Annotated in this window: 46 protein-coding genes (2 of these 46 cut by a window edge); 28 read left to right on the plus strand and 18 right to left on the minus strand. The window is 34.7% G+C overall.

What is annotated here, in order from left to right:
• The 7 genes from HNQ00_RS12435 to HNQ00_RS12465 all read left to right on the plus strand — a co-directional run.
• On the plus strand, window positions 1-1,064 hold the 3' portion of the coding sequence (locus HNQ00_RS12435) for a sigma-54-dependent transcriptional regulator (RefSeq protein ID WP_173838824.1). 277 nt of this gene lie to the left of the window's left edge; only the last 1,064 of its 1,341 coding nucleotides appear in the window; its start codon lies off the left edge, out of view; it ends in the stop codon at window positions 1,062-1,064.
• A 196-nt stretch (window positions 1,065-1,260) separates the two neighbouring features.
• Window positions 1,261-1,479 carry a hypothetical protein gene (locus HNQ00_RS12440; RefSeq protein WP_173838825.1) on the plus strand — a complete coding sequence of 73 codons (219 nt, stop codon included), beginning with the start codon at window positions 1,261-1,263 and terminating at the stop codon, window positions 1,477-1,479.
• A gap of 6 nt (window positions 1,480-1,485) precedes the next feature.
• Window positions 1,486-2,766 (plus strand): Glu/Leu/Phe/Val family dehydrogenase, encoded by a 1,281-nt coding sequence (locus HNQ00_RS12445; RefSeq protein ID WP_173838826.1) that lies wholly within the window; start codon window positions 1,486-1,488, stop codon window positions 2,764-2,766.
• 94 nt (window positions 2,767-2,860) lie between these two features.
• Window positions 2,861-3,277, plus strand: a complete 417-nt coding sequence (locus HNQ00_RS12450; protein ID WP_254598517.1) for a GreA/GreB family elongation factor — start codon at window positions 2,861-2,863, stop codon at window positions 3,275-3,277.
• Window positions 3,274-3,693 (plus strand): hypothetical protein, encoded by a 420-nt coding sequence (locus HNQ00_RS12455; RefSeq protein ID WP_173838827.1) that lies wholly within the window; start codon window positions 3,274-3,276, stop codon window positions 3,691-3,693. Before HNQ00_RS12450 ends, HNQ00_RS12455 begins: the two co-directional genes overlap by 4 nt.
• A gap of 346 nt (window positions 3,694-4,039) precedes the next feature.
• A complete protein-coding gene (locus HNQ00_RS12460) occupies window positions 4,040-4,486 on the plus strand; it encodes a hypothetical protein (protein ID WP_217425275.1) in 447 nt (148 codons plus the stop codon).
• Window positions 4,467-4,763, plus strand: coding sequence for a DciA family protein (locus HNQ00_RS12465; RefSeq protein WP_173838828.1), 297 nt, complete (start codon window positions 4,467-4,469; stop codon window positions 4,761-4,763). Before HNQ00_RS12460 ends, HNQ00_RS12465 begins: the two co-directional genes overlap by 20 nt.
• A 79-nt stretch (window positions 4,764-4,842) precedes the next feature.
• On the opposite strand, the gene HNQ00_RS12470 is transcribed toward HNQ00_RS12465, so the two are convergent.
• Complete coding sequence (locus tag HNQ00_RS12470; protein ID WP_173838829.1) at window positions 4,843-5,283, minus strand: DUF4268 domain-containing protein; 441 nt, start codon at window positions 5,281-5,283, stop codon at window positions 4,843-4,845.
• Between the two features lie 96 nt (window positions 5,284-5,379).
• Here HNQ00_RS12470 and HNQ00_RS12475 point away from each other — a divergent pair, with 96 nt between their 5' ends.
• The gene (locus tag HNQ00_RS12475; RefSeq protein ID WP_173838830.1) at window positions 5,380-6,036 is read left to right on the plus strand and encodes an NUDIX hydrolase; all 657 of its coding nucleotides are present in this window, start codon (window positions 5,380-5,382) and stop codon (window positions 6,034-6,036) included.
• A gap of 111 nt (window positions 6,037-6,147) precedes the next feature.
• Window positions 6,148-6,972, plus strand: a complete 825-nt coding sequence (locus tag HNQ00_RS12480; protein WP_173838831.1) for a lysophospholipid acyltransferase family protein — start codon at window positions 6,148-6,150, stop codon at window positions 6,970-6,972.
• Between the two features lie 87 nt (window positions 6,973-7,059).
• Here HNQ00_RS12480 and HNQ00_RS12485 read toward each other — a convergent pair whose 3' ends face one another.
• Window positions 7,060-7,713, minus strand: coding sequence for a hypothetical protein (locus HNQ00_RS12485; RefSeq protein WP_173838832.1), 654 nt, complete (start codon window positions 7,711-7,713; stop codon window positions 7,060-7,062).
• A gap of 5 nt (window positions 7,714-7,718) precedes the next feature.
• Window positions 7,719-8,213 (minus strand): RNA polymerase sigma factor, encoded by a 495-nt coding sequence (locus tag HNQ00_RS12490; protein ID WP_026708198.1) that lies wholly within the window; start codon window positions 8,211-8,213, stop codon window positions 7,719-7,721.
• Window positions 8,214-8,511: 298 nt separating this feature from the next.
• On the opposite strand from HNQ00_RS12490, the gene HNQ00_RS12495 reads away from it, so the two are divergent.
• Entirely contained in the window at window positions 8,512-9,816 is a 1,305-nt protein-coding gene (locus HNQ00_RS12495) for an NAD(P)/FAD-dependent oxidoreductase (protein ID WP_173838833.1), read from the plus strand.
• An 86-nt stretch (window positions 9,817-9,902) separates the two neighbouring features.
• On the opposite strand, the gene HNQ00_RS12500 is transcribed toward HNQ00_RS12495, so the two are convergent.
• Together HNQ00_RS12500 and HNQ00_RS12505 are read right to left on the minus strand one after the other, a co-directional pair.
• Window positions 9,903-10,964 carry a DUF3810 domain-containing protein gene (locus HNQ00_RS12500; protein WP_173838834.1) on the minus strand — a complete coding sequence of 354 codons (1,062 nt, stop codon included), beginning with the start codon at window positions 10,962-10,964 and terminating at the stop codon, window positions 9,903-9,905.
• A 134-nt stretch (window positions 10,965-11,098) separates the two neighbouring features.
• Window positions 11,099-12,349 (minus strand): MFS transporter, encoded by a 1,251-nt coding sequence (locus HNQ00_RS12505; protein ID WP_173838835.1) that lies wholly within the window; start codon window positions 12,347-12,349, stop codon window positions 11,099-11,101.
• Window positions 12,350-12,883: 534 nt separating this feature from the next.
• On the opposite strand from HNQ00_RS12505, the gene HNQ00_RS12510 reads away from it, so the two are divergent.
• Window positions 12,884-14,347 carry an aminoacyl-histidine dipeptidase gene (locus tag HNQ00_RS12510; protein ID WP_173838836.1) on the plus strand — a complete coding sequence of 488 codons (1,464 nt, stop codon included), beginning with the start codon at window positions 12,884-12,886 and terminating at the stop codon, window positions 14,345-14,347.
• A gap of 344 nt (window positions 14,348-14,691) precedes the next feature.
• On the opposite strand, the gene HNQ00_RS12515 is transcribed toward HNQ00_RS12510, so the two are convergent.
• The 4 genes from HNQ00_RS12515 to HNQ00_RS12530 all read right to left on the minus strand — a co-directional run bounded on the left by HNQ00_RS12515 (window position 14,692) and on the right by HNQ00_RS12530 (window position 19,790).
• On the minus strand, window positions 14,692-15,459 hold the full coding sequence (locus tag HNQ00_RS12515; RefSeq protein ID WP_173838837.1) for a carboxypeptidase-like regulatory domain-containing protein: 768 nt from the start codon (window positions 15,457-15,459) through the stop codon (window positions 14,692-14,694).
• 88 nt (window positions 15,460-15,547) lie between these two features.
• On the minus strand, window positions 15,548-17,473 hold the full coding sequence (locus HNQ00_RS12520) for a DEAD/DEAH box helicase (protein ID WP_173838838.1): 1,926 nt from the start codon (window positions 17,471-17,473) through the stop codon (window positions 15,548-15,550).
• A gap of 202 nt (window positions 17,474-17,675) precedes the next feature.
• Window positions 17,676-18,254 (minus strand): non-canonical purine NTP diphosphatase, encoded by a 579-nt coding sequence (locus tag HNQ00_RS12525; protein WP_173838882.1) that lies wholly within the window; start codon window positions 18,252-18,254, stop codon window positions 17,676-17,678.
• A 27-nt stretch (window positions 18,255-18,281) separates the two neighbouring features.
• Entirely contained in the window at window positions 18,282-19,790 is a 1,509-nt protein-coding gene (locus HNQ00_RS12530; RefSeq protein WP_173838839.1) for an FMN-binding glutamate synthase family protein, read from the minus strand.
• Between the two features lie 136 nt (window positions 19,791-19,926).
• Here HNQ00_RS12530 and HNQ00_RS12535 point away from each other — a divergent pair, with 136 nt between their 5' ends.
• A complete protein-coding gene (locus HNQ00_RS12535; protein ID WP_173838840.1) occupies window positions 19,927-22,308 on the plus strand; it encodes a hybrid sensor histidine kinase/response regulator in 2,382 nt (793 codons plus the stop codon).
• Here the strand turns inward: HNQ00_RS12535 and HNQ00_RS12540 are convergent.
• Window positions 22,305-23,108: an NYN domain-containing protein gene (locus tag HNQ00_RS12540; protein ID WP_173838841.1), complete on the minus strand. Its 804-nt coding sequence runs from the start codon at window positions 23,106-23,108 to the stop codon at window positions 22,305-22,307. The genes HNQ00_RS12535 and HNQ00_RS12540 overlap by 4 nt on opposite strands.
• A gap of 226 nt (window positions 23,109-23,334) precedes the next feature.
• Between HNQ00_RS12540 and HNQ00_RS12545 the strand changes: the two genes are divergently transcribed.
• The gene (locus HNQ00_RS12545) at window positions 23,335-24,597 is read left to right on the plus strand and encodes an aminotransferase class I/II-fold pyridoxal phosphate-dependent enzyme (protein WP_173838842.1); all 1,263 of its coding nucleotides are present in this window, start codon (window positions 23,335-23,337) and stop codon (window positions 24,595-24,597) included.
• A 100-nt stretch (window positions 24,598-24,697) separates the two neighbouring features.
• Window positions 24,698-25,162 carry a hypothetical protein gene (locus HNQ00_RS12550; RefSeq protein ID WP_173838843.1) on the plus strand — a complete coding sequence of 155 codons (465 nt, stop codon included), beginning with the start codon at window positions 24,698-24,700 and terminating at the stop codon, window positions 25,160-25,162.
• Window positions 25,163-25,218: 56 nt separating this feature from the next.
• Here HNQ00_RS12550 and HNQ00_RS12555 read toward each other — a convergent pair whose 3' ends face one another.
• Window positions 25,219-26,337: a GTP cyclohydrolase gene (locus HNQ00_RS12555; protein ID WP_173838844.1), complete on the minus strand. Its 1,119-nt coding sequence runs from the start codon at window positions 26,335-26,337 to the stop codon at window positions 25,219-25,221.
• Window positions 26,338-26,401: 64 nt separating this feature from the next.
• Window positions 26,402-27,295 carry a transporter gene (locus HNQ00_RS12560; protein WP_173838845.1) on the minus strand — a complete coding sequence of 298 codons (894 nt, stop codon included), beginning with the start codon at window positions 27,293-27,295 and terminating at the stop codon, window positions 26,402-26,404.
• Window positions 27,296-27,425: 130 nt separating this feature from the next.
• On the opposite strand from HNQ00_RS12560, the gene HNQ00_RS12565 reads away from it, so the two are divergent.
• The 5 genes from HNQ00_RS12565 (at window position 27,426) to HNQ00_RS12585 (ending at window position 33,611) form a co-directional block, all read left to right on the plus strand.
• Window positions 27,426-27,707 carry a DUF4834 family protein gene (locus tag HNQ00_RS12565; RefSeq protein ID WP_173838846.1) on the plus strand — a complete coding sequence of 94 codons (282 nt, stop codon included), beginning with the start codon at window positions 27,426-27,428 and terminating at the stop codon, window positions 27,705-27,707.
• A gap of 44 nt (window positions 27,708-27,751) precedes the next feature.
• A complete protein-coding gene (locus tag HNQ00_RS12570; RefSeq protein WP_173838847.1) occupies window positions 27,752-30,172 on the plus strand; it encodes a YfhO family protein in 2,421 nt (806 codons plus the stop codon).
• Window positions 30,173-30,243: 71 nt separating this feature from the next.
• Window positions 30,244-31,536, plus strand: coding sequence for a glycosyltransferase family 4 protein (locus HNQ00_RS12575; protein ID WP_173838848.1), 1,293 nt, complete (start codon window positions 30,244-30,246; stop codon window positions 31,534-31,536).
• A gap of 35 nt (window positions 31,537-31,571) precedes the next feature.
• Entirely contained in the window at window positions 31,572-33,041 is a 1,470-nt protein-coding gene (locus HNQ00_RS12580) for an oligosaccharide flippase family protein (protein WP_173838849.1), read from the plus strand.
• Between the two features lie 276 nt (window positions 33,042-33,317).
• Complete coding sequence (locus HNQ00_RS12585) at window positions 33,318-33,611, plus strand: hypothetical protein (protein ID WP_173838850.1); 294 nt, start codon at window positions 33,318-33,320, stop codon at window positions 33,609-33,611.
• 71 nt (window positions 33,612-33,682) lie between these two features.
• Here HNQ00_RS12585 and uvrA read toward each other — a convergent pair whose 3' ends face one another.
• Entirely contained in the window at window positions 33,683-36,466 is a 2,784-nt protein-coding gene (gene uvrA / locus HNQ00_RS12590; protein WP_173838851.1) for an excinuclease ABC subunit UvrA, read from the minus strand.
• A gap of 318 nt (window positions 36,467-36,784) precedes the next feature.
• On the opposite strand from uvrA, the gene HNQ00_RS12595 reads away from it, so the two are divergent.
• The 9 genes from HNQ00_RS12595 (at window position 36,785) to HNQ00_RS12635 (ending at window position 51,798) form a co-directional block, all read left to right on the plus strand.
• Window positions 36,785-39,586 carry a triple tyrosine motif-containing protein gene (locus tag HNQ00_RS12595; RefSeq protein WP_254598518.1) on the plus strand — a complete coding sequence of 934 codons (2,802 nt, stop codon included), beginning with the start codon at window positions 36,785-36,787 and terminating at the stop codon, window positions 39,584-39,586.
• A gap of 238 nt (window positions 39,587-39,824) precedes the next feature.
• A complete protein-coding gene (locus HNQ00_RS12600) occupies window positions 39,825-42,872 on the plus strand; it encodes a SusC/RagA family TonB-linked outer membrane protein (protein WP_173838853.1) in 3,048 nt (1,015 codons plus the stop codon).
• Window positions 42,873-42,883: 11 nt separating this feature from the next.
• Window positions 42,884-44,362, plus strand: a complete 1,479-nt coding sequence (locus HNQ00_RS12605; protein ID WP_173838854.1) for a RagB/SusD family nutrient uptake outer membrane protein — start codon at window positions 42,884-42,886, stop codon at window positions 44,360-44,362.
• Between the two features lie 14 nt (window positions 44,363-44,376).
• The gene (locus HNQ00_RS12610) at window positions 44,377-46,002 is read left to right on the plus strand and encodes a hypothetical protein (protein WP_173838855.1); all 1,626 of its coding nucleotides are present in this window, start codon (window positions 44,377-44,379) and stop codon (window positions 46,000-46,002) included.
• Window positions 46,003-46,013: 11 nt separating this feature from the next.
• Window positions 46,014-47,666: a family 16 glycosylhydrolase gene (locus tag HNQ00_RS12615; protein ID WP_173838856.1), complete on the plus strand. Its 1,653-nt coding sequence runs from the start codon at window positions 46,014-46,016 to the stop codon at window positions 47,664-47,666.
• Between the two features lie 143 nt (window positions 47,667-47,809).
• Entirely contained in the window at window positions 47,810-50,032 is a 2,223-nt protein-coding gene (gene bglX, locus HNQ00_RS12620) for a beta-glucosidase BglX (protein WP_371739235.1), read from the plus strand.
• 4 nt (window positions 50,033-50,036) lie between these two features.
• Window positions 50,037-50,792: a glycoside hydrolase family 16 protein gene (locus HNQ00_RS12625; protein WP_173838858.1), complete on the plus strand. Its 756-nt coding sequence runs from the start codon at window positions 50,037-50,039 to the stop codon at window positions 50,790-50,792.
• A gap of 226 nt (window positions 50,793-51,018) precedes the next feature.
• Window positions 51,019-51,603 carry an RNA polymerase sigma factor gene (locus tag HNQ00_RS12630; protein ID WP_173838859.1) on the plus strand — a complete coding sequence of 195 codons (585 nt, stop codon included), beginning with the start codon at window positions 51,019-51,021 and terminating at the stop codon, window positions 51,601-51,603.
• A 51-nt stretch (window positions 51,604-51,654) separates the two neighbouring features.
• On the plus strand, window positions 51,655-51,798 hold the full coding sequence (locus HNQ00_RS12635) for a hypothetical protein (protein WP_173838860.1): 144 nt from the start codon (window positions 51,655-51,657) through the stop codon (window positions 51,796-51,798).
• Between the two features lie 60 nt (window positions 51,799-51,858).
• Here HNQ00_RS12635 and HNQ00_RS12640 read toward each other — a convergent pair whose 3' ends face one another.
• The 5 genes from HNQ00_RS12640 to HNQ00_RS12660 form a co-directional block, all read right to left on the minus strand.
• On the minus strand, window positions 51,859-53,085 hold the full coding sequence (locus tag HNQ00_RS12640; protein WP_173838861.1) for a cation:proton antiporter: 1,227 nt from the start codon (window positions 53,083-53,085) through the stop codon (window positions 51,859-51,861).
• 274 nt (window positions 53,086-53,359) lie between these two features.
• Entirely contained in the window at window positions 53,360-53,746 is a 387-nt protein-coding gene (locus HNQ00_RS12645; RefSeq protein WP_173838862.1) for a response regulator, read from the minus strand.
• Window positions 53,733-56,792: a PAS domain S-box protein gene (locus HNQ00_RS12650; RefSeq protein ID WP_173838863.1), complete on the minus strand. Its 3,060-nt coding sequence runs from the start codon at window positions 56,790-56,792 to the stop codon at window positions 53,733-53,735. The genes HNQ00_RS12645 and HNQ00_RS12650 overlap by 14 nt, the downstream gene beginning before the upstream one ends.
• A gap of 178 nt (window positions 56,793-56,970) precedes the next feature.
• The gene (locus HNQ00_RS12655) at window positions 56,971-57,261 is read right to left on the minus strand and encodes a chaperone modulator CbpM (protein WP_173838864.1); all 291 of its coding nucleotides are present in this window, start codon (window positions 57,259-57,261) and stop codon (window positions 56,971-56,973) included.
• Window positions 57,258-57,671, minus strand: the 3' end of a protein-coding gene (locus HNQ00_RS12660; RefSeq protein WP_173838865.1) for a DnaJ C-terminal domain-containing protein. Its footprint extends 492 nt past the window's final position; only the last 414 of its 906 coding nucleotides appear in the window; its start codon lies beyond the right edge, outside the window; the stop codon is at window positions 57,258-57,260. Before HNQ00_RS12660 ends, HNQ00_RS12655 begins: the two co-directional genes overlap by 4 nt.

A 57,671-nucleotide genomic window follows, 5' to 3' on the forward strand; every position in this document is an offset into this window, starting at 1 on the left:
TGGCTGCTGTGAAATCAGGAGCGTTAGATTACCTGGCAAAACCATTTACAAATGAAGAGCTTAAAAGCACGGTGCAAAATTTAATTGCACACAAAAATAAATCGGGTAGTGTTGTTGAAGATGTTAGTTCGAATAAAAGTCTAAAAACAGCAGCCTATGCTGGTATAGTAGGGCAATCGGAAGAAATAATACAATTAGTAGATTTGATCTCACGTGTAAAAGACAATCGTGCTACGGTATTAATTCAAGGTGAAAGTGGTACGGGAAAAGAGCTGGTTGCCAGAGCGATTCATTTTGAAGGTGCTTTTAAAACGAAACCATTTGTAGCTGTTAATTGCGGTGCTATCCCTGAAAATTTATTGGAGTCGGTGCTATTTGGTTATGTAAAAGGGGCATTTACAGGTGCTAATGAAACTAGAGGTGGTTATTTTCAAGCGGCTAATGGTGGTACCATTTTTCTGGACGAGATAGGGACTGCTCCGCTTCATGTGCAAGTGCGACTGCTTCGGGTTTTACAGGAAAAAGAAGTAAGTATGGTGGGGTCGCAAAAATCAGAGAAAATAGAGCTCAGGATTATCGCTGCTACAAACAACGATCTCTATGAAATGTCGAGTAAAGGAACATTTAGAGAAGATTTATACTACCGTTTAAATGTTGTTAATATTGAAACACCATCGTTAAGACAGAGGAAAAAAGATATCAAGTTACTAGCGGAGACTTTTCTAACAAAATACGGTAGTGAATATGGCAAACCACAGTTGGTCTTATCTGATAAAATTATGGCAGTCTTGATGCGTCATAATTGGCCAGGTAATGTTAGGGAATTAGAAAACGTAATACAGCGAATGATTATCATGAGTGGCAAAGAAATTGAAATGAAGGATGTTCCTGAATATTTAAAATATGCCATGCCAGTTGAGAGAGACGAACTAAAAACATTAAAGGATGTCGAGAAAGCACATATTCTAAAAGTGCTTGCTGCGGTCGACAACAATAAAACCCGAGCTGCCGAAATTCTACAAATCGACAGAAAGACATTACGTCAAAAAATAGAAGAGAAATAGCCTCAAAAAGCGAGGTGTTTTGACCTAACTGAGGAGTTTCTCCCCGGTGTATTTTATGCGTTTATTTACTTTATTTTTTTAAGCCCCTTGATAACAAGGGGCTTACTTATTTATGGCTATAAGTTTAGTTGCACTGGCATGTCCTTTGCCTTCTGTAGGGTAACGTACTAGTAATAAATAGTAAAAAACGAGAGAGATGAAGGTATTAAATAGTCAAGCTGTCGGTTATGTTCCCGTAGGGATAGATATGGAGGTGATGCAAAAGACCACTTTACAAGATAGAAGCATAACTGCTGCTAGCGAGGACGGCAGTGTAATTAGTGATGTTAATCTAGGATTATGTATCAATTGCGAAAATAACAACCACTGTATGTGGCAGCGAACAAATAAAATGTTTTGTGAACATTATCAATAAATAAAAATGGCAGCGACAAAAGAAGCAACAAAAAAAAGCATGTTAGACAACGTAATGCAGCAGTTTAATAAGACAGCAGATACGATTATGTTGAACTCAAACATTAGAAACATTTTATCAATAACAAATAACGAAATCATACTTCACTTTCCAGTAAAGATGGATACGGGCGAAGTCAAAATATTCACGGGTTACCGCGTGCAACATAACAATGCGCTAGGTCCTTACAAGGGGGGATTGCGTTACCATCCTACAGTAGATGTAGAAGATGCAAAAGCTCTTGCCATGTGGATGACTTGGAAAACCTCATTAGCAGGATTGCCTTATGGTGGTGCCAAAGGAGGAATCCAAATTGATCCGAGAGAATATTCAATAGGAGAATTAGAGCGCATCACACGACGTTTTACGTATGCATTAGGAGAGAACATAGGACCAGAACACGATATTCCAGCTCCTGATGTGAATACAAATGATCAAACGATGGCCTGGATGGCAGATACATTTATGTCGACCAAATCTTCATCAGAGCGATCAAAAAACCAACACGTAGTTACAGGGAAACCGGTGGGCTCGGGAGGGCTTGAAGGTCGTAATCGGTCAACAGGATATGGCGTGTATTTAACGATAAAGTTATTGTGTTTAAGTAGGGGAGAGCAATTAGGTGGTAAAAAATTCATCGTACAAGGTTTTGGAAATGTGGGGTACTGGACTTCTCATTTTTTAACCAATGACGGGGCTATTTTATTAGCAGTTCAAGACGCACATGCAACCATTATAAATGAAAAGGGAATTGCAGTAGAAGATTTATTCGAACATTCAAAACCTAGAAAGGGTTCTATTCAAGGGTTTGAGGGAGCGGTAGAAATGGACCCGTCAGCATTTTTTGGACTGGACTGTGATATACTGATTCCTGCAGCTTTAGGAAACCAGATTACAGCTGACAATGCCTATCAAGTTAAAGCAGCCATCGTTGCAGAAGGCGCAAATGGTCCAGTTGACACAGAGGGAGAAGCTATTTTATTACAAAATGGGATTACAATTATTCCTGATATTATGTGCAATTCTGGAGGGGTAATAGGGAGTTATTTTGAATGGTTACAAAACCGCAATGGCGAGTTGTGGCAGCTAGACGAAGTGATGTTTAAAATAGACAAGAAATTGACAGAAGTATTTAAGAAGGTCGAAAATGTAGTGAAAGAAAACCAGACAGATTGGCGAACAGCAGCTTATATATTAGCGATAAAAAGAATTGAAACTGCTTATATACAACGCGGTATCTTTCCATAGTTTTCTTGTAGTTTTTTTTATTTTTTATTCAAAAGCCTTTATAGTTACCACTCATTGCTATAAAGGTTTGTTTTTACTAAACAAGCATTTAATTATGAAATACGGTCAACTTTTACTTGATAGAAGGGAGTACGGTTTACTGATGCGAAGTATAGCCGAGTCTAAAAATCAAGAAGATAAAATTTATCGCGAATCTTTAAAAAAACTTAAGTTGGAATTACTAACAGCAAAAGTTTTTGATGGGATGGCGATGCCAGATGATGTGGTACGGTTTAATTCGGTTGTGCACATTAGTACGCCGTACAATGTGACTCGCAGTTACCAAATTGTAACAGCTGAAAAAAGTGATATTACAAAGAATAAAATATCCATTCTTTCTCCCATGGCGTTAGCACTTTTTGGCTATGCTGCTGGAGATAAAATTGTATGGCAATTCCCCTCTGGTGAAAATACCATTGAAATTTTGAATGTCGAGCAACAGTGCAATCAATTACTAAATAGCCAAATATGAAAGAGTTAATTTACGAACACGAGACAGTGGATGATATTCAGATGAAATTCATGGATAGCGACATTAAGTTGTGGAAAGAAAGGATTGCCATGACAAGAATAGAACTTTTATTTTTTAAGCATATTTTGATCTCTTCGGTATTCAAGGGCTTTAATTGCGATAGAAAACAAAAAATGGATTTGCTAAAAGATCTTGATAACGTTAGCGCAATCAATGAGGATTATCATAACAGTTTAAGTTCGTTTATTAATAAGCTAGAGATGATTAAGGAATGCGAGGACGTTCAATGTGAGACTTTTTACTTGAACAACCATACTAAATATCGAGTAGATATCGAAAGTCATTTTTCGGCCTACAGGTATTACAAAGTCAATGTGATTTTGTTTTTTGAAAATTGCTTAGAAGAAAAAATGTAAAATATAGAGTGTCATGGTTTTCGTTATTGTGATTCTTAAGGCAGCAGCTCTCTTGTAGAGTTGCTGCTTTTTTTATTTAGTAGAAATTGCTCAGACAACTGTTTTATACTAGAATTATAAATACAAAAAATGTAAAAACTGCCGCTATTTTTTGTTTGGATTGCGCTTTTATAAGCTAACTTTGTCATTGTGAAAAAATGCAAATTGCTCCACTAAATCCTAGCCCTGATGGGAGCGGCATCCCGAGTGAAAATTGTGGAAGAATGAAACAATTATCGCGAGGATACAGCGGAAAGCAGGAATATGCTCCAAAAAAAAGAATCATTACGTTATTCAAATTTATATTATGACTATAAAAAATATGCTTAGAATGCTGGTACTCTCATTAGTTTTTGTGAGTTGCGGTCAAAAAATAGAAAGTGCTGATATTGCTAAAATGAATGGCTACTGGGAGATTGAGAAAGTAGTATTTGATAAAGGGGAAGATAAAGATTATAAAATGAATGAGTCGTTTGATTATTTTAGAATCAAGGACAAAAAAGGGATTAGAAAAAAGGTGATGCCACAATTAGATGGTACTTTTTTAGTGAACGATACCTATGAAAATTTCACTATTAGATTAGACAAAGATAAAGTCTATTTAGATTATGTTACTGATTATGCAAAATGGTCAGAGGAATTAGTTAAAATATCAGATGAAGAATTGGTTTTTAAAAACACCGAGGACAAAGAATATCATTATAAAAAAGCAGGACCAATAAATATTACAGGAGATGGCAAAGAGACTAAATAATCAAAGTACGGTGGGTGATGTGTTGCAGCAGATTATAAAGGTCAATAAATTGCAACCAGGAATGGATCAAATTGATGTAAAAGATGCTTGGAGCAATTTAATGGGAAATGGTGTGAATAGTTACACTCGCAATGTGCTTTTAAAAGGAGGTACGCTGTATGTTGAGCTTACTTCATCTGTTTTAAGAGAGGAGTTAAGTCACGGTAAAAGTAAAATTATTAAAATGATCAATGAAGAATTAAGACGCGATGTGGTTACGGCGGTTGTTTTAAGATAATTGAACTGGATTTTATGAAACATAAAAGCGGTCTGGATAATAAAATCTAGACCGCTTTTTTATTTATTTAACAGCGCAATTATCCTTTGTGGATGTCTTTTATGAATTCGTCGTATTCTAAATAAAACAATTCTAAAGCGTGCATGTTTTTATTGTAGAAATCAAATATAGCATCCCAGTTGTTTCTATTACTCACGCCGGCGCCTACTTTTTCTACCCAGATGCGGCTGATGGTTTTTCCGCTTTCAAGTGTGTGATTCTCCTCGTAAACCAGGTCTTTAATAAATTCCTCTTCAAGAATATTTTTAAGCGCTACAAGCTTGTCAAAATAGGCCTTTCGGATTTCGTCATTGCGAGGTTCGATATCAATAATGACTTGTGCTTTCTTGTTGTCGACATAAAATTTAAAAGAGAAATCTTTTATTTTAGTATCGTACAGTACCCATTTTCTAGGATATTTATCTGCGAATGTGACCCAGAATTCTCTTTTTAATTTTTGAGTTTCTTCTCTGCTGTACATTGGTAATTTTGGATTTAGATTTTAGAAAGTTTGCGCACGACTATTTTCTAAACTATATTTATATTCTTTTTTAGAGTACAAAAATAGACTTTGATTATGGATTTTCAATCTTTTTTAAAATATGTTCCTTATATAGCACAATTAGAATTACCAGGAATTGCTGCTCATAGCATTATGGCGCCCTTAGAGCGTATAGAAAGCTTAAAACCAGGTATGGGGAGCAATGCGAAAAAAGCCGCTGTAATGATGCTTTTTTATCCTAAAAATGAACAAACCCATATCGTATTGATTGTAAGAAACACCTATAAAGGAGTGCACTCTGCTCAAATTGCTTTTCCGGGAGGGAAATATGAAAATGATGACCTTGATTATGCTTTTACAGCATTGCGTGAAACTCACGAAGAGGTAGGTGTGTCTCCAGAAGAAATTGAGGTTATCAAAGCGTTTACACCTATGTACATACCGCCTAGTAACTTTATGGTCTACCCGTATCTTGGAGTGGCTAATAAACCTCTACAGTTCACTGCTGACCCTAGTGAGGTAGCAGCAATTATCGAGTTACCACTGGCTGTATTTTTAAGTCAAGAAATAGTTACATCAGCTGCCATGACGACTTCTTATGCTGTAGCTATAGAAGTTCCCGCTTTTAACATAGAAGGAAAAATAGTTTGGGGTGCTACTGCAATGATGTTAAGCGAGTTGAAGGAGGTAATCAAGAAGGTGATTAAAAATGAGACTAGTTTAAAAATCTAAACCGGCAACTTTTCTTGTATGTTCACCGTATCACTACTGTTAAAGCAAATTGCGACAAGAATAATTTTCGTAAGTTTGTAGTTCGAATTTAGAAAATTAATACACAATTTTATGGGATTACTGAAGCGAAATCCTTTTGGTCATATCATATTCTTAAAGCGTTGGCTTATTAGAATGTTTGGTGCTGCAACGCATAGACGTTACCGTGGTTTTAACGAATTACAAATAGAAGGTTCTGAAATTATAAGAAATTTACCAGACCGAAATGTATTGTTTATCTCTAATCACCAAACTTATTTTGCTGATGTGGTGGCAATGTTTCACGTTTTTAATGCCAGCCTGAAAGGGAGAGAAAACAACATAAAAAACATTGGATATTTGTGGAGTCCTAAGATGAATGTATATTATGTTGCGGCAAAGGAAACAATGGAAGCAGGTTTGTTAACACGTATAATGGCCTATGCTGGGGCAATATCTGTAGAGCGTACATGGCGCGAAAAAGGAGTGGATGTCATCGATAAAAAAGACGTAAACCCTAATGATACTGAGAGTATAAAAGTGGCGCTGGATGATGGTTGGGTAATTACCTTTCCGCAAGGTACTACAAAGGCATTTAAGCCTGTGCGTAAAGGTACGGCTCATATTATAAAAGAACACAGACCTATTGTTGTTCCTATTGTAATAGACGGTTTTAGACGTTCCTTTGACAAAAAAGGCTTGCGCATGAAAAAGAAAGGAATTTTGCAATCCTTTATTATTAAAGAGCCTCTACACATCGATTATGAAAACGATAGTATCGATGACATAGTAGAAAAAGTAGAATATGCCATAGAGCAACATCCTTCATTTTTAAAGGTAATACCGGAAGAAATCTTAGACGAGGAAGAAAAATTAAACTCAAGAAGACGATACAGCTATAAGGAAAATAAGCACTAAAAAAATAGGTGCATTAAGCTTAAAAAATTAAACCCAGCAACTACTATAATTGCTGGGTTTTTTGCTTGAAAAAAATGAGTACCACTACTACAAGTCTATCTTCTTCAATTCTTTATAATTTATAAGTAATCTTTTTAATAACAAACCATATAAAAGTCTGTAAAACAACCATATAATTCCTATTGCAACGGCAGTAATTGCTATTATCACTAGAAAGGAAACAATGTAAATACTATTTGATATTTCGGCTAAATGCTTTCCGTTTTCTAGTGTTTGGTGTAACAAAGCGCTTTTTAAACCAAAAGTCAAGAACGCTATGAAAACAACCGCAACTGTAACCAAGTTAAATAAGATGTAATTGTGAACCGTTTTCCTTGTTCGCAATATGTTTTTCATCAACAGCTTAGTGTTATCTGTAGCCGATACCTGTATGTACATCTTGTAAAATAGTACTATAAAATAAATAATAGCAGCATATAAAAATATGGTGAACCCTTGGTAATAGTTATAAATCCCTAAGCTTTTAATAAATCGAGTATTGTTTTCATCGATATCTGTAAACGACAGTATGATATTTAAAACCGTACTCAAACTAAATTCAATAATGCTAATAATTAAAATCCATTTTACTATCGACGATGATTTTTTATGAATCATCTTATATATTTCGTTCTCTGTTACCTGCTCATAAGAATTCTCATTCTTCTTCCAGTCTTTCTTTAATAAATCCAGTTCTTTCATAATTCTTAAGGATTTAAAATTTTCTTTAGTTTTCCCTTTATTCTATTCATTTTTACCCTTGCATTCACTTCACTAATCCCTAGAGTCTCTGCAATTTCACGATAATCCTTGTCTTCTAAATACATGAAAATCAATGCTTTTTCAATGTCGTTCAATTGGTAAACAGCCTTGTACATCAATTTTATTTGTTCTTCCTCCTCATAATTGTATTCGATCTCCTTAGTAAAATGCTGCCTACTCTCATATTCTACTGTAGCAATAGTTCGCTTGTTTTTACGGTATAGCGTGATGGCGGTATTCAAGGCAACTCGGTATGCCCAGGTAGAAAATTTACTTTCACCTCTAAATTTAGGGAAAGCCTTCCATAACTGAATGGTAATCTCTTGAAACAAATCTTTATGCGAGTCCTCGCAATCAGTATATAATCGACATATTTTATGGATTATATTCTGATTTGCCTGCAGCTGCTGTACAAAAGAATGTTCGAGATTTTCGGTCATATATACGTTAGTTACACAATGGTGGTTTTTGTTACAAGATAGCTCGCTTTTTTCATTAAATAATTCATTTTAATCAATTGGAGCAGTACGTAAGTATTTCATAAGCACATTTTGTCCCGCTGTACGCTACAATCTCCCTAAAAATCGGGAGGATTTCCACTGCCATCGGGGCTATTTTAGAGTGAGTAGAATATATAAGGACGTTAGGCCTGAAGTAGCATGGCAAGCAGGTTTAAAAATAATAATTATAGAATAAATCAATAAGATTGTATATTTGAAAATTATCAAATTACAAACTATGAACATACCTGACTCAGCTTTACCAAGAATAGTAATAATAGGTGGTGGATTTGCTGGAATTGCATTAGCAAAGCAACTTAAAAACCAAGCCGTGCAATTGGTTTTACTAGACAAGCACAACTACCATACGTTTCAACCTTTGCTTTATCAGGTGGCCACTGGTGGTTTAGAGGCGGGATCGATTGCATACCCTATTCGTAAAGTAATTCAGGAGTATGATGATTGTTACTTTAGACTTACCTCTGTTCAGGAAATAGACACTAAGAATAAGCAAATTATTACCGAAATAGGAACTCTCTCTTATGATTATCTTGTTATTGCCACAGGTTCTAAAACCAACTATTTTGGCAATAGTGATATTAAAAGATACAGTATGTCAATGAAAACGATTCCGCAATCGTTGAATATTCGAAGTTTGATTTTAGAGAATTTCGAACAAGCTGTTTTAACGCGAGATACTGCAGAGCAAAATAGCCTAATCAATTTTGTATTAGTAGGTGCGGGGCCTACAGGGGTTGAGCTTGCTGGAGCTTTAGCCGAAATGAAAAAAGCCATCTTACAAAAAGATTACCCAGATCTAGATATTGCAAGAATGCAAATCAATTTGATTCAAAGCGGTGACCGTATTTTAAATACGATGAGTGAGAAAGCTTCAATAGCAGCTGAGGATTTTTTAAAGAGTTTGGGAGTAACTATTTGGAAAAACGTACGCGTTACTAACTACGACGGCAAAACTGTTACTACAAATGCTGATATGAGTTTTGAAACTGCTACGATGATATGGACAGCAGGAGTAGAAGGGGCTCTAATTTCGGGACTTAGTGCAGACTCTTTAGTAGAGCGTGTGGCTCGAATACGCGTTAATGAATACAGTCAAGTTCACGGTTATAATGATATTTTTGCTGTGGGAGATATTGCTTCAATGGAATCAGAGGACTTTCCGAGAGGGCATCCGATGATGGCGCAACCGGCATTACAACAGGGAAAATTATTGGGACAAAATCTAATAAAGCTAATCCAGAATAAAAATATGGAGCCTTTTAAATACAACGATAAAGGATCAATGGCTACCATAGGTAGAAATAAAGCGGTAGTCGATTTACCTAATTACCATTTTAGCGGTGTTTTCGCTTGGTTCGTTTGGATGTTTGTGCACTTATTTTCTTTAATAGGTTTTAAAAATAAAGCTGTAGTTTTCTTAAATTGGGTTTACAATTATATACGATTTGACCGCGAAGGCCGACTGATTATTAGACCTTACAAAAAGAAAAGTTTTACCACTTTTACAACTGATGAAGTATAATTATTTTGGTAAATAATTTATGAAAAACAAGATAAAAGTCGTCTGTCATTATACTGATAAACGACTTTTTATCTTACCTGTAATATTTAAAGCGCTTCTGTTTTGTAGTAGTTAATCATTAAGTCAACAAATTTACTGTAACTATTCATGCCGTCTTTTTGTTGGTTTAATTTCAGAAAATTATCGTAGAAAAGGTGAAAAGCGATTTCGATAGGAGACTGGTATTCTTCCCAGAAATCTTGGCTTTCTTCATAGTTCTTTAAAATTCCTTTGTGAACTGTAGTTATGATTATTTCGAATGCTTTTTCGTCTTTAAGTTTGATACTATTGAGACAATAGTTTAACGCAAAACTGTATCCGGAATATTTAAAGTATAAATTTTCATTGTTTACCGAGGCTAGGAAACCAATAAAATTGCATTCATTTTCACTTGCATATCCTATTTGGTGTGCCATTTCATGAGTTACTGTGCTTGGTAAATTGTATTTTGGGATTAAACTGTTAATCTGTGCCTCATTGGTAAAAGGATTTAAATATCCGCTAAATCCCATATACGATAAAGGAACTCTCAATAAGGAGTTCTTGGTGTTCAATTCTTGAAATTGGAAAAATGGATAGCGAACAGCTATTTTCTCGTAGCCGTTCAAAGTCTCTTTATAGAGTTGTTCTGTACTAGTTGGTATGGTTACTTTTATACTGTCATTTATTACAAGTAGACTGTGTACAGCATTAGTCTTTGCAATAAGTTTCTCGGTAAAATGGATTAAATCCTCAGTAGAATATTCGGTCTCGATATTCATTTTCTCTGATAGCGGTTGGCGGTAATAATTCAAAGCCCATAAAAAATGAAATAGAAAGTAAAATACCGAAATACCATTTACTATTTGTAATAAATGAGCGCGCCAAGCCACTTTCCAGGACTTTCTACTGTTCCATAACCAGCGGATAATTAATACAATTAGTAGTGTATAAATTACATCTCCCACAGAAAAAGGGAACAAACTAAAAACTTTTCTAGACCATATAGATAGCATAGGAAAAATACCATTGCTGTAATATTGCTCTACGACTTCAGGAAAGTGAGCAAGAATCTTTAGGGTTATAATTTGTAAAACGAGACATAATGCTAGAAAATATTTAGACTTCACTTGAAGGATTTTTATGGAGTTTCAAGAAGTAAATATAATCACTTTAATACAAATCTGTTCGCTATATAAAACTTAATGTTTACACAGCAAAAAGAGTGTCAAGGGATTAGCTTTGTGTATATTTATTACAGATTTTAGATGGCGGCAACTTCAGAGGCTTTCTTTCCAGTTTCTCTCAATAGCAAGGCAAATACGATCGCCATACCAATACACACAACCCAAAACAATCCAGCACTTTGAAAATGCGTTTCTCTATCTACAGCAGTCAGTAAAGTATTCCCGTATAAGTAACTAAACAACGGGCCTAAGAGTGAAGTTACCCCAAAAGTTAAAAAATTAATAGCTCCAGTAGCGCTTCCTTTTACATTGTCAGGATTACTTTCTTTTATTACAGAATACGGAATCATCGCTGCTCCAGAGGCTACTCCTAATAAAAAGGTACTAATATAGGCTGGGTATAATGTAGGTAAGTACAATAGCTGTAGTAAATTGATAATCATTAATGACGCGCCCACGATCAGTACTGGTTTTCTTCTACCTATTTTGTCGGCAATCCATCCCATCAACGGACAGCCAACTACCCATCCTAGGGCTACAAAAGCACTTGCTAATGTGGCACTTTCAAAATCCATGTTGCGGTCTTTCTGAAAAAAAGCAACACCCCAAGTCATTGCAAAAATAGTTGTTGGGGCAAATAACAACCCTGAGATTGCACCAGACAAATAGCTTTGTTTATTAGTGAATACAATTTTATAGGGATCTAACCAGCTGCTTTTATCTTCGCTGTGCTTTAGTGGTTTGATCTCATCTTTTGGAGTTACAAATAGGATAAAAACACCAATTAAAATAATAAGAGCACCTAAGCCTATCCATATAAAATGCAAGCTGTATCCATCTCTTAGCGCTGGGCCTATCAAAAATTGTCCAGCAGATCCACCTAACATTCCAAGACACTGCGTTACACCAATGGCAGTAGCTAGTTTTCTAGGGGAAAAAGCTCTTGCTGCAAGATATACACAAGCAGGGAAAGCCATAGCTGAACCCGCGCCTTGTAGTAATCTACCAATATAACCGTCGTATATGCTTGCAACTGCAAATAAGATACAGCCTAGGCCTGCAATAATAGTACCTATAGATAAAGGATATTTTGCACCTAATTTGTCTAATGCAATTCCTGCAATTAAACTAGTGACAGAATAGGTTAGATAATACATTCCAATCACCGATGTTACTCTTTTTGGGGAGGTTGCAAATGCAGTAGATAGCTCAGGAATCATAACGCTAGGAGCAGAGCGCACTGCGTATTCAAGTAAGTAAAATAATAGTCCGAATGCCCAAGCTAATATATATGGATTGCGTGGTGCGCTTTTAATATTTGTTCGCATAATAGTAATAAGAATGGCTTCTTGCAAGACTATAAAAGTGTGCCAAAGACAAGAAGTAGTGAGTATATCAAATTTACGAATACTACTACTATAAGTGATCAGTCATTTTACGATTTACTTTAATTAACGTTTCTAGTCATTTAAAAAAGTGATACTATTTATTTGTTCTTGTTATGCTATTTTATTTTAGTTAAATAATCTTAATTTAACTAAATAATCGCAAGATACAGCTTTGCCGTTTTGATACTTTAAGATGCTAGCGTGCAGGTTTTAGTCGGTTTTTAAGTAAAAGCGCAAGCTGTTGTTGTATGTATTGTAATTTTATTTTTAAGCTTTACTGTTCGATTTTTCAAAAGGTACAGCTTAGTATTTTAAAAGTATAGCTTTGATTTTGTATTCGAATCGAATAAAAGTGATTTGAATAATGTCTAAAATTGCAAACATATTAAGCGTATAAATTGCATTATAGTCAGGAAATCGAATATAAACTTTGTAACTTTGAGTTTTAATAAGTCGAACATCAAATAAATATATATGAGTCAAGAAATAAGAAACTTAGAGCCAAAAGAGCTTTGGAATAAATTTGCCGATTTAAATGCGGTACCAAGACCTTCTAAGAAAGAAGATAGAGTTATTGCCTTCATGAAGAACTTTGGCGAAAGCTTAGGTTTAGAAACTTTTGAAGATGATATTCGAAATGTAATTATCCGTAAGCCAGCAACTCCAGGAATGGAAGATCGTAAAGCGATTGTAATGCAAGGCCATCTAGATATGGTACATCAAAAGAATGGAGACACGGTTTTTGATTTTGATATGCAGGGAATTGACATGTATGTTGATGAAGACTGGGTTCGTGCTAGAGGAACGACACTTGGTGCTGATAATGGTTTAGGAGTGGCTGCTATTATGGCGGTACTGGAGAGTAAAGATATTCCGCATCCTGCTATTGAAGCGTTGTTTACTATAGACGAGGAAACTGGTATGACGGGTGCTTTGAATTTAAAAGGGGGTATTTTACAAGGACAAATTTTATTGAACTTGGATACCGAAGAAGATGACGAAATCGACATAGGTTGTGCAGGAGGAATTGATGTAACTGCATCTGCTGAATATGATGAAGAAGCGACTCCTGAAGGTTCTGTAGGGTATAAGATTACTGTAAAAGGCTTAAAAGGTGGGCATTCAGGAATGGATATTCACAAAGGATTAGGAAATGCTAATAAAATTATGAACCGTTTGTTATTTGATGGTTTTGATAATTTTGGTTTGCAAATTTCTGAAATTCAAGGAGGTAGTTTGCGTAATGCAATTCCAAGAGAAAGTGTTGCTACAGTGATTATCGCTGAGGTATATGATGAGGCTTTTGTTTATGATATGCAACAAGTGGTCAATGAGGTTAAAACTGAATTAAAAACCACAGAACCAAATTTAGAAGTTGTATTTGAAAAACTGGATATAACGCCTAAAAATGTAATGCCATCTATTGCGCAATTTTACTTTGTAAGAGCTATGTATGCAGCGCACAATGGTGTTTATGCAATGAGCGCTGACTTTGATGATCTTGTAGAAACATCTAATAATATTGCAAAAGTAGTTTTAGGTAGTGGAAATCTATCAGTGCAGTGTTTAACACGTTCGTCTGTTGAAACTGCAAAATTTGATTTGGCTAATAGTTTGCGTTCTGCATTTGAATTAATGGGATGTGAAGTAGAGTTGTCAGGGTCTTATCCTGGATGGACTCCAAACTCTGAGTCAGAGATTATGGATGTTTTAGTACCTATCTATGAAAAACAAACTGGAGAGAAACCAAGAGTAGTTGCATGTCACGCAGGATTAGAGTGTGGAATTTTAGGGACGAATTATCCAGATATGGATATGATCTCTTTTGGTCCAACAATTCACGGAGCGCATTCACCAGATGAAAGAGCGAGTATCTCTTCTTCTCATAAATTCTGGAAGTTCTTAGTTGAAATTTTAGCCAATATTCCAGTAAAATAATAGTTGATTTATAAATAAGAATAGCGTTCCTTTTCTCATGAAATGGAACGCTATATTCTTAATTAGCGATTTGCTTTTTAGTCTCTTTTAGGAGCATTTTTCTTCTCTCTTTTTTCGTCTTTCTTTTCTTTAGCCGTTTTTAACGGTTCTTTTTTTGCTGTTTTTTTAGCGTCTTGACTTTTTGCCATGGTAGTACTTTTAATTATTTATGCAATTGCTTGCAAGTAAATGTAGCTAAAATTCTGTTGTATTGGTACTTTTTAGAAATAAAAAATCCTTGTTATACAACGTAGTATAACAAGGATAGGTTTTATAAAAATACTTGAAAGTAACTTTTAAGCTAATTATCTTTTCTTTAATATTTTATATTCTTCATAACAGCCACTAATCGCATCCATTATTTGTAAGTCATTTGCAGTTTGAATGAATGAGTCAGAATAGCTGCAACGTTGCAAGATTTCGGTGATTTCATTTTTATCTATTCCTAGTAGCACAGAGATCGTTTCTCTATCAAACTTTGACTCTAAGAGGTTGCGTACCGTATCATCCTTTTTCATTTCTTTAAGCTTCTTTAATTCCCTTCCGTTTTTACCAAAGAAATTGTAGAGCATGTCTGCGGGATTAAATATTGATCCTAATACACGTCCAAAAGCATCTGGTGAATAGCCTCCTGCTTCGTATCCATGTGTCAAGCCTGATATGCTGTATCTGTAGTTTTCTTGTACTGGAATAGTTTTAGAGTCAACCTCTAGATAACCTGTTAAATTAAAAGGTTTGATGACAACTTCCTCAAGAGCGATGGCTTTTTCAGTAAGGTAGATTTTAGCGACCTTATTTTTTATCCAGTCATTTGTTACTTTTACTCTTAATGATTGAAATCCTAAAAGAGAAAGATGTAGCGTGTCTGTTGGTTGTACGTCAATTTCGAAATAACCACTTGAGTCAGTTCTTGCACCACGTACTTTGTTAATATTGATAATATTTACATTATTCAATGGCATTTTGTCGTAGTCGTTGTAAATGTATCCCGTAATCTTTTCAGAAGCGGTTGTAGATTGTGCATTACTGATTACGGAAAGTGTTAAAAACAAGAAAACTGCAAAATATTTCATATACTGATTTAAAACTTTAAAAGTAGTAAATCAGGATTAAATATTTTGCAGTTTCTTTATATAATTACAAGAAAATTAACAAAGTAACTTAGTCTCTTCTTGGTCTTCTTGGTCTTGGTGCATCACCAAAGCTTTCAGAACGTCTTGGAGCTCTATCTGAAGAACCTTCTGATCTTGATGAACTTCTTGGTCCAAATCCACCTTCTCTAGGAGCTGAACTTCTTCCACCGAAACCACCTTCTCTTGGAGCAGAGTTTCTGTCAGATCTAAATCCTCCACCAGAACCTTCACGTCTTGGAGCAAAGCTTCCTTCTCTTCTTCCGCCACCAGATCTACCTCCGCCGAAACCACCACCAGAACTTCTTCCGTTGTGATCACGTCTTCCGCCACCGTCATTTTTAGAAATTTCAACATTGATACGACGTCCTTCTAATTGTACGTTGTTCAATACTTCCATTACTTTATCAGTGTGCTCAGGATCAGTGTTAAAGAAAGAGAATCCTTCTTTTACATCTACTTTAAAGACATCATCACGACCTAGATCTAATGTTTCTTTCAAGTAATCTTTTAATGACATCCAGTCAAAGTTATCTCTAGAACCGATGTTCACAAAGTATCTTGTAGCACCATCACTACTATTACCTCTTGAAGCACCTTCTCTATTATCATCACGCTCGCGACGCTCACCTGATTGAGAAGAAATGTCTCTGTTTTTCTTATAGTAAGCAATAAAACGGTTGAATTCTACTGATACAATTTTCTTAATTAACTCATCTTTCGTCAAGTCTTCAAGAACGTTTGTGATAGCAGGTAAGTAGTTGTCAATTTCGTGATCAACTTCTGTATCTTTAATTTTATTAGCTAAGTGTAGTAATTGGATTTCGCAGATTTCAATTCCAGAAGGGATTGTTTTTTCTTCGAATTTTTGCTTGATGATTCTTTCGATAGAAGAAATCTTACGCAATTCACTTTTAGTTACAATAACGATAGAAGTACCTAATTTACCAGCACGACCAGTACGACCTGAACGGTGATTGTAAGTTTCTATTTCGTCAGGTAATTGATAGTTTACTACGTGAGTAATGTTATCAACGTCAATTCCACGTGCAGCAACATCAGTAGCGACAAGCATTTGGATTTGGCGACCTCTAAAAGATTTCATAACACCATCACGTTGCGCTTGAGATAAATCTCCGTGCAATGCAGCAGCGCTGTATCCATCTTCAACCAATTTTTCAGCAACAGCTTGTGTATCACGTTTAGTTCTACAAAATACTACTGAGAAAATGTCTGGATTAGCATCAGCTAAACGTTTCAACGCTTCGTAACGATCACGAGCATTTACTAAGTAGAATTCATGAGATACTGTAGCAGAACCTGAGTTCTTAGCACCTACAGTAACTTCAACAGGGTCTGTCATAAATTGTTTTCCAATACGTGCTACTTCAGCAGGCATTGTTGCAGAAAACAACCATGTATTTTTGTCGTCTGGAGTAGTTGATAAAATGTTTACAATGTCTTCATAGAATCCCATGTTTAACATTTCATCTGCTTCGTCAAGGATACAATAGTTGATTCCAGTAATGTTTACTAAACCTCTATTGATCATGTCTTGCATTCTACCTGGAGTTGCTACAATAATTTGTGCTCCTCTTTTAATGTCTCTTGCTTGTTCTGTAATACTAGCCCCGCCGTAAACTGCTACCACATTAATACCTTTTTCGTATTTTGAGTAGTTTTTAAGTTCGTTGGTAATCTGCAAACATAACTCACGCGTTGGAGATAAAATCAATGCCTGAGTGTTTCTGTTGTTGGCATCAATTTTTTGGATAACTGGAAAACCAAAAGCTGCCGTTTTCCCTGTCCCTGTTTGAGCCAACGCAACCATATCTGTATCTTTTTCCAATAATAGGGGAATCGCTTTCTCCTGTACTTCGCTCGGATTTTCAAATCCTAGATCTAAAATCGCTTTCAGTAACGATTCACTCAATCCTAATTGTTCAAATTTATTCATATGTATTTTTAAAATAGGGTGCAAAATTACTCTAAATTATTGAGATAAACTAATGGTATTTTAAGTTTTAATAATTTAAGACTCTTTGATTATCAGAAAGTTATCGTTTTGTCATAGGAATGTTAAATTCTATTGTTGATTTTTATACGATATTATCTTGACTTATTTTAAATAAAGTGACGTATTTTAAACTAAAAATGATTTATGTTAGGCCGTTTAAAAAGGCTAGCAATTTTTGTGTTGCTAATCCGCGGTGACTAATTTGATTTTTGGTTGCTGCGCTTAGCTCTGCAAATGTTTCGTTGTAACCTGTAGGTCTAAATATAGGGTCGTAGCCAAATCCTTTATCTCCAGATTTATCATAAGTAATTTCTCCTTTTACAATTCCTGTAAATAAAGTTTGCTGGCCTTTGTAGTTTAAGGTAATCACCGTTTTAAACTGCGCTTCTCTATCTTGATGTTCTTTTAAATTAGATAATACCTTGTTCATGTTGTCATTGGCATTTTTCTGTTCTCCTGCATACCGGGCAGAATATACTCCTGGCGCTCCATTTAATGCTTTTATCTCAAGACCTGTATCGTCAGCAAAACAATCTAGTCCGTAATTTTTACTAACATAATCTGCTTTCAAAATTGCGTTTCCTTCGATAGTGTCTGCTGTTTCGGGTATTTCTTCAAAGCAACCTATTTCCTCTAAACTTACTATTTGGATACTATCTGGCAGTAATTGCTGAATTTCGGCTATTTTATTTTTATTGTTGGATGCAAAAACAATTTTTATCATTTCTATGAGGGAATAATGGTTTATTTAAGTGTGTGACACATTTGTAAGGTTGTCTGGGAAATAACGATCAGATAAAGTAGTGAATTCATCTCCACGCATGAAGATACTGCTATCGACATCTGCAAAGCTTGTTTTTCCAGCTGCGGCTAATAGTTCGTTAGCAGAATGCAAAGTATTTTTATGAAAATGGTAAACGCGTTCTGATTTGTCAGTTACCACTAAGCCTTTCATGAGCATTTTATCTTGGGTAGCAACACCAGTTGGACAGCTATTGTTGTTACAACGCAATGCTTGTATGCAACCTAATGAAAACATAAATCCTCTTGCACTGTTACAAATATCGGCACCCATAGCTACAGCACGTAGAATGGAATATCCTGATATTATTTTTCCGCTTGAAATGATTTTAATATGGTCTCTAATTCCTAAATTAATCAATGTTTTATTTACAAAAATTAACGCCGGTTCAAATGGCATTCCTACACCGTCAGCAAATTCTAAGGGAGCTGCACCGGTACCTCCTTCGGCTCCATCAACTGTAACGAAATCAGGATAGCAATTTTGAACAACCATTTCTTGACAAATTAATTCGAACTCTATTGTTTGACCAATACAAAGTTTAAAGCCAATGGGTTTACCATTTGACAATGTTCGTAATTGTGCAATAAAAGCAATCAGTCCCTTAGCATCAGAAAAAGCAGAATGGCTTGGGGGCGACAATATAGTGGTGTGGGGTTCAACTCCTCTAATTTTTGCAATTTCTTCGGTATTTTTGCTAGCAGGTAAAACACCTCCATGTCCTGGTTTTGCTCCTTGAGATAATTTTATTTCAATCATTTTTACTTCGGGATGCTTTGTTTTTTCGGCAAATTTTTCTGGATCGAAATTACCTTCTTTTGTACGACACCCAAAATAACCAGTACCTATTTGCCAAGTAACATCACCACCCTGTAGATGAAACTGTGTTAATCCTCCTTCTCCGGTATTGTGATAAAAGCCCCCTTTTTTTGCTCCTTTATTTAAAGCCATTACCGCATTCTCGCTTAAAGAGCCAAAACTCATCGCAGAGATGTTTAGTAATGAAGCAGCATAAGGTTGTTTGCATTCAGGACCTCCAACCATAACTCGTGGTAAATCTTCATTTACTGCGGCTGGAAAAATCGAGTGTTTGATACCCTCATAAGTAGCGGTGTTGATGTTTAATTGCGTTCCAAAGGGAGTAGTGGAATCTATATTTTTAGCTCTTTGGTACACTAATGAGCGCTCATTTCTTGAAAATGGCTTACCGTCAGTACTACGCTCGATAAAATATTGTTGGATTTCGGGAGCAATTAATTCAAACAAGTATCTAAAATAACCTAACACGGGAAAATTGCGCAAAATTGCATGTTTGTGTTGGTTGGTGTTTATCAAGCCTACTGCCAGTAGAACAATTAATACAATAGTTAGAAAGTAAGCGGTGTGGAATAAAAAATTGATGGATAATGCAAAAATTAGTGCCACTAAACCAAATGCAAAAAATTTGTTTCTCATGTTAAGGGTTTTAAATAAGGGTTATACGTTTTGTATGAAAAATCTATTTGTTAATATGTGCTAGTGCATGTAAAAGCTAAAGTTTTAAAAGCTATTTTTACTTTAATAAACCCCAGTATTGTTAGAAAGGTAACACATGATTGTAAAATTACAAAGCAAAATTGAATTTTTAATAAAGGTAGTGATGTTATTAATTGTAACTAATTCCTACTCACAATATATTCTTAAAAGTGACTCGCTGCCTAGCAAGACTTCTTTACATAGCGTTACTGCTATAGTCAATTATGGAGCAACTAATTCTACACTTGAAGAAGTGGTTGCTAGCTTTGATAGTAAAGCTCCGCAGTTTTTAACAGTTCAAAATTATGACTTAGGTTTTACTGAAGATAATTTTTGGGGCCGTCTATGCATCGTTAATACTAGCGCTACAGATTTGCAATACTTCTTAGAGATGGCTCGGCCTATAACTAATGTGGTCGAACTATACTTAATTGACGACCTCACTAAGCAAGTTGTAAGGCAGCAAAGTGGGGACGCTATTCCTTTTAAGGATCGCAGTTTTTTAAGTAGAAAATCTATTTTTAATATCACTTTAAAATCAAATCGTTCCTATACAGTTTACTTCCATCTTAAAAGTGACGGTGAGGTGCTCTTGAGTCCGGTGACGCTTTATAGTGCCGAGGGGTATATTAATATGATCTCCTTTGAACAATTATTATATGGTGCTTTTTATGGTTTACTAGCGGTTACGGCAATTATATATTTTTTCTTTTTTGTCGCTTTAAGCGAAAAAATCTTTTTGTATTACACCTTATACGTGTTGTTTGTAGGATTGTTGCAATTTTCGTTAGACGGATTTTGGTTTAGGTATGTTACGCCGTCAGGAGGGTGGTTTTCTGATCATGCTGTACTTATTTTTGCCATTGTAGGTACCTTTTTATCGGGCAAATACAGTGAGGTCTTTTTAAATTTGAAGGAGAACAGCTCAGTGGTTTATAAAATATTTGTTTTTAGTTATGCTGTGCTGTTTACGATATTGTTCCTGGTGGTTTTTGTACCGTCTTTGCTAACGTTTTGTTATATAGCTATAAATGTAGTTGCGCTCCTATGCTTGCTATTAGTAGCTGCCGCAGTAATAAACTTGTACTTAAAGAAATGCAAAGTAAATTTGTTTTTTACCATCGGAATATGCTGTCTGGTAGTCGGTTTTACTCTTTTTATCCTGAATAATGTTGGAATTATTCCGGGCTCCTTTATAGCTGCAAATGGTACGAAACTAGGTACTACGCTTGAGGTGGTATTTCTATCTCTAGCTACTTCTAGTTTAATAAAAAACTTGAAGGATGAAAAAAACAGTTTAAATCGTTTAGCACTAGTGCGAGCAGAAGAAATGAATAGTTTAAAGTCCTACTTTTTATCAAATATTAGTCACGAGTTACGTACACCATTAAATGCGATTATGAATTTAATTGATTCTATCAGCAGCGATATAAAGGACGAGGGTATTAAGAAAAACTGTGAGGTTATAAAATATTCTTCTAGTAGCTTGCTGAATTCTGTAAACGATATTTTGGACTTTTCAAAAATAGAAAAGAAAGAGCTACACATTGACAGTGTGAAATTTAATCCTGCTCAGCTTGTTGAGAGATTGGCTAAAATCACTGCGTTAAGAGCAGAGGACAAACATTTGGATTTTATATTTGATAAACCTGAGAACATGCCTTTGCAATTCTTGGGAGACGAGATGCGACTGAATCAAATTATAAATAACATTTTAAATAATGCGATTAAATTTACAAATGAGGGTTGCATTACCTTTAAGGTAACCGTAGTAATGCTGAATAAAAGTCGCGCTAAATTGATTATTAAAGTAGCAGATAGTGGAATAGGAATATCTGATTTGAAAAGGGAGAGTATTTTTGATTCCTTCACGCAAAATAATAGTGATAATAAGAGGAATTTTAACGGTTTAGGATTGGGGCTTTACATTGTAAAAAAATTAATAGACATGCAAAACGGATCAATAGAGATTGACAGTAAATTAGGAAAAGGAACGACTTGCACGGTTGCACTTGATTATGATGTTGTTGCTCAAGAAGAAGGAGTAAAGGCTGTAAATCAAGCTGTAGTATATGACTTGAAGGGTAAAACAATATTAGTAGTAGAAGATAATTCTATTAACCAGATGGTGATTAAGATGATTGCTAAAAAATGGTTGAATGCCTCAGTTATTTACGCAAACAATGGACAAGAAGGGTTAGAGGCGGTTATGAATAATAAAATTGACATCATATTAATGGATCTACAGATGCCAATAATGGATGGTTACGAAGCGACACAAGCCATACGTGACGGACTCGCAGGGGCCGAAAACGCAAACATTCCTATTATAGCTGTAACGGCTGATGTCATGGAAACAACAAAAGCGCACATTGCTACAATAGGAATGAATAACTATATTTCTAAACCAATCCAGAAAGAAACTTTATTCCAGATGATTAAAGACTTGGTAGATTAATTAAATCGCAAGCGTACATAGACGTGTTTAATTCCTTTTTTGTCAGAATCTCTTTCATCTATTTCTAGTATATCAGTTAATGATTTGAGCATGGGTGTTAATTTTGCAAAACCATAATTTCTAGGGTCGAATTCTGGTTTTTTCTTAACAATTAAATTCCCTACATCACCTAGGAACGCCCATCCGCTGTCGTCTGCAAGGTCATCAATAGAGTCCTCGATTAAGTCAATTGTGGGTTCGTCAATTTTATTCAAAGGTTTTCTGATGTTTTTCTCAGGAGCTTTTTCAGTATTTTTTTCAACAACTTTCTTAGCTTCGGTGTTATTGTTTCTTTTAGGGGTGTTTTTCTTAATGGCACCATCTAATACTTCGATAAAAACAAAACGATCACATGCGCTGATGAAAGGTTTAGGTGTTTTTTGTTCTCCAATTCCGATTACTTTCATACCTGATTCACGCAATCTTATTGCTAGACGTGTGAAGTCGCTATCGCTAGAAACAATACAAAAACCGTCTAATTTACCAGAATATAGTAAATCCATGGCATCAATAATTAATGCAGAGTCAGAAGAATTCTTACCCGTAGTGTAGCTGTATTGTTGAATAGGGGTAATGGCGTGCTCTAGTAAAACTCCTTTCCATCCATTTGCATTGGGACGTGTCCAATCGGCATAGATGCGTTTTGTAGTGGGAGTACCGTACTTTGTTATTTCCTCCATCATACCTTTTACGTTGCTGTATGGGACGTTATCGGCATCAATTAAGACGGCTAATTTGAGTTCTCTAGTATTTTGTGACATATAAATGATTGCATTATGTGATTTTTCAAAGATACAAAGTTTAATGTAAAAATGATCTCTAGCCCTGATAGGAACGGCATCCTTTTACTTTTTTCTTTAAAAAGTAAAAGATATAGTGGATAGCAGGAATAGCTACATAAAAATAATTTTAATTTCAATACCTTTATAAAATATAAATAATTATTTTTGCAACCTCTTAAAATTAAAATTATTACTTAAATATATTATGGTAAAGGATTTATTCGAAAGAATTCAAAACAATAAAGGACCGTTAGGAAAATGGGCTTCACAAGCTGAAGGTTATTTTGTTTTTCCAAAATTAGAAGGAGAATTAGGTCCTAGAATGAAATTTCAAGGAAAAGACGTTTTGAACTGGAGTTTGAATGACTATCTAGGATTAGCTAATCACCCTGAGGTGAGAAAAGCTGATGCGGATGCGGCATTAAAATATGGTGCAGCTGCCCCAATGGGAGCAAGAATGATGAGTGGTCACACTAAATACCATGAACAATTAGAGAGTGAACTAGCTGCTTTTGTAATGAAAGAATCGGCTTATTTATTGAATTTTGGTTACCAAGGGATGGTATCTATTATTGATGCTTTAGTTACTAGAAACGATGTAATTGTATATGATGTTGATGGGCATGCTTGTATTATTGATGGTGTTCGTTTACACAGCGGAAAACGTTTTACATACAGACACAATGACATTGAAAGCATGGAGAAAAACCTGCAACGTGCTACTAAAATAGCTGAAGTTACTGGAGGAGGAATCCTTTTTATAACTGAAGGTGTTTTTGGAATGCGTGGTCAACAAGGAAAGTTGAAAGAAATTGTAGAAATGAAAAAGAAATACAATTTCCGTTTACTTGTAGATGATGCACACGGTTTTGGTACGCTTGGTAAAACAGGAGCTGGAGCAGGTGAGGAGCAAGGTGTACAAGATGAAATTGATGTTTACTTTTCTACTTTTGCTAAATCAATGGCTAATATTGGTGCATTTGTAGCTGCTGATAAAGATATTATTGATTATTTAAAATACAATTTACGTTCTCAAATGTTTGCAAAATCATTGCCTATGATTCAAACTGTAGGTTCGTTAAAACGTTTAGAGTTATTGCGTAATCATCCAGAATTGAAAGATAAACTTTGGGAAAACGTTAATACATTACAAAACGGATTAAAAGAAAAAGGATTTAACATAGGTGATACAAATACTTGTGTTACTCCAGTATATCTTGAAGGAAGTGTACCTGAAGCGATGGTGATGGTAAATGACTTGAGAGAGAATTACGGAATTTTCTTGTCTATTGTGATTTATCCTGTTATCCCAAAAGGAATGATTTTATTGCGTGTAATTCCTACTGCTTCTCATACTTTGTCTGATATTGATGAGACATTAGTAGCATTTGAAGCTATTCGTGAGAAATTAGAAAATGGTACATATAAAGAGATTGCTTCTACAACTAAAGTTGATTTAGACGCTTAAACTTTTACTTTTATACAATAATAGAAATCCGTTTGTCTTGTAGATAAACGGATTTTTTTATTATCAAATAGTAGATAGACCTATTTAAAAAGGACATACAATGAATAAACAATTATTGAGTTTACTGGTAGTTTTGTTGTGTTTTGTGGCTTGTAAAAAGGAGCCGGAGAACAATGGACTAGAAGATGTGCAAGGGATTGAAAATAGTATTGTTAATGAAGAATGTTACATGGCCTATAGTCAAAAAGACACGGTATTGTTGCATTTAAAAATAGCAAACAAGAATCAAGTAGCAGGATCGTTGCAGTATAAGTTTAATGAAAAGGACCGTAATGGCGGCACATTTAAGGGGGTACTTAAAGGAGATAGTTTAATTGCAAATTATTCTTTTTTGTCAGAAGGGGTTGTGAGTTCAAGAGATATGGTATTCTTGAAAAGAGGAGAAGCTTATCTAGAGGGCTATGGAGAAATAATCCAAAGTGCAAATGGAAGTGTGCGTTTTAAAAATCACAAAAACCTTAGGTTTGACGATAGCATATTGTTGTTAAAAACGGACTGCGAATAGTATAAAAAGAAAGCACCAATGCATTTAGAATAATTGCGTTGGTGCTTTTTCAATTTTTATAAATCCAGTTTAAATGTTTTTCTTTTGCAAATAACCTTTGGATCAAAATTTTTCCAGATGGCGTGAATAGCATGATTATCGGCTAATTCTGGTGTTCGTATACAGTTTTCGATTCCTTTTTCGGTAAACGTAGTGTGGTACTCTTTAAAAATAATTGCATGAGCACCTTTACTTTGGTAATCAGGATGAACTCCTATTAAATAGAAACAAACATCTTTACTGTTATTTCGAGCATTTAATAAATGATAAAATCCAAAAGGAAATAATTTTCCATTTGCTTTTTGAAGTGCTTTTGAAAAGCTTGGCATTACAATAGCGAAGGCAACTAAATTTTGGTCTTTATCTTCTACAAATTTGATGTATTCAGGATTGATAAAGCTAATGTATTTTTTCTTGAAGTACTCTTTCTGAATGTCGGTTATAGGGACAAAAGAAGATAAACTCGCGTAAGAGGCGTTAAATAAATCAAACATTTTATCGACGTAAGGCATAACATCCTTAGTCTTCTTGAAATTCAATGGTTTTAATTGGTACCTCTTTTTTATTATTTCCTGCGCTTTATCAAAGTACTCTAATTTTACATTTTTAAAAGGGAACTTGCTTTCTATATATTCCTTCTCTGTTTGAAAACCCAATTGTTCAAAGTGAGTGGCGTAGTAGGGGTGGTTGTACCAAGTAATCATAGTTCCTAATTCGTCAAACCCCTCAGTTAGCACACCTACTTTGTCTAAGTTAGAAAATCCCATAGGACCTTCTACGTGTTCTAAATTATTTTTACGACCTAATTCGTATACTTTTTCGAGCAAGGCTTTAGTAACTTCGATATCGTCAATAACGTCAAACCATCCAAAACGGACCTTCTTTTTCTGTTGGTCGTTTACTTCACTCCAGTTAATTATAGCGGTCACTCTCCCTACAACTTCGTCGTTCTTATAAGCCAGGTAGAAATAAGCTTCGGCGTTTTCAAATGCTGGGTTTTTAGTTTTGTCAAATGATTCTAATTCATCTGCAATAATGGGTGGGACCCAGTATTCATTGTTTTTATATAAAGAAAAAGGGAATTTTATATAAGTAGTTAATTCCTTTTTTGTTTTTACTTCTTTTACTGTAATCATGGTATTTTTAAGGTTGTGAGCATTGCGGTATTTAATGCGATGGCTCTTATGGTATTTTTAAATTTTATTTTAGATCGGTAGGCTTGAATATTTTAACGTCTCTGTGTTTTGCGTCGTAGCGCCAAGAGAAACCAATACCTCCATATAGAATTGACGGAGTATCTTTTAAACTAGAGCTTATTGAAGCATCTATTTGCATGTCGTCATTCAATAAATAGGCAGCTCCTCCTCTTATAATGGCATCGCTATAAAAGTCGCTTTTATATCCTTGATTTTCAACAAAACCAGACCATTCACGATTGAAAGCTTTAGTTAGTGTAATTATGTAGCTGTAACTAGGATCGTCAGTTGCGATATAATCTGCAATGATGTTTGTTACAAATACCCAGCTGCCATCTCCAAAATGATTTTGAGTGATTAACATGAATTTGGGCGAAATTTCAGCGTTAGGAGTATAATAGTAAGGATTGTTTTTACCTACAATATTTGCCCCAGCAAAAATACTTACTGCGGGTATAAATTGCTCCCAATTAAAACTATGATTTGCTTTCCAGCTGTATAAGTTGATTCTGTCGGCACTGTTTTTATAAGGGTCGAAAACTAAGTATTTAGCGCCAAGAACCGTTTGTCTTAAAGCTGAATTTGTTTTTTCAGTGAATCTAGCAGTATATTTTTCATACTGATATTGAAGATCTGCAATGACTTCTAATCGCTCTTTGAGTACTCCCCAACGTATGCTTGCGTCTAAACCAACACCTGTTTTATCATAATCTAGTAAGGCGTGATGCTGTTTTATGGCATAAGTCCCCACTTCACCCTGAATCACTTTTTTTCCTACCGCATAAGCAGACATGCTTTCACCTGGTCTATTAGAATTAATGATATCAGTATGTTGAGCAAAAAATAGAGTGGGTACCATTAAAAATGCAGAATACAGTGCTGATTTGATTTTTGACATAGCTATTTTGGTGTTAAAAGTAATATTGCATTTCAAATGTACTATAATTTATTATTAATTTAAGAAGGATAGTTCACATTTGTCCTTAAGTTTCGAGTTGGTTTTATTATTTTTGTAAAAAAAAATAATTATGCAAACTGCTTCTTTTGTAAGTTTTATACGAACACTATTTTTTATAATAGCTTTCTATTACGTCTTTAAGTTTTTGGCTAAATTATTCCTTCCACTTTTATTGAAAAAAGTAGTGCAAAAAGCAGAGAATAATTTCAAGCAACAACACCAGCAAGGGCGTGATCAGTCTTGGAATAACGCACAATCTGATCAAGAAGTATTCTACAAACCACCAGTTTCAAAACAATTTCATGAAACCAAAAAAGTAGGTGATTATGTGGATTACGAAGAAATAGATTAAGTTTGCCGAAGTTATCAAATATATACTCTTAAATAAGCGCTACATTGAAAGTTATTACTAAATTATATCCTCACGCCATTGCCATTTTAGGCTTTGTAATTGTTTCCCTTTTTTACTTCTATCCTGTATTACAAGGAAAACAAATTTTTCAATCAGATATTGTACAATATACTGGAATGGCAAAGGAGCAAAATGATTTTAGAGCTTCAGATCACGTAGAGCCTTACTGGACTAATAGCTCTTTTGGAGGGATGCCTACGTATCAATTAGGAGCAAAATATCCTCATGATTATATAGGTGCGATTGACGATGCTTTACGATTTTTACCGCGTCCTGCTGATTATTTATTTTTATACTTTTTAGGTTTTTATGGTTTATTGCTAGTGTTAAAAGTAGACCCGTTAAAGGCCTTTTTTGGTGCCATAGCTTTTGGTTTCTCGACCTATTTGATTATTATTTTGGGAGTGGGGCATAATGCAAAAGCACACGCAATTGCTTACATGCCTTTAGTTATTGCTGGAGTAATCTTAGTGTTCCAGCGTCGCTATGTGATTGGTGGACTACTAACGATGTTTGCCGCTGCCTTAGAAATTAATGCGAATCACTTTCAGATGACGTATTATTTACTATTATTTTTATTAATATTAGGAGGGTATTTTACATACCAATTCTTAAAAAATAAAGAATATAAGCCACTTTTAAAAGCGTTTGGGTTTCTTGCCATTGCAGGGATTCTAGCGATAGGGGCAAACGCTACTAATTTAATGGCTACTGCAGAATATGCAAGCTTTAGTATTCGATCAAAAAGCGAACTAACATATAATCCTGATGGAACTCCAAACACTACGAGTAGTGCAATGACTAAGGATTACATAACAGAATATAGTTATGGAGTAATGGAAAGTTTTAATTTGATTGCACCTAGAATTTTTGGTGGGTCAAATAGTGAAAACGTAGGTAAGGATAGTGAAATGTATGAGATGATGATTGGGAACGGCGTTCCTGATGCTCAAGCTGCTGATTTTGTTTCAGGTATGCCTACTTATTGGGGTGACCAACCTATTGTTGCCGCTCCTGCTTACATAGGAGTTATTGTTTTCTTTCTAGGAATTTTAGCTTTATTCGTTGATAATCGAAAAATTAAATACGTCTTCCTATCGGGAGCGGTTGCCTCATTACTACTTTCTTGGGGTAAAAACTTCCCTATTTTAACTGATTTCTTCATCGACTTTATCCCTATGTATGATAAGTTTAGAGCGGTTTCTTCAATACAAGTAATTCTTGAATTGTGTTTTCCGGTACTTGCTATTATGGGACTTCAATCATTTTTTAAATTAGATAGAGAACAACAGTTTAAACCATTGTGGCAGGCTGCTGCTATAAGTTTTGGTACTATTGCTATTTTGTTTTTAAGTAAAGGAATGTTCAGCTTTGCAGGAGCAAATGATGGGTATTACTTAGAAAGCTATGGTCCGCAATTTGTAGATGCGTTAAAAAGTGACCGTAAAAGCTTGTTCAATGCTGATTTATTGCGTTCTGCATTTTTAATTGTTCTGGCTGCTGGAGTTTTATGGTTGTATGTAAAAAATAAATTGGCACACACGACTGCTATAGTCTTAGTGGGATTATTTATGGTCTCTGATTTGTTCTTTGTAGACAAGAAATATGTATCTACAAAAGATTTTGTTTCTAGCCGTCAAGTAGAGGTTCCTTTTCAAGAAACGCCTGCTGATATAGAAATTGCAAAAGATCCTGGAATTTTCAGGGTATTTGAAGTGCAAAATTTAATGGGAGCTCGTACTTCTTATTTTCATAAATCAATAGGTGGTTACAGTGCAGTTAGACCGCGTAGAGTACAACAGTTATTTGACTACCAATTAGCCAAAAATAATTTAGAGGTACTTAATATGTTGAATGTTAAATATGTAATTCAACAAGATAAAGAAGGTAAGGACTTTCCAGCCATAAACCCTGATGCTAATGGAAATGCTTGGTTTGTAAGAGATGTGAAATTGGTTAATAAAGCCAATAACGAAATGAAATTGTTAGATAGATTCGATACAAAGCACGCAGCTATTTTTAATATTCATTTATACGGTGACAAGTTTAAAAATGCCCGCTTAAAACGCAATCTTGATGATAGCGGAACTATTAAATTAGAGGTGTACAAACCCAATTATCTAAAATATACGTCTAAAACAAAAAAAGAAGGACTGGCTGTTTTTTCTGAAATTTACTATGAAAAAGGGTGGAATGCCTATGTAGACGGAGTTAAAACAGATCATTTCCCTGTAGATTATGTTCTTAGAGCAATGATGGTACCTGCTGGTGATCACACGATCGAATTTAAATTTGAACCACAGGTCGTGAAAACAGGGAGCACAATTACATTGATTAGTACTGCTTTAATGTTACTACTTTTAATAGGAGGTATCTACTTTGAAAGAAAAGGTAAAGAAATTTAATCAGACAACAATTATCTAAAATTGCTGTTTGATATAGTAACTTTTACGATACAAATTTAATCAGTCTCTCAGTGGAACCCGAAAAGAAGAAAATTTTAATTATTACCTATTATTGGCCGCCTGCAGGAGGACCTGGAGTACAACGCTGGTTAAAATTTGTAAAATATTTACCAGAATTTGGCGTTCAGCCCATTATTTATGTACCAGAAAATCCTACCTATCCTATAGTTGATCATGACTTAGAAAAAGAGGTTTCTGATAGTGCTATAATTTTAAGAAACAAAATTTTTGAGCCGTACCAACTGGCTTCATTCTTTTCGAAAAATAAAACAAAAAAAATAAGCTCAGGAATTATTCCCAACTCTAAGAAGCAGTCCTTGTTAGACAAAGTATTTCTATGGATCAGAGGAAATTTGTTTATTCCTGATGCCCGCGTATTCTGGGTGAAGCCTTCAGTGCTTTATTTAGAGAAGTATATCAAAGAGCATAATATTGATACGATTATTACTTCGGGACCACCGCATAGTTTACACTTAATAGGTCTAGATTTAAAAAAACGTTTAGATGTTAAATGGTTTGCAGATTTTAGAGATCCCTGGACTACTATAGGCTATCATAAATCACTGCGTTTGTCTAGTTATGCTGCTGCAAAGCACAAGCGCTTAGAGAAAGAGGTCATGCAAACTGCAGATGAGATTATTGTGACTAGTAAAACTACTAAGAGTGAATTTCAAGCGATCAGCGTTAAGCCTATTACTGTAATTACAAATGGTTATGATGTGGTTTCAATTCCTGCTCAGGAGTTAGATTCTAAATTTAGCTTAGCACATATAGGTTCTTTCTTGTCTGAGAGAAATCCGCAAGTTTTGTGGACTGCTATTCAAGAATTATTAGTTGAAATCCCTTCTTTTAAAAGTGATTTAGAGATTAAATTAATAGGAGCGATAAGCCAAGAAGTACTAACATCATTATCTGAAAATAAATTAGATACGTACTTAAATAATTTGGGATACGTTTCTCATTTAGAGGCGATAGCACATCAAAAAAAGTCTCAGGTTTTACTCTTGATCGAAATAGATTCAGAAGATACTAAGAGCATTATTCCCGGTAAATTGTTTGAATATATGGTTTCAAATAGGCCTATAATAGCCATAGGGCCTAAAGGCTCTGATTTTGCGGATATTATCACCCAAACTAATACGGGTTTGTTTTTTGAATACACCGAAAAAGAGCGACTTAAAAAAGTGATCTTTGACTATTACAAGTTGTACCTAGAGGGTCAACTTAACGCAAATGGAGTTGGTTTAGCACAATATTCTAGAAAAAATCTAACAAAGCAATTAGTGCAACTGCTTAATAAATAATTTACGGGCACCGCCTTACTTGATAACCTCCACTTATGGGAATAGTTTTAAATCAATCTTTAAAGAATACTGTAATTACCTATCTTGGTTTTGGCATAGGTGCTATAAACACGCTTTATTTATACCCTGTATTTCTAGGTGCTACTTATTATGCGGTGACAAATTACATTTTATCGGCAGCAAATGTGATCATGCCGCTTTTTGCGATTGGAATGCAAAATACCTTAGTAAAATTTTACAGTCAGTATAAAACAGAGGAAGAACGCGAACGCTTTTTATCGTTTACCGTTTTGTTTCCCGTTTTACTGTGTATTCCTCTCGCGGTTATAGGACTGTTTTTCTTTGATGATTTGGTATATTTTGTATCAAAGAAGAATCCTATCGTTAAAACATTTATTTGGTTGATTCCATTCACTGGTTTGTGTATGGCTTATTTCGAAATATTCTATGCGTGGGCAAGAGTGCATATGCATTCAGTATTTGGGAATTTTGTTAAAGAAGTTGGATTAAGACTCTTTTCTCTTTTCGCTATTGTTGCTGTCTATTTTAACTGGATTTCGATTATTGATTTCGTTTACGTTACTTCTGGTATATACTTTTTAGCACTGATTATTACAATGTTATATGCCTTTAAAATCAAGAAGCCTAATTTTCAGTTTTATATTCCGACCAATGTTAAAGATATTCTAGAGTATACTTTCTACATTATTCTATCCGGTAGTGTAGCTAATTTATTGCTAGATGGAGACAAGTTAATGTTGAATCAATACATGGTAATCGAGAATATTGCTTATTACTCTGTAGCGACTTACATTGCTTTAGTGATATCTGTCCCTAGTCGCGCGATGCATCAAATTGTTTATCCCATTACGGCCAAATTAATGCATGAAGACAAATATGAAGAATTAAATGGATTGTATAAAAAGACGTCTATAAACTTGCAAGTAGTAGGTGGTTTTGTAATGCTTTGCATCTTTGTAAATATTAGCCAACTGTATGAGATTGTTCCCAAGGAGTATAGTGGCGGAATCGCAGTAGTTTTTATGATAGGACTGTCAAAATATTTTGATCTTATTTTAGGGAATAACAATGCTATTATCTTTAATTCTAAATATTATCGAATGGTATTATTTCTAGGATTGTTTCTGGTTGTAGTGACTATTTTATTAAATATGATTTTTATACCGCTTTATGGTATCATGGGGTCTGCTTTTGCAACACTTCTATCGATAACATTATACAGTTTAGCTAAACTATTATTTGTAGTAAAGCGCATGCATTTGTATCCCTTTACTAAGGAAACAGTTACTTCCCTAATTGTGACTGCGGTGCTGTTTTTAGCATTTTACTTTTGGGAATTTCCATTGTACCCTTTAATTGGAATCGCCTTAAAATCGATAATATTAACAGTGGTTTATTTGTATGTTAATTATAAATTAGTGGTGTCTAAAGAAATAAATGACATCATAAACAAGATGCTTTTTAAATTTCGATTAAAATCTTAGTGAAGGATTAAAATAGTGACTAGTTGGGTTTCAGATTTTACTTCGAAAATTATATAGATGATAATTTTATAACACAACTTAATTTAACCGTAACATTTGCGGGGGTAAATAGTAGTATTTTTGGCGCAAATGTTCAAAAGGGTCCAAAAATAATTGTTAATTAAGTGAAATATCACTAAAAGTGGGTATTGCAAGTGATTGATTAAGGACTTAATTTTGTGCTTCACTGTTGTCTAGATTTATAGTTCGATGTTGAAATTAAACCCTACCATTATTATGAATAGTCAATTGATTACTAATGATGAGAATTCTAAGAAGTTCTCTCAAATCCTTAAGGATAAACTGAGTAAAGGTTTTGTAATTGAAGAGAGGAATGATAAGTTGCCTTTCGCTGTATTGTCTAAGAAGAGGAAGATCAATCACAATATTTATTTTGTGATATCATGTGTAACACTAGGATTAGGATCTATTCCTTGGATTTACAAAAGCTTTCTTTCATCTAAAGAAAAACGCATTTTAGTTGCTCTTGATGAAGATGGTAACGCATTTGAAGACAAATGTTATAGCTAATTGCAAATGGCTTTTAGTTGAAAGAAAATAGCCTACTACATTCTATATGTACTAGGCTATTTTTTTTATTATTACAATTTGTCAATTAAATAATGACCGGTAATAGATTTTTTGTTCTTTGCTACTTGCTCTGGCGTACCCGTTGCTAAAAGCTGTCCTCCATTTTCCCCACCTTCTGGGCCCAAGTCGATCACCCAGTCAGCACATTTTATTAGGTCTAAATTGTGCTCAATTACTAGAATAGAGTGTCCTTTTTCTATCAAGGCATCAAAGGACGCTAGCAATTTTTTTATATCGTGAAAGTGCAAACCAGTTGTGGGTTCGTCAAATACAAACAAAGCTTTGTCTTTTGTGGCACCTTTAACTAAGAACGAGGCTAGTTTAATTCGCTGTGCCTCACCTCCTGATAATGTTGAAGAGGACTGTCCTAACTGTACATAGCCTAAACCAACGTCGTGTAATGGTTGTAGTTTTTGAGTGATTTTAGTCTGCTTGTTTTTTTCAAAAAAGGCTAAAGCATCATCTATGGTTAATGTTAGAATATCATGAATGTTTTTCCCTTCAAAATCGACCTCAAGAATTTCCTTCTTGAAACGTTTGCCGTGACAGGTTTCACAAGGTAATTGCACATCGGCCATGAAAACCATTTCTACATTTATAGTTCCTTCTCCTTTACAGGTTTCGCAGCGACCGCCATCAACATTAAATGAAAAATGTTTAGGTAGATAACCTCTTACTTTTGATAGCTTTTCTTTAGCAAATAAGTCTCTTATGTCATCATAAGCTTTGATGTATGTTACAGGATTAGATCGCGAACTTCTACCTATCGGATTTTGATCTACGTATTCAATGTGTTTAATTTGAGAGAACGAACCACTCATTTCAGTGAATTGTCCTGCTTTTTCTCCTGCGTTTTCCAACTTCTTTTGCATCGCTGGAAACAATATTTTCTTGATCAATGTACTTTTTCCGCTACCTGAAACTCCGGTAATTACTGTAAGCACATCTAATGGAAATATTACATCAATATTTTGTAAATTGTTTTCACGAGCTCCTTTTATTTCGATAAAATTTTTATAAGGACGGCGTTTTTTAGGGACACTAATTTCTAGGTCACCATTTAAATATTGGGCGGTAAGTGAACTGGATTTTAGTATTTCATCATAAGTTCCTTGTGCTACTAGTTCTCCTCCATGCGTACCTGCTTCGGGCCCTATATCGATAATCATATCTGAAGCCTTCATGATATCCTCATCGTGCTCCACTACAATTACGGTGTTACCTAAATCTCTTAGCGACAGCAATACTTTGATTAACCTCTCAGTGTCTTTTGGGTGTAAACCTATACTTGGTTCATCTAAGATATACATCGATCCTACTAGGCTGCTTCCTAGTGAAGTGGCTAAGTTGATACGCTGTGATTCTCCTCCTGATAAGGTGGCTGAATTTCGGTTTAATGTAAGGTAGTCAAGTCCTACTTCTGTTAAAAATGACAATCTGTTATTGATTTCGATCAATAATCTTTTGGCAATTTGCTGTTCATAAACATCAAGATCGATATTTTTAAAAAAATCAACCAAATGTCTAATTGGTAAATCAACTAATTCAGATACTGTTTTAGAATTGATTTTTACATAAGAAGCTTCGACTCTTAATCTTTTACCTTTACAAGCATGGCACTTAGTCTTACCGCGGTATCGCGACAACATTACCCTGTTTTGTATTTTATAATTTTTTTCTTCAAGCTCTTTAAAGAAATCATTTAGACCTTGAAAATAGCTGTTTCCAGTCCAAATTAACTCTTTCTGCTCCTCTGATAATTCAAAATACGGTTTGTGAATAGGGAAATCAAATTGATATGCCTTTTTTATTAACTCGTCCTTATACCAGCTCATGCTTTCACCACGCCACGGGTAAATTGCATTTTCATAAACGGATAAAGTAGTATTAGGAACAACCAGCTCTGCATCAATACCTATTATGTTTCCGTAGCCTTCGCATACTGGGCAGGCTCCGTAGGGATTGTTAAAACTAAATAAATGTACGTTTGGTTCAAGAAAGGTAATTCCGTCAAGCTCAAAGTTATTTGAATAACTCATTCTCTTGTGTGTTTTTACCTCTTGCAAATAACAAATTCCTTTACCTTCAAAGAAAGCAGTTTGCACAGCATCAGCTAATCTATTGTAGAATTCTTCTTCGTCTTTAACAACAATTCTATCTACTATTAAATACAATTCTTTTTTAGTAAGTCCTTTAGGTAAATCGTCTAGACGTACCATTTCGTTATCAACTAATATTCTGGCAAAACCTTGCTGCAATAAGACATTTAGTTTATCCTCTAATTTTCTCCCTTTCTCTAGATGAATAGGAGCTAGTAGTAACCACTTGCTATCTATAGGTAATTCTTTTACATCCTTCACAACATCTGTAACGGTATTTTTCTTTACCTCTTGACCAGAAATAGGAGAGAAGGTGCGTCCTATTCTTGCATACAGTAATTTTATATAGTCGTAAATTTCGGTACTTGTCCCTACAGTCGATCGCGCATTTGTAGTATTTACTTTTTGCTCGATTGCGATAGCAGGTGCAATCCCTTTAATGTATTCAACTTTTGGTTTATCTAATCGCCCCAAGAATTGCCTCGCATACGACGACAAACTCTCTACATAGCGACGTTGTCCTTCTGCATAAAGTGTATCGAATGCCAAGCTTGATTTTCCAGAACCCGAAAGTCCTGTGATAACCACTAATTTATTTCTTGGGATGGCGACATCTACACTTTTTAAATTGTGTACCTGCGCACCCTTTATGATGATATTTTTCTTTGGATCTAATTTGGAAAAGGCAACTTGCATAAAAAAATATTGTTTCTACAAAAGTAATGAATTTTGAACAGAAGATTGGCTATCAACAAATCACAATTTTAAGTTATAAACGACTTAAAAATAGCCAAAAATACTTTCGCGAAAGCGGATATAAATCAAGATATTAGCTTTTGTTTTCGAAATAAATCTGTTGAGCATTGGCTTGCTAGCGAACTTTAAAATGTACCGCTCACGTTGAATATTTGTGTTTAGAAAAGTTGGGTATGAAGTACATTTTAGCTGCCAAATCCAATACTCATAAAAATTAAAATGTACATTTACACACTCACTAAATCAACCTACTACAATTTGAAAACAGTAATAACCTTTGTCTTCACGTTGCTTTGCGCTTTCTTATCTGCGCAGGAACTGCCACCCATTGTTAAATATGGTACCGCAACTTACAATGCCGGTAACCAGAACTGGATGATTTCTCAAGGTCAAAACAAGTTTGTCTACTTTGCAAATAACGAAGGCCTCTTAGAATTTAACGGTGCTAGTTGGCAACTGTATCCATCTGTAAATGAAACGATCATTAGGTCAGTCAAAGTCATTGATGAAAGTATTTATACGGGATGCTATATGGAGTTTGGTTTTTGGAAACGAAAAACAGATGGTAAACTTGCTTATCACTCACTTAGCAAAACAATCAAAGGGAAGATCTTAGATGATGAACAATTTTGGAACATCTTGAATTACGAACATTGGGTAGTTTTTCAATCATTGAATCGAATATATATCTATGATTTAGAGAAAAAAAATATAAAAATTATCAGTCCTCCAACAGGAATTTTCAGATCGTATCAAACAAAAAATGCTATTTATTATCAATCAGGTAGTGGTGAGCTATTTGAAATAGAAGGGGGCAAAAGTAAATTAGTAAGCAATGCTACGGAGTTTAAAAATAATAGAATTATAAATATTTTCGGCACGCTACAGGGGTTATTGATTCAAACCCAAAAACAAGGATTTTACAAGCTCACAGCAGGTAAAATTGAAAAATTCATTACCCAAGTCGATAGTCAACTCGCAAGTAGTAGTGTTTATAGCAGCCAATTATTAAAAGATGGCACTTATGCTATAGGTACCGTGTCTAATGGGATTTTTATACTTACAAATACGGGCAAGCTAAAATACCATATTTCGCAAAATCAAGGTTTGAGTAACAATACCGCGCTATCACTATTTGAAGATAAAGAACGAAATTTATGGGTTGGTCTTGATAATGGTATTAATTGCATCAACATGCAATCACCCATACAAAGTTATGTCGATGATACTGGAGTTCTAGGAACGGTTTATTGTGCCAAGTTATATGAGGGTAAATTATACATAGGAACAAATCAAGGATTATTTTACAAAACCATTAATTCTAACGAGAATTTCACACCTTTAAAAGGGACTAAAGGACAAGTGTGGTCGCTTTATGAGCATGATGGTACATTGTTTTGTGGTCATGATCTAGGAACATTTATTATCAATGGTGCTACTGCAAGCAGTATTTTTTCACAGTCTGGTACTTGGAAATTTGAGAAGTTGCCTGGTAACAATGCTATACTGGTCCAAGGGAATTACTACGGACTCTCTATTTTAAAGAAAGAAAACGGTCAATGGGTTTTTAAAAATAAAATTGCGGGTTTTGATTATTCTTCTAAGTATTTTGAGTTAGCAACAAACAATGAGATTTTTGTTAGTCATGAGTATAAAGGCATATATGGACTCAGCTGTGATTCGGGATTGACTAATGTGCTTAAGGTAAAAAGTTATGCCGCTCCCACTAAAGGTAAAAATGCGTCCTTAGCAAAGTATAATGGACAAATTTATTATGCCTATAAAGAAGGTGTGTATCAATTAAATAGCAAATTAAGAACATTTGTAAAAGATACCTTATTGAGTTCAGTATTTGAAAATGATGAATACACATCAGGAAAGATAATTGTCGATAATTCTAACAAAATATGGCTGTTTTCAAAAAATTATATCAGCTATTTTTCATCGAGTAAGCTAAGCACTCAGTTAAAGAAAAATAGTATTCCTATTCCGGTGTCACTTACTAACTCTATGCTAGGGTACGAGAATATAGCACAACTATCACCATACGAATATTTATTTGGCACAACAGATGGTTATTATATCATGAATATAAATGATTTAAGTTTTATAGACTATGCGGTATCATTAACAACTGTAGTAACAAATACTTTAAATGGTACCCCAGAATTTGCTAGTTTAAATACAGAAGCTTCGTTTAAAGCTACTGATAATAACATCACATTTAATTATACGGTCCCTGAATACAATAAATACATTAGCGCCGAATTTCAGTATTTATTAGACGGTTTTCAGGAAGAGTGGAGCGATTGGAATGCAAAATCTACTGTTAGTTTCAAGAATTTGCCTCCAGGGGATTATGTTTTTAAAGTAAAAGCTCGTTTTGCTAATGCAACATTAGAAAATACAATTGCCTATACTTTTACCATTTTAAAGCCATGGTACTATACAAACCTAGCTGTTTTTTTATATTTTGTAATAGCGTTAATAGTGGCGCGACTAGTGCATAAAAAGTATAAAAGTTATTACAAGGAGCAAGAAGAGAAACTAATTGATGAGAATAACCTTTTACTCGAAATCAAAGAATTAGAAAATCAACAACAGTTGATGCATTTGCGCAATGAGCAATTGTCTCAAGATGTAGACATTAAGAGCAAGGAACTTGCAGCATCTACTATGGATTTAAATAGTAAAAACGAATTGCTTGAAATCATTAAAGAAGATTTGAAGAAGACAAATATAGATGAGAATAGAAGCATAAAATCGGTGATTACTACTATTAATAAAAACATTACCGGTACTGATTCTTGGAGTGTTTTTAAGGATGCATTTGAAAGCAAAGATAAAGATTTCTTCAAAAAGATTAAGGAATTACATCCCTCTTTGACTTCAAATGATTTGCGATTGTGTGCTTACTTGAGGTTGAATTTAACTTCTAAAGAGATTGCACCTATGTTAAATATTTCAGTACGTAGTGTCGAAATAAAAAGGTATCGTTTGCGTAAAAAACTCGAATTAGCGCACGAACAAGGATTAACCGAGTACATTTTAACTGTATAGTTTTTTACTTCTACGCTCGTTTTACCTATACATTACCACAACATTAACGTTATCGCTGTGGTTCCATGTTACTTAGGGATACTCTTAATTTATATTTAACAGGCCGTTTTTAGCGTTTTATTATAAGATTAAGAATTAATTGTGCTTTTTTTTGTATTGTATGTTTTTTGTAGAGGTTGATTTTAGTAATAGTTTATTATACTAGTATTAATTTTATAATTCACAAAAAACATAAATTATGAAATCAAATTATCTATTAATCATTTTCCTTTTGTTCTCTACTTTTGGTTTTTCTCAAAGTATTACAGTAGGAGGAGTAGTAAAGGAGAAAGCTACCGGCTTACCTATTCCGGGAGCAAATGTTCAAGTAAAAAATTCAAATACTGGAACTGTAACTGACTTTGACGGACTGTTTACTTTAAAAGCTGTCTCTCCAGGAGCAACTGTAGTAGTCTCTTATATTGGTTATAGAAATTTTGAATTCAAGGCCAGTGCTGCAACTACTACTTTCACAATTACTTTAGAAGAAGATGCTAAAACATTGGATGAAGTTGTAGTGATAGGGTACGGATCTCAAAAACGTAGAGAGGTAACTGGAGCTGTTTCAGTAGTAGATAATAAAACACTTGAAATATTAAAGCCTGTTAAAATTGAGCAGGCATTACAAGGAACTGTTTCTGGTGTAAATGTGACTACACAATCAGGTTCGCCTGGTGCGGCTCTAGATATTCGTATTAGAGGTATTGCAACTAATGGGGAAAACAGGCCAACAACAATTATTGATGGTTATGTAGGAGAACTAGGTTTGCTTAACCCTAATGATATCGAGTCTATAACAGTATTAAAAGATGCACAAGCAGCTATATACGGAACAATTGGTGCCAATGGAGTAATTTTGGTGACAACCAAATCAGGGAAGAAAAATGCTAAAGCAAGAATCTCTTACAATACTTATGTAGGGTTTCAAGAAGCATCAAAAAAATTGAACCTATTAAATGCTACTGAGTACGCTCTTTTATTAAATGAAAGTTATGCAAACGGTGGTAATGCCTTGCCTTATACAAACGTCACAGGTTTAGGAAAAGGAACTAACTGGCAAGACGAAGTAATTAGTAATAGTGTGCCTATCATTAACCATGATATATCCATTTCTGGAGGATCAGATAAGGTGACTTATGCAGTTAGTGGATCACACTTAGATCAAGAAGGTATCGTAGGGGAACAAAAATCAGGTTTTTTAAGAAATACAGCTAGAGTCTCTTTAACAGCAGATGTAAGTGAAAAGTTAAAATTAAAAACAAACGTAATCTATACTTATTTTAATCGAAAAACATTAAGTGAAAATGGTTTAGGATCTGTATTGTTTAATGCATTAAATATTCCTTCTGTCCTTTCTCCACGTAACGATTCTGGAGCATACACAGTTGTTCCCAACACAACAGGATTAGGTAACGAAATCATTAATCCACTGGCTCAAATTGAAAATACTAATAACGATTACAACTTCAAGAAGCTAAATGGAAACTTTGGTCTAGAATACAAATTCATCGATGGTTTAACTTTATCAAGTTCGATGGGATTCAATACCTCAAATTCAAAGTCTAGAGATTTCGCAAAAGCGGTAAGTTATGGAGGTAAAGTATTTGATGTGGTAAGGAGTTCTGTTACACAAAATGCTATCAATGATAATGATTATTCCTTTGATGCTTTTGCTACTTATAAAAAGTCCATTGCTGACGATCACAATTTTGAAGTTACTCTAGGAAACACCATTTACAAGCAATGGGGAAATGGTTTGTATGCCACTGGATACGACGTACCTAATAATTCTTGGGATTTTGCAGACATTGGTTTGACGACAGGGGTTTTAGAAGCAAAAACAAATAGCTCTTATTCTTATGACGAAAGACGTCTTTCTTATTTTGGAAGAATGCAATACGATTACAAAGGGAAATATTTGTTATCTGCTATGATAAGACGTGATGCTTCAACAAAATTTGGACCTGGAAACAAAGTAGGATACTTTCCTTCATTTACTGCAGGGTGGGTAGTTTCTGACGAAGGCTTCTTTGGCGAAGACAAAAAAGTAAACTTCATGAAATTGAGAGCAAGTTACGGAACGCTAGGAAACGATCAAATCCCGAATAACGGTTATGTAGGTTTACTATCTGGAGAAGGAACTTATGTTTTAGATGGCTCGCTAGTAAATGGTACGGCAACAGGACAACTTGCAAATCCTGATTTAAAATGGGAGGAAGCTAAGAAATTTGATGTTGGTATGGATGTGAATTTATTTAATAATAAACTTTCTCTTGTTGCAGATTATTTCATTGATACGCGTTCTGATTTATTAATTCCAAATATTCCAGTATCTGGAATTACAGGGGTTTATGCGCCTGGAGCTTCTGCACCAACAGTGAATGCAGGGACAGTGCGTAATTCAGGTTTGGAATTTTCTGCAAATTATAAACATGATTTTTCTGAAAATTTCAATATGACTGTAGGCTACAATGTAACCTTCCTTAAAAATGAAGTTTTAGAAGTAAATAATGGAACTGGGTTTATCCCAAATGGTTCTTTTGGTGTTGGGCAACCGGCGCCTTCGAGAATGGAAGAAGGTTTACCAATAGGATATTTTTATGGATACAAAACAGACGGAGTTTTTCAAAACCAAGCAGAAGTTGATGCACATCCTTCTCAATTAGCGTTAGGTGCAAATGCTGCTCCTGGTGATATAAAATTTGTTGATACTAATACAGATGGTAAAATAGATGCAGATGATCGTACTAATATTGGAGACCCAATTCCTCAAGCGACAATGGGGTTCAACTTACAGATGAATTATAAAAATTTAGATTTTGCTGTTTACACTTTTGCTTCTGTAGGAAATGATATGGTACGTAATTATGAAAGAACACTATCTGATGCTAATCGTCTCAACTATGTATTAGATCGCTGGACTGGTGAAGGAACAAGTAATTATGTGCCGCGTGTAACTACTGGAGCTACTGCAAATAACGTTTTCTCTGATTATTTTGTTGAAGACGCTTCTTACCTAAGAATTCAAAATATTCAATTGGGGTATACTTTAAACCCTAAAGTTTCTGAATTAGCTAAAATAACAAAATTGCGTTTTTATGCAGGAGTGAATAATTTGTACACGTTTACAAAATACAAAGGATTTGATCCAGGTGCTTCAAATGGAAACCCTATAGGTGGTGGAATTGACTACGGTTTCTATCCTATTCCTAGAACATACTTGTTAGGTTTAAACATTAATTTTTAATTTAAATTAAGATGAAAAAAAATATATATAAAATAGTAACCGCGACATTACTCTTTTCTTTGATTGCTACTTCATGTAGTGATGAATTTGTAGATCGCGATCCCGTTTATTCAATAGATTCTGAGAATTATTTTAATTCTAAAACAGATTATGAAAATGCTTTAATTGCTGCTTACGATCCGTTACAATCTACTTATGTAAATGTTTTGTTAGGCGAAATAGCATCAGACAACACCCTGGCAGGAGGGGAAAGTCAAACTGACGTAATAGGTTTTCAACAGGTAGATGATATGATTCACACGCCCGTTAATAGCAATGTGCGAGATTTATGGAACTGGATGTTTGGGGGTGTTAGTAGAGCTAATTATATTCTTGAATTTCAAGATAAAACCGACTTTGAAGGGAAGGCCCAAATTATTGCCGAAGCTCGTTTTTTAAGAGCTTACTATCATTTTGAACTTGTAAAATGGTTTGGAGCAATTCCTTTAAAAGGGGATGCTCGATTTAATATTGGAGACGAGAAAACAATAGCACGTTCACCAGTGGCCGATGTATATGCCTCAATAGAAGCTGATCTACTATTTTCTTCAGAGAATCTGGCTGCTGTGCCTTCGCAAAAAGGAAGAGCTACTAAAGGAGCAGCATTAGCTTTATTAGGTAAGGCATACTTATACCAAGATAATTTTGCAAAAGCTGCAACGACTTTGCAGTCACTAGTTACAGCAAAAAATTACTCATTAGTTACAGACTATAACAGCATATTTGAGGCTGAAGGAGAAAACGGAGCAGAATCTGTTTTTGAAGTACAATATACTGATGTTGAAGGAGCCGGTTTTGGTTGTTTACAATGTAGCGAAGGAAATGTAGCAGTAGGTTTTAGTGGACCTCGTAACTATTCTGGAACGCTATTTACTTCTGGTTTTAGTTTTAATATACCTACCGCTAAAATTGTGAATGCATTTGAAGTAGGCGACAATCGTAAAGACGTGGCTATCTTAGATATGAATGCGTGGGGATTAGCAACTGGTGCTACTTATGGTAAAGGATATGAAAATACAGGTTATTTTAATCGAAAATACATTCCTAGAAAAAGAAGTAGTACTGCTGCAGGTGATTTGAATTTAACAAACCCAAATAATTATAGAGCTATACGTTATGCTGATGTTTTATTGATGGCTGCAGAGGCGTACAATAGAGGAGGAATTGACGACGCTAAGGCAAGAGGTTTCTTGAATGAGGTTAGACGTCGTGCTTTTGGAGATACAAATCACGATATTACTGCTTCTGGAGCTGCCCTAACCGATTTTATTTGGGCTGAACGTAGAGTGGAGTTAGTAGGTGAGGGACACCGCTTCTTTGATTTGGTTAGAACCAAGAAAGCCGCACAAGAAATCACTGGATTTACAGCTGGAAAAAACGAATTGTTCCCTATTCCAATTGAGGAAATTCAATTTTCTAATGGTAATTGGACACAAAACCCTGGATACTAATAAAAAACATGATCATGAAAAATATAAAATACATAACAAGTTTTATCGTGGCAGCGTTAGTTTTTAGTTGCACATCTGAGAATGATTTAATTGACTTAGACACTCTTAGTGCACCTACAAATATATCGGCATTAACTACTGTAACGCAAGACAATACAGGATTGGTTACTTTTTTGCCACGTGGGGAAGGGGTGACGCAGTACGAAATTTATTTTGGTGATGGTACCACAGAACCAGCTTACGTAGCTGCAGGTGCAACAGTAAACCATGTTTACAAAGAAGGAATCTATGATGCAAAAATAGTAGGTACTACGCTTAATGGTAAAAGAACTGAAGTAATTCAAAGTGTGGTTGTTTCTTTTAAGGCTCCTGAGAATTTAGTGGTGACAATAACAAATGATTTAGCTGTTTCAAAACAAGTTAATGTCACAGCAACAGCTGATTATGCGCTGTTTTATGATGTGTATTTTGGAGAAGCAGGAAAACCAGATCCTATTGCAGCTAATAATGGAGAAACTTTGTCGTATACCTATGCTAATGCTGGTGTGTACACCATAAGAGTAGTCTCTAAGAGCGCTGCAATCAAAACCACAGAATATAGTAAGGAATTTACCGTAACTGTAGTTAACAAACCATTTACTTCTGCAGCAACACCACCTAATAGACAGGCATCTGATGTTATTTCTATTTATGGATCTAAATATACTGCTGTTGCAGGAACAAATTATTTTCCTGATTGGGGACAAGGTGGACAAGGAAGCAGCTGGTCTGAATTTGATTTAAACGGCGACAAAATGCTGAATTATATTAAATTAAGCTATCAAGGAATTGCCTTAGCTGATAATACAACAATTGATGTTTCTGGAATGGAATTCATCCACATGGATGTTTGGACAGCAGATTTAGAAAAAATTGAAACTTCGTTAATCAGTAAAATTAGTGGTGAAAAACCAGTAGTAAAGAGCTTAGTTGCAAATCAATGGAATAGCATTGATATTCCTATTTCGGCATTTACGAGTCAAGGTATGACAGTTGCAGATATTATTCAGTTAAAGTTTGTGGGAACACCATGGGCTACAGGTAGTGTGTTTATTGACAATATCTATTTTTATAAAAGTCCTGCTTCATTAATTGAATTGCCTCTTGATTTTGAGTCTACATCATTGACGTATCCTTGGACTGGCTTTGGTTCTGCTAGCTTTTCAGCTATTCCAGTTTCAGTGATTACTAATCCTGATAAGTCAGGAACTAATCTATCTAATAAAGTCGTTAAAGTTGAAAAAACTGATGGAGCGCAGGTATGGGCTGGAGTAAGCTTAGATTTAGATAAAAAAATAGATTTTAGTAAAGGTAGCAAGGTAAAAGTTGCCGTGTGGTCTCCTAAAGTGGGTGCAACAATTCTATTTAAAACAGAGGTTTCAACTTCTCCTAAAGATGGGAATGGGAATCCAACAGTTTTTGTAGAAGTGCAGAGTCAGACTACAGTAGCTAATGCGTGGGAAGTCCTAACTTTTGATTTGACGAGCTCAGCTGCATTTAGTACTGCTAATGCTTATGATCGTGTCATTTTATTTCCAGATTTTAATGTAGCTGGTACAGGAACGACTTACTATTTTGACGACATAAAACAAGCTAATTAAAAATATACAAGATGAAAAATATAGTAATAAATACAATTGCCATTTTTACACTTCTTTTAATGGTCAATTGTTCGAAAGACGATTATAGCTTTGGAGACTTAACAGCTCCATCAAACATTGAAGTAGCGTATGAAATAATTGGTGCTACGGCGGCAACTCCTGATGGAGACGGTACAGGAATGGTCAAATTTACGGTTAAAGCCGATAATGCTATTTCGTACAAATTTAATTTCACTGATGGTAGCTCTGAAAGTGTGCCAAGTGGTGTATATGAAAAACGATTTACAAAAGTAGGAGTTAATACGTACACTGTTACTGTACTTGCTTCAGGGAAAGGTGGTTTAACTTCGAATACTACTGTTGACGTAAAAGTGTTAAGCACCTTTAGTGATGATGAAGCAGTACAACTATTAACGGGAGGTACCGCTAAAAAATGGTATTTCTCTGCCTCTGAGGTAGGACACTTAGGTGTAGGTCCAAACAATGCTAACGCAGATCAAAATTATTTTGGGTTTTACTATCAAGCAACAGCTTTTGAAAAAGCAGGAGCAGCAAGTAGTAGTTGCTTGTATGATAATGTACTGACATTCTCAAATGTAAATGGAGATTTAAAATACAACTTAGATAATGGTGGAAAAACATTTTTTAACGCCGCTTTCTTAGGTGTTGCTGGTGGTTTAGGTAGCGATGATTCTTGTTTAAATTACACTGCTACTGGTACAAAATCAGTTTCATTAAGCCCATCGGCCTCTTTTGTAACTAAGAATCCAAATGCAGCGACACAAACAAGAGGTACATTAATGACAATTGCTGACGGCGGATTTATGGGGTACTATATAGGTCAAAGTACATATGAAATTCTATCACTAACAGAAAATAGAATGGTAGTACGAGCTGCGATGGGTAATGATCCAAGTTTAGTGTGGTACCATACATTTACAACTACAAAGCCATTTCAAGCTGCTCCAACAGCTGATTATACTAAGTTGGTTTTCTCTGATGAATTCAATACTGACGGTGCTCCTGATACTTCAAAATGGGGATACGATTTAGGTACTGGTGAAAATGGTTGGGGGAACGCTGAGGAGCAAACCTATACTAATGCTGCTGATAATGTGATTGTTTCTGGCGGAAGCTTGAAAATTACAGCTAAAAAAGTAGGCACAGGCTATACTTCAGCTAGACTGAAGTCAGAAAATAAGTTTGAATTTACATATGGTAAAATCGAAATAAAAGCAAAGTTAACAACGGGTAATGGTACCTGGCCAGCTTTATGGATGCTTGGAGAGGATTATGCTACAAACACTTGGCCAGGTTGTGGCGAGATTGACATCATGGAATATAAAGGCAGCCAGCCTACAACGATCTATGGTACTTTACATTACCCTGGTAATTCAGCAGGTAATGGGAATGGTGGTTCTACTACGATTGCTAATGCAGCAACTCAATTTCATGTTTACAAAGCAATATGGAGCCCTGCCTCGGTAAAGCTATATGTTGATGATGTGTTGTTTCATACGGTTGCAAATACAGCTACGTTACCCTTCAATAAAGATTTTTTCTTGATTATGAATGTGGCAATGGGAGGCACATTTGGAGGAGCAATTGATAGCGGATTTACACAATCATCTATGGAAGTAGATTACATTAGAGTGTATCAATAAATAAAATAAATAGTAAAGGTCGGTTCCGCCGGCCTTTTACTTATAAATCATAAAAGGAGCAAATGAGAAATACTATTTTATTTACGTCATTAACATTGTCAGCTGTGCTATTTTTTGGCTGTAGCCAAAAAGTAATTGCCCCTATGACAGCAATTTCTGCAACGAGTATGCTAGACAAAAAAGTAGATTCAGTTTTAAAACTAATGACACTAGAAGAAAAAGTAGGTCAGTTAAATCAATACAATGGTTTTTGGGAAATCACTGGGCCTACGCCAAAGGAAGGACAGGCTGCTAAGAAATACAACGATCTAAAAAAAGGTCTAGTAGGTTCTATGCTGAATGTAAAAGGGGTTAAAGATGTTAAGGCACTACAAAAAATAGCTGTAGAAGAAACGCGTCTTGGCATTCCATTAATCTTTGGTTTTGACGTTATTCACGGCTATAAAACAATTAGTCCTATTCCTTTAGCCGAAGCGGCAAGTTGGGATCTAGAGGCGATTAAAAAATCAGCTGAAATTGCTGCAGAGGAGGCTTCTGCGGTAGGATTAAACTGGACTTTTGCACCTATGGTTGATGTTGCTCGAGATGCGAGATGGGGTAGAGTAATGGAAGGTGCTGGTGAAGATCCTTTTTTAGGCAGTAAAATTGCAGTAGCGAGAGTACAAGGCTTTCAAGGTGATGATTTAGCAGCTAGAAATACGATACTAGCTTGTGCTAAACATTTTGCAGGGTATGCTTTTGCAGAGGCTGGTAGAGATTATAATACGGTAGATGTAAGCGAATCAGTATTGCAAAATATCATACTACCTCCTTTTAAAGCCGCCGCCGATGCAGGAGTACGTACTTTTATGAATTCGTTTAACGAATTAAATGGAGTTCCTGCAACCGGAAGCAAATACTTGCAGAGGGATATTTTAAAAGGAGATTGGAAATTTGATGGATTCATCGTTTCTGATTGGGGCTCTATTAATGAAATGATTGCTCACGGTTTTGCAAAGGACAGTAAGCAAGCTGCAGAAATTGCCATAAATGCAGGATCAGATATGGATATGGAATCGAGCGCTTATGTTGAACATTTAGTGGCATTAGTTCAAGAAGGTAAAGTAGAGCAGCGCTTAATAGACGATGCTGCAAGACGTATTTTGAAAGTGAAATTTGAATTGGGTTTGTTTGACAATCCATACAAATACTGCGATGAGGTTTACGAAAAAGAAACAGTAGGAAAAGCAGCTTTTCAAGAGGCAGTTTTAGATATGGCCAAAAAGTCTATTGTGCTATTAAAGAACGAAAAGGAGCTATTGCCTTTGAAGAAATCAGGGCAAAAGATCACTATCATAGGTGCACTAGCAAATGATAAAACAAGTCCTTTAGGTAGCTGGCGAATCGCTGCAGATGACAATACAGCTGTCTCAGTCCTTGAAGGGATGAACATGTATAAAGGCAACCAAATCACCTATAGAAAAGGGGCTGATGTTGCTACAGGTAGAACGCAGTTTGTGTGGGAAACTAAAATCAATGAAGATGATAAAAGCGAATTTGCTGCTGCTGTTGCAGCTGCAAAAGATGCTGATGTTGTTGTAATGGTATTAGGGGAGCATGGTCTACAATCAGGTGAGGGTAGAAGTAGAACTGATTTGGGCTTACCGGGTGTACAGCAAGAATTACTTGAGGAAGTTTATAAGGTAAATAAAAACATAGTTTTAGTTTTAAACAATGGTCGCCCCCTGACTATTCCATGGGCTGCTGACACAATCCCAGCAATTGTAGAAGCATGGCAATTAGGGACGCAAAGTGGTAACGCAATCGCTCAAGTTTTATATGGCGATTATAACCCTAGTGGTAAATTACCAATGACTTTTCCTAGAAATGTAGGGCAGTTGCCTATGTATTACAATTACAAAAATACAGGAAGACCAATCATGAACGAGCCAGAAAGTGTTTTTTGGTCCCATTATATTGATGAGAAAAATACGCCTCAATTTGCATTCGGATATGGGTTGAGCTATAGTAAATTTGAATATTCTAATCTTGAGTTAAGCAGTGACACATTTGCTAAAAGCGGAAAAATAAAAGTGACCGTGCAAGTAAAAAACACAAGTAAAGTGGCTGGAAAAGAAGTGGTACAATTGTATATTAGAGACATTATAGGAAGCGTTACTCGTCCCGTAAAAGAATTGAAAGGATTTGAAATGGTCGAATTAAAAGCTGGAGAAATGAAGGAAGTAAGTTTCCAAATTGACCAGAAAACGATTGCTTATTACACTGCAAATAATATTTGGGAAACTGAGGCAGGTGATTTCAATGTTTTTATTGGAGGTAGCTCTGATAAAACATTAGAAGCAAATTTTACTTTTACAAATAAATAATCTGATGAAAAATACAATACTATTATTGCTAGTTAGTACGGTGTGTTTTGCACAGCAAGGTACGAGAAAATTAGTATGGGAAGAAAATTTCAACGATAAGGAACTAAGCGATAAAATATGGAACTTTGAACTAGGAGATGGTTGCCCCAATTGTGGTTGGGGCAATAATGAAAGGCAACTTTATACTAAGGAGAACCATGTTATGAAAGAGGGAAAATTAGTAATTACTGCAAAAAAGGAAGCTGATAATTATACGTCAACGCGTATAACAACTAAGGGAAAGAAAGAATTTAAATATGGTTACTTTGAGTCTAGAGCTAAACTACCGCTAGGAAAAGGTATTTGGCCTGCGTTCTGGATGTTAGGTTCAAATATTGACGCTGTGGGTTGGCCCAAATGCGGCGAAATTGATATTTTGGAATATGTAGGTAAGGAGAGAAATACCGTTTTTAATTCTTTACATACTCAGGCAAGTCACGGTAATACTATTAATACTAAAAAAACAGAAATTAAGGGAATTGAATCTGGATTTCATGTATATGCAGTTGACTGGACTAAGGATCACATCGACTTTTTTGTAGATGGTCAATTAATGTACCGTTTCAATCCTGAGGATAAAAATGAGGCTACGTGGCCTTTTAACCAGCCATTTTACTTTTTAATTAATATGGCAATAGGTGGCAACTTTGGTGGTCCCAATGTAGACGACACAATATTTCCTCAAAATTTTGAAATTGATTACATTAAAGTGTATCAATAAATAGCTATTTATATAGTGAAAAGTAACATTTGTACCCCTAAACGCTGTTTTACATACGGTTAAGTGGTACAAATGTTAAATTTTCTTAATTTTATTTGCTGGTTAAAAAAAATAATCACTATTTTTGAATCCGATACTAACCATAAATCAATAGAAGCCTATATCATAACATTACTTTTTTACTGGAAATTATTCCAATTTTAATAAGAAATTAATAAGTATGACTATGGCTACTTTAGAACTCCCTGATGGATTATTGGTTCAAAACTATATTGCAGGAAACGAAAACTCTTTAGCAATATTAATTAAAAGACACGAATCTCGTATTTACGGATTTATATACTCCAAAGTGTCTGATAGAGATATATCCAATGATATTTTTCAAGATACCTTTATTAAAGTCATTAAGACCTTAAAATCGAACGCTTACAATGAAGAAGGTAAATTTTTACCTTGGGTAATGCGTATCGCGCACAATCTTATCATCGATCACTTTAGAAGAAATAAAAAAATGCCATTGTATAGAGAGACTGAAGAGTTTTCTATATTTTCTATAATGTCTGATGATTCTCTTACAATCGAAAACAAAATAATTGCTGAACAAGTAGAGGTAGATGTGCGAAGGTTGCTAGAAGAACTACCTGTGGACCAGAAAGAAGTTTTGGTTATGCGCATGTATCAAGACATGAGTTTTAAAGAAATTTCAGAGGTAACGGGAGTAAGTATAAACACATCACTAGGAAGAATGCGCTATGCCTTAATGAATTTAAGAAAGGTAATTGATAAGCATCAAATTGTTTTGACTAACTAACAATATAAGATATAATTGCTCGTTGTTATAGTATTAAAATACCTTAATGACATGGCAAAAATTTACTCTAAAAAATCATTGACTTCTATTGCAATGAAACCTGAGAAAGAAGTAGTTTCTTTTTTATTAAATTATTCTAAAGCGTTGCATGTTTTGAAAACGAATCAAAGTCTTTTCGAAATTAACGCTAACTAGAAAAAAAAACTCTACTACTAAATTTTAGTAGTGGAGTTTTTTTTTATCCTAAATTTTTAATTATTCCGTTATTGGCGTTTCTTTCATTGTTTTTTCCTTAGCCTTACGCTTTTCCTCAAGAATAGCTTCCTGTTGCTTAGCGGTTACCATTAATCCAATCATCATGATCACAGCTGTCAATAATATCACTTGAATAATCAACGATTTGTTTACCTCTGGAATCGTACTGAGTGGGTCTATAGACAAGAACAGTAAAATAGTAATTAAACCTCTAGGCGCTACAAATAGTAATGGAAACATAGGTATTTTTGATAATTTCAATTGAAGGTATCTAAATCCAAATAATGCTATAACGATACCTATTGCCCAAACAAGTGTATCGGTATTTATTATTTCGGCTGTTTCTATTAAGTAACCAAAAAGTAAAAAGAATAATGCACGTACTAAGAAAGTACCTTCTACCATTAATTCTTTAAATTTTACCACCTCTTTATTTAATAAATCTAATCTAAAGCGCTGCGCCCATTTAAAATGATTTAATTCGTCTAAGTTACCAATCGATAGTCCAAATACTAAAATAAAGATTAGCGCTGGTAAATGGAATATTTTTGAGATCTCATATATTAATATCACAAGTAATATGATAGGAACAAATTTTATGTGATGATCAATCTTGTTCAATAAGAAAGATAATAAGATCGTTGCTACAAATGAGATAGCTATAATAATAAGTATTTCAAGACAGAAGTAACCAAAAGTTTCTAGACCAAAGTTGGTGTTAAACGCAATGAAATTAAAGAAAACAACACCAAAAATATCTGATAAACTGCTTTCATAAATAATAAATTCTTTTTGACTTGAACTTAAATTACGCACACTAGGTATAGCTATGGCACTACTAATCACACAGAACGGAATGGCATTAGTAAGGCAATCTTTAAAAGAATATCCGCCGTAATAATGGAAAGCGTAAGCTAGTGAGAAGGCTAGTCCTATTAAGGGTACAAATGCTCCTAGAGATGATTTTTTTATAAGGCCAATTTTGGATTTATTCAATTCTAGCTCTAGAGAACCTTCTAATACAATCAAAATTAGACCTATAGTTCCTAAAATGGGTAATGTTGAAGTTAAGTCTGGGATCTCTAATTCGAAAAAAACAGTCACTTGACGCACAAGCCATCCCAAAACAAGTAATAAAATTACCGAAGGAATCTTTGTCATAGAAGCTGTCAAATCAAACAGATACGCTACCAGAAGTAATAAACAAAGCGAAATTATTATAGTCATATTATATCAATTATTTAATACTGAATACAAAAGTAGCTAAAGCAACTATTTGTACCATGCAGGCAAGATACTACTTTAGGCCAACAAAATGGTATATATTTAGTAGTACAAACGGTATAATGTTGTTAAAATTCCATCAGTACAATAGAAATCCATATTTAATTCTAACAATCTGTCTCCTTTCAAATTTTTTTAATTTGAGATAAATTTTTCAATAACTTCTATTATAAGTTAGCTAATTAATTTTTTTACAGTTACGATTATCTATAAAGTATTAAATCATCAATTCTTTTAACTTGTCAATAGTTATAGGCTTAACAATGTAATTACTAACAGCGTCATATGATTTAGCCTTTTCAATATCTTCAGGATCTACAGAGCTGGTTATGATGTAAATTGTAATTTCAGTTTTGTTAGGTATTTGAATAAATTCATCTAGAAATTGCCAACCGTCCCATACTGGCATATTTAGATCAAGCAAGATGATGTCAGGTAATTTTTCTTTATTTATAATGATCGCTTTTAGATTTTCATAGGCTTCTTTCCCATTATGGAAAATCATGAAGCCTTCACAAAAATTTGTCAATTGCATTATTCTCTTAGTACCAAAAATAAAAATGGGATCATCATCGATGATACAGGCTATATTAATTTTTTTCATATCTAAAATATACTTTAAAGGTTGTTCCTATGTTTTCTTTACTCGCGACTTCTATTTTCCCGTTAATGGCTTCCACTTGATTTTTAGTAATAAAAAGACCTATTCCTCTTGCGTCTTTATTATTATGAAAAGTTTTGTACATACCAAAAATTTTGAATCCATTTTTCTTTAAGTCGATGCCAATACCGTTATCTTCAATAGATAATACGATATAATCTCCTTTAATTTCTGTGCTAATTTTAATTATTGGATCTCTATCTTCTGAACGATATTTAACAGCATTAGTCATGAGATTTAATAAAATACTTTCTAAGTAAGCTGCTAATGCTAATACTGTAACATCCTTGTCAATTGTATTTATAATTTCAACATTTGAATTAAAAAGTATTGAATGCATGTTTTGAATTGTGTCGGCTATAGAGTCATATAAATTAATGCTGTGCAAATTTTCATTGACGGCACTATTCATGAGGACTACCTCGTTGAGGTGCATAATAGTTTCTTGAAGATTTGTTGAAGCAGTTTTAAGCATACTGATTAATTCATTTTCTAATAAATCAGGTTGCTCATGTACGGCGAGGTCCATCATCATGGTAATATTTCCCGAGTGCGATCTTAAATTATGAGAAACAATGTGGGCAAAATTCTTTAATCTTTCATTCTGACCTTTGGCTACATTTAATAATGTATGAATTTCTCTCTCTGTTTCTTTTATGTATGAAATGTCTACAGCAACTCCTAGATAACCGGTAATTCTCTCATTTTTCTTTACAGTTGTAACCGTCAATTGCACTGGGAACTTTGTTTTGTCTTTCTTAATGTAAGTCCATTCTCTTGTGTCATATAGTCCCATTTGTGCCGGTAAAGTAAACACATCAAAATCATTGACAGCATGATTATATGTTAACGATAATTCGCTTGCTCTACTACTTATTTCCTCCTGTGAATGAAATGTTAATGGTGTTTTTTTTAATATCATTTCCTCTCTACTGTAACCAAGCAGGTTTTCGGCTCCTTTGTTGAAGGTGCAAATTAGACCATTTACATCTGTTTCAATAATTGCAACCTGTGTGCTGGAGTCAATTAATCCTTCTAATCGCGACATTGATTCAGATAATTCATTCTTTGCCTTTTTTTGTTCCGTTGTGTCTACTATTTGAATGATGAAATATAGAGGCTCTTGGTTTTCATCTCTAACTATTGAAGTAGATAAAATGGCACTAATTATCGTATTGTCTTTTTTAATAAACCTTTTTTCTAATTGGTAGTACGAGCGCTTGCCTGCAACGAGTTCATAGATCAAGGCTAAATCGCTATCAAGATCTTCTACATGGGTCAAGTTTTTTACACTCTGCTTTACAAACTCCTCTGTTGTATAGCCTAATAATTTTGCTAAGCTGTTGTTTACTTTTAGCCATTTTCCATGAACATCTAGCAATCCCATTCCTATGGCTGCATGTTCAAAATTACCTCTAAAAGTCTCTTCGCTCAAGCGTAATTTTTCTTCAATTTCTTTTCTTTGGCTAATATCATCGGAGTATATAATGACACCAGCGACAGCGCCATTATCAGCATACCATGGTTTTATTTCCCACTTTAACCACATGTTTGAACCGTCTTTTCTAATAAAAAGGCAGTCTTTACCTTGGCTTGCAATTCCTTGAAGCGATTTTTTGTAAATATCAACCCATTCTACAGCTATGTTAGGAAATAAATCATATTGTGATACTCCTACAATCTTTTCTTCAGTCAAATGATAATCTTCCTTCCATTTTTTAGAAGCTACTAGATAACGCATCTCTTTATCAAACATGGCAATGGCAGTAGGAGTCTGCTCTATAAATAACATATTACGCTGGTTGATTTTTTTTTGTTCAGTAATGTCATAATGCGTTCCAAACATCATTAGTGGTTCATTATTCTCAGTCCAAGTAATCACCTTTCCTTTATCTAAAATCCATATCCAGTGTCCGTTTTTATGTTTCATCCGGTATTCAGCTTCATAATATTCTGACTTTCGATCAAAATACTCTGAAATTTTTAGCTTCGAAAACTCAACGTCATCTGGATGCACTAACTGCTCCCATTTTTGAGTGGTAATAGGTTGTAATTCTGCTAAAGTGTAGCCAAGAATTTCTGTCCACATTTCACTATGATCAGTTTCATTTGTTTGGATATTCCACTCCCATGTTCCAATGTTAGAGCCTTTTAAAACGCTTAAAAGTTTCTCTTTTTCTATTGTGAGTGCAATATTACTTTCCTTAAATACTGTAATGTCCTGAAAAGTACCGGAAACTCTAGTGCAAATACCATTAACGAATGTAGGACGGCCAATTGATCGCACCCATTTACTGTTGCCTTTACCGGTAACTATTTGTAGTTCGTGATCAAAGTTTCTCCCTTCTGATACTGCTAGTGCAAAGGATTTCTCAATGACTATTCTGCTCTCGCCATCTTTGTAAAAATTGATCGCTGTATCAATTTTGGGACTGTAATCTGGAGCAGTTTCATGAATTGTTTTAGTAACATCGCTCCAGTAAAGTAAGTCGCTTTCAATATCAACTTCCCAATAACCTATGTTAGCAGCCTTATTACATTCGTCTAAAAATGCCTCTTTCTTTTGTAGCAGTTCAAAATGTTCTTTTATCTCTTGAATATCGTGTTGCTCACTAGTGTTTTTTGCTTTTTTATAGGCTTTTAAGACCGCATACACTTCATCGTTATTGTCATAAATAAAATGAAGTTTGCATGTCGTTTTAACAATTTGGCCATCTGTACATTTGAATGTTACTTCTTGAGTATCAATCTCTCCTTTTGCTGTTTTAATTAGTGGAAAAAAATCAACGATAAAGGGATCAAGTGCCACCGAATCTGCTGGTGGAAGATCATTTTTTAACAAAGTTTGCAAGGCAGGATTAACCCAGTTCAAATCTGGAGCACTTATATTAGAGTATGATAAACCATCTAGTGCATGCTCTTGAATAAAATCAAAAATAGCACTGTCGTTTTTTACTAATTGGTAAAGTTCCTCCTTGAGATAAATCATAGCTGTACTGGAATTGTAATGTGCCTTTGTTGATAGCAAGTTGTTAATTTCTAATCGAAAATAGTAAAGTAGTAGGTAGTAAATATACTATTATTTTATTAGAAGTATTTTTGAGCCAAACAATGACTATAAATTAAATGACAAAACAGACAATGGGGAGAAAATAATGTTTTGTAAATTAGTGGTATAGCCGCAGACTATTTTTTGCAGCATTTAATTCTTGTTCTAGCATATCGATTTTCTCTAGTAAGTTAAGCACAACTGCAATTCCTTCGGTGTTAATATCAAGATCTTTGTGAATTCGAATCACTTTTTCTACTTTAATAATCATATCGTGTTCTAAATAATACTCTTCATTTACAGTAATTATTTCTATGATTCCCAAGTCATTTAAATTTTCGAAAAAAATAATCTCCAGTTCGTAGTGACTTGCTATTGATTTGATTGCTATTAAATTTTCTAAATTCATGGTGTACTTATTTTAGAAAGTTCGTTAAATAATTCTTTTTCTTTATCAGATAATTGTTTTGGAATAGAAATAGTATACGTTATATACAGGTCACCAAAAGCGCCTTCTTTTTTATAAAGAGGGAATCCTTTTCCTTTTAATTTGACTTTAGCATTGTTTTGAGTTCCAGCGGCAATAGTCAATTTTACTTTTCCATCAAATGTATTTACGGTAATCTCTCCACCTAAAACGGCAGTGTATAATGGTAATTCGACCAGGGTGTAGAGGTTGTCTTTGTCTCGTTTAAAATCAGCATCGTTGTCTACAGAAAATGTAATGTATAAATCTCCCTTAGGACCACCAGAAACTCCTTCGCCACCATATCCCGGAATTTTTATCACTTGTCCGTTTTCTACTCCGGCAGCTATGGT

Origin of the sequence: Flavobacterium aeripolare, from assembly GCF_013294025.1 — a bacterium.
In the GTDB taxonomy this organism is placed as follows: Bacteria; Bacteroidota; Bacteroidia; order Flavobacteriales; family Flavobacteriaceae; genus Flavobacterium.

Excerpts from the sequence above, each read along its gene's own strand:
- HNQ00_RS12535 (WP_173838840.1), top strand. The coding sequence starts at position 19,927 with ATGATTGTAAAATTACAAAGCAAAATTGAATTTTTAATAAAGGTAGTG.
- uvrA (WP_173838851.1), bottom strand. The coding sequence starts at position 36,466 with ATGCAAGTTGCCTTTTCCAAATTAGATCCAAAGAAAAATATCATCATA.
- HNQ00_RS12635 (WP_173838860.1), top strand. The coding sequence starts at position 51,655 with ATGGCAAAAATTTACTCTAAAAAATCATTGACTTCTATTGCAATGAAA.
- HNQ00_RS12610 (WP_173838855.1), top strand. The coding sequence starts at position 44,377 with ATGAAAAATATAAAATACATAACAAGTTTTATCGTGGCAGCGTTAGTT.
- HNQ00_RS12640 (WP_173838861.1), bottom strand. The coding sequence starts at position 53,085 with ATGACTATAATAATTTCGCTTTGTTTATTACTTCTGGTAGCGTATCTG.
- HNQ00_RS12585 (WP_173838850.1), top strand. The coding sequence starts at position 33,318 with ATGAATAGTCAATTGATTACTAATGATGAGAATTCTAAGAAGTTCTCT.
- HNQ00_RS12440 (WP_173838825.1), top strand. The coding sequence starts at position 1,261 with ATGAAGGTATTAAATAGTCAAGCTGTCGGTTATGTTCCCGTAGGGATA.
- HNQ00_RS12540 (WP_173838841.1), bottom strand. The coding sequence starts at position 23,108 with ATGTCACAAAATACTAGAGAACTCAAATTAGCCGTCTTAATTGATGCC.
- HNQ00_RS12645 (WP_173838862.1), bottom strand. The coding sequence starts at position 53,746 with ATGAAAAAAATTAATATAGCCTGTATCATCGATGATGATCCCATTTTT.
- HNQ00_RS12520 (WP_173838838.1), bottom strand. The coding sequence starts at position 17,473 with ATGAATAAATTTGAACAATTAGGATTGAGTGAATCGTTACTGAAAGCG.
- HNQ00_RS12655 (WP_173838864.1), bottom strand. The coding sequence starts at position 57,261 with ATGAATTTAGAAAATTTAATAGCAATCAAATCAATAGCAAGTCACTAC.
- HNQ00_RS12450 (WP_254598517.1), top strand. The coding sequence starts at position 2,861 with ATGAAATACGGTCAACTTTTACTTGATAGAAGGGAGTACGGTTTACTG.
- HNQ00_RS12615 (WP_173838856.1), top strand. The coding sequence starts at position 46,014 with ATGAAAAATATAGTAATAAATACAATTGCCATTTTTACACTTCTTTTA.
- bglX (WP_371739235.1), top strand. The coding sequence starts at position 47,810 with ATGACAGCAATTTCTGCAACGAGTATGCTAGACAAAAAAGTAGATTCA.
- HNQ00_RS12480 (WP_173838831.1), top strand. The coding sequence starts at position 6,148 with ATGGGATTACTGAAGCGAAATCCTTTTGGTCATATCATATTCTTAAAG.
- HNQ00_RS12530 (WP_173838839.1), bottom strand. The coding sequence starts at position 19,790 with ATGAGAAACAAATTTTTTGCATTTGGTTTAGTGGCACTAATTTTTGCA.
- HNQ00_RS12580 (WP_173838849.1), top strand. The coding sequence starts at position 31,572 with ATGGGAATAGTTTTAAATCAATCTTTAAAGAATACTGTAATTACCTAT.
- HNQ00_RS12475 (WP_173838830.1), top strand. The coding sequence starts at position 5,380 with ATGGATTTTCAATCTTTTTTAAAATATGTTCCTTATATAGCACAATTA.
- HNQ00_RS12630 (WP_173838859.1), top strand. The coding sequence starts at position 51,019 with ATGGCTACTTTAGAACTCCCTGATGGATTATTGGTTCAAAACTATATT.
- HNQ00_RS12510 (WP_173838836.1), top strand. The coding sequence starts at position 12,884 with ATGAGTCAAGAAATAAGAAACTTAGAGCCAAAAGAGCTTTGGAATAAA.
- HNQ00_RS12505 (WP_173838835.1), bottom strand. The coding sequence starts at position 12,349 with ATGCGAACAAATATTAAAAGCGCACCACGCAATCCATATATATTAGCT.
- HNQ00_RS12485 (WP_173838832.1), bottom strand. The coding sequence starts at position 7,713 with ATGAAAGAACTGGATTTATTAAAGAAAGACTGGAAGAAGAATGAGAAT.
- HNQ00_RS12560 (WP_173838845.1), bottom strand. The coding sequence starts at position 27,295 with ATGTCAAAAATCAAATCAGCACTGTATTCTGCATTTTTAATGGTACCC.
- HNQ00_RS12600 (WP_173838853.1), top strand. The coding sequence starts at position 39,825 with ATGAAATCAAATTATCTATTAATCATTTTCCTTTTGTTCTCTACTTTT.
- HNQ00_RS12565 (WP_173838846.1), top strand. The coding sequence starts at position 27,426 with ATGCAAACTGCTTCTTTTGTAAGTTTTATACGAACACTATTTTTTATA.
- HNQ00_RS12650 (WP_173838863.1), bottom strand. The coding sequence starts at position 56,792 with ATGATTTATCTCAAGGAGGAACTTTACCAATTAGTAAAAAACGACAGT.
- HNQ00_RS12605 (WP_173838854.1), top strand. The coding sequence starts at position 42,884 with ATGAAAAAAAATATATATAAAATAGTAACCGCGACATTACTCTTTTCT.
- HNQ00_RS12625 (WP_173838858.1), top strand. The coding sequence starts at position 50,037 with ATGAAAAATACAATACTATTATTGCTAGTTAGTACGGTGTGTTTTGCA.
- HNQ00_RS12515 (WP_173838837.1), bottom strand. The coding sequence starts at position 15,459 with ATGAAATATTTTGCAGTTTTCTTGTTTTTAACACTTTCCGTAATCAGT.
- HNQ00_RS12445 (WP_173838826.1), top strand. The coding sequence starts at position 1,486 with ATGGCAGCGACAAAAGAAGCAACAAAAAAAAGCATGTTAGACAACGTA.
- HNQ00_RS12495 (WP_173838833.1), top strand. The coding sequence starts at position 8,512 with ATGAACATACCTGACTCAGCTTTACCAAGAATAGTAATAATAGGTGGT.
- HNQ00_RS12460 (WP_217425275.1), top strand. The coding sequence starts at position 4,040 with ATGACTATAAAAAATATGCTTAGAATGCTGGTACTCTCATTAGTTTTT.
- HNQ00_RS12550 (WP_173838843.1), top strand. The coding sequence starts at position 24,698 with ATGAATAAACAATTATTGAGTTTACTGGTAGTTTTGTTGTGTTTTGTG.
- HNQ00_RS12455 (WP_173838827.1), top strand. The coding sequence starts at position 3,274 with ATGAAAGAGTTAATTTACGAACACGAGACAGTGGATGATATTCAGATG.
- HNQ00_RS12490 (WP_026708198.1), bottom strand. The coding sequence starts at position 8,213 with ATGACCGAAAATCTCGAACATTCTTTTGTACAGCAGCTGCAGGCAAAT.
- HNQ00_RS12465 (WP_173838828.1), top strand. The coding sequence starts at position 4,467 with ATGGCAAAGAGACTAAATAATCAAAGTACGGTGGGTGATGTGTTGCAG.
- HNQ00_RS12470 (WP_173838829.1), bottom strand. The coding sequence starts at position 5,283 with ATGTACAGCAGAGAAGAAACTCAAAAATTAAAAAGAGAATTCTGGGTC.
- HNQ00_RS12555 (WP_173838844.1), bottom strand. The coding sequence starts at position 26,337 with ATGATTACAGTAAAAGAAGTAAAAACAAAAAAGGAATTAACTACTTAT.
- HNQ00_RS12545 (WP_173838842.1), top strand. The coding sequence starts at position 23,335 with ATGGTAAAGGATTTATTCGAAAGAATTCAAAACAATAAAGGACCGTTA.